The organism is Exiguobacterium sp. KKT215 (assembly GCF_055635335.1).
Map to the genome: position 1 here is coordinate 150,001 of NZ_CM145756.1, position 54,465 is coordinate 204,465.

Annotated in this window: 64 protein-coding genes, 8 tRNA genes, 2 rRNA genes and 1 riboswitch (2 of these 75 cut by a window edge); of the genes, 59 read left to right on the forward strand and 15 right to left on the reverse strand. The window is 53.0% G+C overall.

The features are described from left to right. From ACZ2GZ_RS00840 to ACZ2GZ_RS00990, 31 genes are all read left to right on the forward strand, one after another. Nucleotides 1-1,719 (forward strand): 23S ribosomal RNA (locus ACZ2GZ_RS00840); it begins 1,195 nt to the left of the window's first position. Between the two features lie 96 nt (nt 1,720-1,815). Then, nucleotides 1,816-1,931, forward strand: a 5S ribosomal RNA gene (gene rrf / locus ACZ2GZ_RS00845). A gap of 8 nt (nt 1,932-1,939) precedes the next feature. Beyond that, nucleotides 1,940-2,014, forward strand: a tRNA-Asn gene (locus ACZ2GZ_RS00850). A gap of 5 nt (nt 2,015-2,019) precedes the next feature. Beyond that, a tRNA-Glu gene (locus ACZ2GZ_RS00855) sits at nt 2,020-2,094 on the forward strand. Between the two features lie 3 nt (nt 2,095-2,097). Beyond that, nucleotides 2,098-2,173: transfer RNA gene (locus ACZ2GZ_RS00860), tRNA-Val, on the forward strand. 29 nt (nt 2,174-2,202) lie between these two features. Next, nucleotides 2,203-2,275 (forward strand) — tRNA-Thr (locus ACZ2GZ_RS00865). 6 nt (nt 2,276-2,281) lie between these two features. Beyond that, a tRNA-Tyr gene (locus ACZ2GZ_RS00870) sits at nt 2,282-2,365 on the forward strand. 5 nt (nt 2,366-2,370) lie between these two features. Beyond that, nucleotides 2,371-2,443 (forward strand) — tRNA-Lys (locus ACZ2GZ_RS00875). Between the two features lie 7 nt (nt 2,444-2,450). Further along, a tRNA-Gly gene (locus tag ACZ2GZ_RS00880) sits at nt 2,451-2,525 on the forward strand. A gap of 15 nt (nt 2,526-2,540) precedes the next feature. After that, nucleotides 2,541-2,616, forward strand: a tRNA-Ala gene (locus tag ACZ2GZ_RS00885). A 199-nt stretch (nt 2,617-2,815) separates the two neighbouring features. Next, entirely contained in the window at nt 2,816-3,718 is a 903-nt protein-coding gene (gene rocF, locus ACZ2GZ_RS00890; protein ID WP_214715848.1) for an arginase, read from the forward strand. Between the two features lie 141 nt (nt 3,719-3,859). Further along, nucleotides 3,860-4,435 (forward strand): RNA polymerase sigma factor SigW, encoded by a 576-nt coding sequence (sigW, locus tag ACZ2GZ_RS00895; RefSeq protein WP_021065187.1) that lies wholly within the window; start codon nt 3,860-3,862, stop codon nt 4,433-4,435. Next, nucleotides 4,432-5,067 carry a hypothetical protein gene (locus ACZ2GZ_RS00900; RefSeq protein WP_058765075.1) on the forward strand — a complete coding sequence of 212 codons (636 nt, stop codon included), beginning with the start codon at nt 4,432-4,434 and terminating at the stop codon, nt 5,065-5,067. Before sigW ends, ACZ2GZ_RS00900 begins: the two co-directional genes overlap by 4 nt. A gap of 135 nt (nt 5,068-5,202) precedes the next feature. Continuing rightward, the gene (gene cdaA, locus ACZ2GZ_RS00905) at nt 5,203-6,063 is read left to right on the forward strand and encodes a diadenylate cyclase CdaA (protein WP_021065185.1); all 861 of its coding nucleotides are present in this window, start codon (nt 5,203-5,205) and stop codon (nt 6,061-6,063) included. After that, a complete protein-coding gene (locus tag ACZ2GZ_RS00910; RefSeq protein ID WP_029594436.1) occupies nt 6,064-7,344 on the forward strand; it encodes a CdaR family protein in 1,281 nt (426 codons plus the stop codon). Nucleotides 7,345-7,379: 35 nt separating this feature from the next. Further along, nucleotides 7,380-8,738: a phosphoglucosamine mutase gene (gene glmM / locus ACZ2GZ_RS00915; protein WP_021065183.1), complete on the forward strand. Its 1,359-nt coding sequence runs from the start codon at nt 7,380-7,382 to the stop codon at nt 8,736-8,738. Nucleotides 8,739-9,097: 359 nt separating this feature from the next. Further along, nucleotides 9,098-10,894, forward strand: coding sequence for a glutamine--fructose-6-phosphate transaminase (isomerizing) (gene glmS / locus ACZ2GZ_RS00920; RefSeq protein WP_470295404.1), 1,797 nt, complete (start codon nt 9,098-9,100; stop codon nt 10,892-10,894). 217 nt (nt 10,895-11,111) lie between these two features. Then, nucleotides 11,112-12,293, forward strand: coding sequence for an MFS transporter (locus ACZ2GZ_RS00925; protein ID WP_214715844.1), 1,182 nt, complete (start codon nt 11,112-11,114; stop codon nt 12,291-12,293). Nucleotides 12,294-12,446: 153 nt separating this feature from the next. Next, nucleotides 12,447-13,007: a hypothetical protein gene (locus ACZ2GZ_RS00930; RefSeq protein ID WP_214715842.1), complete on the forward strand. Its 561-nt coding sequence runs from the start codon at nt 12,447-12,449 to the stop codon at nt 13,005-13,007. Between the two features lie 131 nt (nt 13,008-13,138). Then, nucleotides 13,139-13,699 (forward strand): YdhK family protein, encoded by a 561-nt coding sequence (locus ACZ2GZ_RS00935; protein ID WP_029594439.1) that lies wholly within the window; start codon nt 13,139-13,141, stop codon nt 13,697-13,699. A 113-nt stretch (nt 13,700-13,812) separates the two neighbouring features. After that, on the forward strand, nt 13,813-14,292 hold the full coding sequence (locus tag ACZ2GZ_RS00940; protein ID WP_214711172.1) for a DUF2975 domain-containing protein: 480 nt from the start codon (nt 13,813-13,815) through the stop codon (nt 14,290-14,292). A 10-nt stretch (nt 14,293-14,302) separates the two neighbouring features. Then, the gene (locus ACZ2GZ_RS00945) at nt 14,303-14,509 is read left to right on the forward strand and encodes a helix-turn-helix domain-containing protein (protein WP_029594441.1); all 207 of its coding nucleotides are present in this window, start codon (nt 14,303-14,305) and stop codon (nt 14,507-14,509) included. 96 nt (nt 14,510-14,605) lie between these two features. Continuing rightward, nucleotides 14,606-15,292 carry a DUF975 family protein gene (locus ACZ2GZ_RS00950; protein WP_214715840.1) on the forward strand — a complete coding sequence of 229 codons (687 nt, stop codon included), beginning with the start codon at nt 14,606-14,608 and terminating at the stop codon, nt 15,290-15,292. 67 nt (nt 15,293-15,359) lie between these two features. Then, the gene (locus tag ACZ2GZ_RS00955) at nt 15,360-16,292 is read left to right on the forward strand and encodes an NAD(P)/FAD-dependent oxidoreductase (protein WP_251135309.1); all 933 of its coding nucleotides are present in this window, start codon (nt 15,360-15,362) and stop codon (nt 16,290-16,292) included. Between the two features lie 72 nt (nt 16,293-16,364). After that, nucleotides 16,365-16,838, forward strand: a complete 474-nt coding sequence (locus tag ACZ2GZ_RS00960) for a YfbM family protein (protein WP_214715837.1) — start codon at nt 16,365-16,367, stop codon at nt 16,836-16,838. Beyond that, nucleotides 16,826-17,329, forward strand: a complete 504-nt coding sequence (locus ACZ2GZ_RS00965; protein ID WP_214715836.1) for a GNAT family N-acetyltransferase — start codon at nt 16,826-16,828, stop codon at nt 17,327-17,329. The genes ACZ2GZ_RS00960 and ACZ2GZ_RS00965 overlap by 13 nt, the downstream gene beginning before the upstream one ends. A gap of 85 nt (nt 17,330-17,414) precedes the next feature. Beyond that, nucleotides 17,415-17,858: a MarR family winged helix-turn-helix transcriptional regulator gene (locus ACZ2GZ_RS00970; protein ID WP_021065862.1), complete on the forward strand. Its 444-nt coding sequence runs from the start codon at nt 17,415-17,417 to the stop codon at nt 17,856-17,858. 3 nt (nt 17,859-17,861) lie between these two features. Continuing rightward, nucleotides 17,862-20,522 carry an MMPL family transporter gene (locus ACZ2GZ_RS00975; RefSeq protein ID WP_214715834.1) on the forward strand — a complete coding sequence of 887 codons (2,661 nt, stop codon included), beginning with the start codon at nt 17,862-17,864 and terminating at the stop codon, nt 20,520-20,522. A gap of 147 nt (nt 20,523-20,669) precedes the next feature. Then, a complete protein-coding gene (locus ACZ2GZ_RS00980; RefSeq protein WP_034779733.1) occupies nt 20,670-22,127 on the forward strand; it encodes a methyl-accepting chemotaxis protein in 1,458 nt (485 codons plus the stop codon). Nucleotides 22,128-22,229: 102 nt separating this feature from the next. Next, the gene (locus tag ACZ2GZ_RS00985) at nt 22,230-22,514 is read left to right on the forward strand and encodes a putative quinol monooxygenase (protein ID WP_029594448.1); all 285 of its coding nucleotides are present in this window, start codon (nt 22,230-22,232) and stop codon (nt 22,512-22,514) included. 14 nt (nt 22,515-22,528) lie between these two features. Next, a complete protein-coding gene (locus ACZ2GZ_RS00990; protein WP_029594450.1) occupies nt 22,529-23,413 on the forward strand; it encodes a VOC family protein in 885 nt (294 codons plus the stop codon). A 19-nt stretch (nt 23,414-23,432) separates the two neighbouring features. On the opposite strand, the gene ACZ2GZ_RS00995 is transcribed toward ACZ2GZ_RS00990, so the two are convergent. Further along, on the reverse strand, nt 23,433-25,262 hold the full coding sequence (locus ACZ2GZ_RS00995; protein WP_214715832.1) for an LTA synthase family protein: 1,830 nt from the start codon (nt 25,260-25,262) through the stop codon (nt 23,433-23,435). 113 nt (nt 25,263-25,375) lie between these two features. Further along, on the reverse strand, nt 25,376-25,774 hold the full coding sequence (locus ACZ2GZ_RS01000; RefSeq protein ID WP_214715830.1) for a VOC family protein: 399 nt from the start codon (nt 25,772-25,774) through the stop codon (nt 25,376-25,378). Nucleotides 25,775-25,867: 93 nt separating this feature from the next. On the opposite strand from ACZ2GZ_RS01000, the gene ACZ2GZ_RS01005 reads away from it, so the two are divergent. Then, nucleotides 25,868-26,368 carry a YcxB family protein gene (locus ACZ2GZ_RS01005; protein WP_165569440.1) on the forward strand — a complete coding sequence of 167 codons (501 nt, stop codon included), beginning with the start codon at nt 25,868-25,870 and terminating at the stop codon, nt 26,366-26,368. Beyond that, entirely contained in the window at nt 26,350-26,829 is a 480-nt protein-coding gene (locus ACZ2GZ_RS01010; protein WP_214715828.1) for a GNAT family N-acetyltransferase, read from the forward strand. Before ACZ2GZ_RS01005 ends, ACZ2GZ_RS01010 begins: the two co-directional genes overlap by 19 nt. Here ACZ2GZ_RS01010 and ACZ2GZ_RS01015 read toward each other — a convergent pair. The 3 genes from ACZ2GZ_RS01015 to ACZ2GZ_RS01025 all read right to left on the reverse strand — a co-directional run bounded on the left by ACZ2GZ_RS01015 (nt 26,824) and on the right by ACZ2GZ_RS01025 (nt 28,150). Then, entirely contained in the window at nt 26,824-27,090 is a 267-nt protein-coding gene (locus tag ACZ2GZ_RS01015) for a hypothetical protein (protein WP_021065870.1), read from the reverse strand. The genes ACZ2GZ_RS01010 and ACZ2GZ_RS01015 overlap by 6 nt on opposite strands. Before the next feature lie 63 nt (nt 27,091-27,153). Next, the gene (thiW, locus tag ACZ2GZ_RS01020; RefSeq protein ID WP_214715826.1) at nt 27,154-27,642 is read right to left on the reverse strand and encodes an energy coupling factor transporter S component ThiW; all 489 of its coding nucleotides are present in this window, start codon (nt 27,640-27,642) and stop codon (nt 27,154-27,156) included. Nucleotides 27,643-27,706: 64 nt separating this feature from the next. Continuing rightward, nucleotides 27,707-27,805, reverse strand: a riboswitch (TPP riboswitch). Nucleotides 27,806-27,829: 24 nt separating this feature from the next. After that, nucleotides 27,830-28,150, reverse strand: coding sequence for a hypothetical protein (locus ACZ2GZ_RS01025; protein WP_214715818.1), 321 nt, complete (start codon nt 28,148-28,150; stop codon nt 27,830-27,832). 42 nt (nt 28,151-28,192) lie between these two features. Between ACZ2GZ_RS01025 and ACZ2GZ_RS01030 the strand changes: the two genes are divergently transcribed. Then, the gene (locus ACZ2GZ_RS01030; RefSeq protein WP_214715816.1) at nt 28,193-29,161 is read left to right on the forward strand and encodes an aminoglycoside phosphotransferase family protein; all 969 of its coding nucleotides are present in this window, start codon (nt 28,193-28,195) and stop codon (nt 29,159-29,161) included. Between the two features lies 1 nt (nt 29,162). On the opposite strand, the gene ACZ2GZ_RS01035 is transcribed toward ACZ2GZ_RS01030, so the two are convergent. Together ACZ2GZ_RS01035 and ACZ2GZ_RS01040 are read right to left on the reverse strand one after the other, a co-directional pair. Further along, complete coding sequence (locus tag ACZ2GZ_RS01035) at nt 29,163-29,909, reverse strand: hypothetical protein (protein ID WP_214715814.1); 747 nt, start codon at nt 29,907-29,909, stop codon at nt 29,163-29,165. Nucleotides 29,910-30,001: 92 nt separating this feature from the next. After that, nucleotides 30,002-30,694, reverse strand: coding sequence for a hypothetical protein (locus ACZ2GZ_RS01040; protein ID WP_214715812.1), 693 nt, complete (start codon nt 30,692-30,694; stop codon nt 30,002-30,004). Between the two features lie 98 nt (nt 30,695-30,792). On the opposite strand from ACZ2GZ_RS01040, the gene ACZ2GZ_RS01045 reads away from it, so the two are divergent. The 12 genes from ACZ2GZ_RS01045 (at nt 30,793) to ACZ2GZ_RS01100 (ending at nt 40,271) form a co-directional block, all read left to right on the forward strand. Continuing rightward, the gene (locus ACZ2GZ_RS01045; protein WP_214715810.1) at nt 30,793-31,713 is read left to right on the forward strand and encodes an AAA family ATPase; all 921 of its coding nucleotides are present in this window, start codon (nt 30,793-30,795) and stop codon (nt 31,711-31,713) included. Between the two features lie 3 nt (nt 31,714-31,716). Then, nucleotides 31,717-32,769, forward strand: coding sequence for a DUF58 domain-containing protein (locus tag ACZ2GZ_RS01050; protein WP_214715808.1), 1,053 nt, complete (start codon nt 31,717-31,719; stop codon nt 32,767-32,769). 64 nt (nt 32,770-32,833) lie between these two features. Beyond that, a complete protein-coding gene (locus ACZ2GZ_RS01055; RefSeq protein WP_021065878.1) occupies nt 32,834-33,373 on the forward strand; it encodes a ribonuclease FAU-1 family protein in 540 nt (179 codons plus the stop codon). A 49-nt stretch (nt 33,374-33,422) separates the two neighbouring features. Next, on the forward strand, nt 33,423-34,550 hold the full coding sequence (locus ACZ2GZ_RS01060; protein WP_214715807.1) for a tetratricopeptide repeat protein: 1,128 nt from the start codon (nt 33,423-33,425) through the stop codon (nt 34,548-34,550). A gap of 10 nt (nt 34,551-34,560) precedes the next feature. Continuing rightward, entirely contained in the window at nt 34,561-34,995 is a 435-nt protein-coding gene (locus tag ACZ2GZ_RS01065) for a GNAT family N-acetyltransferase (protein WP_214715805.1), read from the forward strand. Between the two features lie 135 nt (nt 34,996-35,130). Further along, on the forward strand, nt 35,131-35,565 hold the full coding sequence (locus ACZ2GZ_RS01070) for a MarR family winged helix-turn-helix transcriptional regulator (RefSeq protein WP_251135308.1): 435 nt from the start codon (nt 35,131-35,133) through the stop codon (nt 35,563-35,565). A gap of 35 nt (nt 35,566-35,600) precedes the next feature. Beyond that, the gene (locus ACZ2GZ_RS01075; protein WP_131472159.1) at nt 35,601-36,593 is read left to right on the forward strand and encodes a ring-cleaving dioxygenase; all 993 of its coding nucleotides are present in this window, start codon (nt 35,601-35,603) and stop codon (nt 36,591-36,593) included. Next, nucleotides 36,590-37,219 carry an NADPH-dependent FMN reductase gene (locus tag ACZ2GZ_RS01080; protein ID WP_029594468.1) on the forward strand — a complete coding sequence of 210 codons (630 nt, stop codon included), beginning with the start codon at nt 36,590-36,592 and terminating at the stop codon, nt 37,217-37,219. The genes ACZ2GZ_RS01075 and ACZ2GZ_RS01080 overlap by 4 nt, the downstream gene beginning before the upstream one ends. 88 nt (nt 37,220-37,307) lie before the next feature. Then, nucleotides 37,308-37,778, forward strand: a complete 471-nt coding sequence (locus ACZ2GZ_RS01085) for a hypothetical protein (RefSeq protein ID WP_214715801.1) — start codon at nt 37,308-37,310, stop codon at nt 37,776-37,778. Nucleotides 37,779-37,844: 66 nt separating this feature from the next. Further along, nucleotides 37,845-38,912: a saccharopine dehydrogenase family protein gene (locus ACZ2GZ_RS01090; protein WP_021065885.1), complete on the forward strand. Its 1,068-nt coding sequence runs from the start codon at nt 37,845-37,847 to the stop codon at nt 38,910-38,912. Further along, nucleotides 38,909-39,409: an NUDIX hydrolase gene (locus tag ACZ2GZ_RS01095; protein WP_035385626.1), complete on the forward strand. Its 501-nt coding sequence runs from the start codon at nt 38,909-38,911 to the stop codon at nt 39,407-39,409. The genes ACZ2GZ_RS01090 and ACZ2GZ_RS01095 overlap by 4 nt, the downstream gene beginning before the upstream one ends. Nucleotides 39,410-39,476: 67 nt before the next feature. Continuing rightward, nucleotides 39,477-40,271 (forward strand): GNAT family N-acetyltransferase, encoded by a 795-nt coding sequence (locus tag ACZ2GZ_RS01100; protein WP_214715799.1) that lies wholly within the window; start codon nt 39,477-39,479, stop codon nt 40,269-40,271. Between the two features lie 31 nt (nt 40,272-40,302). Here the strand turns inward: ACZ2GZ_RS01100 and ACZ2GZ_RS01105 are convergent, their stop codons facing one another. Together ACZ2GZ_RS01105 and ACZ2GZ_RS01110 are read right to left on the reverse strand one after the other, a co-directional pair. Then, nucleotides 40,303-41,088, reverse strand: coding sequence for an SDR family oxidoreductase (locus tag ACZ2GZ_RS01105; RefSeq protein ID WP_021065888.1), 786 nt, complete (start codon nt 41,086-41,088; stop codon nt 40,303-40,305). 85 nt (nt 41,089-41,173) lie between these two features. Then, complete coding sequence (locus ACZ2GZ_RS01110; protein WP_131472167.1) at nt 41,174-41,488, reverse strand: hypothetical protein; 315 nt, start codon at nt 41,486-41,488, stop codon at nt 41,174-41,176. Between the two features lie 147 nt (nt 41,489-41,635). On the opposite strand from ACZ2GZ_RS01110, the gene ACZ2GZ_RS01115 reads away from it, so the two are divergent. The 4 genes from ACZ2GZ_RS01115 (at nt 41,636) to ACZ2GZ_RS01130 (ending at nt 44,290) form a co-directional block, all read left to right on the forward strand. Beyond that, entirely contained in the window at nt 41,636-41,941 is a 306-nt protein-coding gene (locus ACZ2GZ_RS01115; protein ID WP_214715791.1) for a hypothetical protein, read from the forward strand. 66 nt (nt 41,942-42,007) lie between these two features. Then, nucleotides 42,008-43,021, forward strand: coding sequence for a S66 family peptidase (locus ACZ2GZ_RS01120; RefSeq protein WP_353048052.1), 1,014 nt, complete (start codon nt 42,008-42,010; stop codon nt 43,019-43,021). Continuing rightward, the gene (locus ACZ2GZ_RS01125) at nt 43,018-43,611 is read left to right on the forward strand and encodes an NUDIX hydrolase (RefSeq protein WP_131472173.1); all 594 of its coding nucleotides are present in this window, start codon (nt 43,018-43,020) and stop codon (nt 43,609-43,611) included. Before ACZ2GZ_RS01120 ends, ACZ2GZ_RS01125 begins: the two co-directional genes overlap by 4 nt. 91 nt (nt 43,612-43,702) lie before the next feature. Beyond that, the gene (locus ACZ2GZ_RS01130) at nt 43,703-44,290 is read left to right on the forward strand and encodes a GNAT family N-acetyltransferase (RefSeq protein ID WP_214715787.1); all 588 of its coding nucleotides are present in this window, start codon (nt 43,703-43,705) and stop codon (nt 44,288-44,290) included. Here ACZ2GZ_RS01130 and ACZ2GZ_RS01135 read toward each other — a convergent pair. Continuing rightward, on the reverse strand, nt 44,271-44,735 hold the full coding sequence (locus tag ACZ2GZ_RS01135; RefSeq protein WP_214715785.1) for a GNAT family N-acetyltransferase: 465 nt from the start codon (nt 44,733-44,735) through the stop codon (nt 44,271-44,273). The genes ACZ2GZ_RS01130 and ACZ2GZ_RS01135 overlap by 20 nt on opposite strands. A gap of 71 nt (nt 44,736-44,806) precedes the next feature. Here ACZ2GZ_RS01135 and ACZ2GZ_RS01140 point away from each other — a divergent pair, with 71 nt between their 5' ends. The 3 genes from ACZ2GZ_RS01140 to ACZ2GZ_RS01150 all read left to right on the forward strand — a co-directional run bounded on the left by ACZ2GZ_RS01140 (nt 44,807) and on the right by ACZ2GZ_RS01150 (nt 46,944). Next, the gene (locus tag ACZ2GZ_RS01140; protein ID WP_214715778.1) at nt 44,807-45,604 is read left to right on the forward strand and encodes a GNAT family N-acetyltransferase; all 798 of its coding nucleotides are present in this window, start codon (nt 44,807-44,809) and stop codon (nt 45,602-45,604) included. Further along, the gene (locus tag ACZ2GZ_RS01145; RefSeq protein WP_029594480.1) at nt 45,604-45,783 is read left to right on the forward strand and encodes a hypothetical protein; all 180 of its coding nucleotides are present in this window, start codon (nt 45,604-45,606) and stop codon (nt 45,781-45,783) included. Before ACZ2GZ_RS01140 ends, ACZ2GZ_RS01145 begins: the two co-directional genes overlap by 1 nt. A 168-nt stretch (nt 45,784-45,951) precedes the next feature. Further along, on the forward strand, nt 45,952-46,944 hold the full coding sequence (locus tag ACZ2GZ_RS01150) for a M23 family metallopeptidase (RefSeq protein WP_214715775.1): 993 nt from the start codon (nt 45,952-45,954) through the stop codon (nt 46,942-46,944). 17 nt (nt 46,945-46,961) lie between these two features. On the opposite strand, the gene ACZ2GZ_RS01155 is transcribed toward ACZ2GZ_RS01150, so the two are convergent. Together ACZ2GZ_RS01155 and ACZ2GZ_RS01160 are read right to left on the reverse strand one after the other, a co-directional pair. Further along, a complete protein-coding gene (locus tag ACZ2GZ_RS01155; protein ID WP_029594482.1) occupies nt 46,962-47,441 on the reverse strand; it encodes a helix-turn-helix transcriptional regulator in 480 nt (159 codons plus the stop codon). 140 nt (nt 47,442-47,581) lie between these two features. After that, entirely contained in the window at nt 47,582-48,124 is a 543-nt protein-coding gene (locus tag ACZ2GZ_RS01160) for a TraR/DksA C4-type zinc finger protein (protein WP_021065899.1), read from the reverse strand. 154 nt (nt 48,125-48,278) lie between these two features. On the opposite strand from ACZ2GZ_RS01160, the gene ACZ2GZ_RS01165 reads away from it, so the two are divergent. From ACZ2GZ_RS01165 to ACZ2GZ_RS01180, 4 genes are all read left to right on the forward strand, one after another. Continuing rightward, entirely contained in the window at nt 48,279-48,803 is a 525-nt protein-coding gene (locus ACZ2GZ_RS01165) for a GrpB family protein (protein WP_021065900.1), read from the forward strand. A 57-nt stretch (nt 48,804-48,860) separates the two neighbouring features. Then, on the forward strand, nt 48,861-49,181 hold the full coding sequence (locus tag ACZ2GZ_RS01170) for a hypothetical protein (protein ID WP_029594483.1): 321 nt from the start codon (nt 48,861-48,863) through the stop codon (nt 49,179-49,181). After that, a complete protein-coding gene (locus ACZ2GZ_RS01175) occupies nt 49,181-49,642 on the forward strand; it encodes a GNAT family N-acetyltransferase (protein WP_165569441.1) in 462 nt (153 codons plus the stop codon). The genes ACZ2GZ_RS01170 and ACZ2GZ_RS01175 overlap by 1 nt, the downstream gene beginning before the upstream one ends. Nucleotides 49,643-49,710: 68 nt before the next feature. Next, complete coding sequence (locus tag ACZ2GZ_RS01180) at nt 49,711-50,013, forward strand: hypothetical protein (RefSeq protein WP_214715767.1); 303 nt, start codon at nt 49,711-49,713, stop codon at nt 50,011-50,013. 24 nt (nt 50,014-50,037) lie between these two features. Here ACZ2GZ_RS01180 and ACZ2GZ_RS01185 read toward each other — a convergent pair whose 3' ends face one another. From ACZ2GZ_RS01185 to ACZ2GZ_RS01195, 3 genes are all read right to left on the reverse strand, one after another. Then, nucleotides 50,038-50,895 (reverse strand): pirin family protein, encoded by an 858-nt coding sequence (locus ACZ2GZ_RS01185; RefSeq protein ID WP_214715765.1) that lies wholly within the window; start codon nt 50,893-50,895, stop codon nt 50,038-50,040. A gap of 122 nt (nt 50,896-51,017) precedes the next feature. Beyond that, entirely contained in the window at nt 51,018-52,292 is a 1,275-nt protein-coding gene (locus tag ACZ2GZ_RS01190; RefSeq protein ID WP_353048051.1) for a hypothetical protein, read from the reverse strand. 286 nt (nt 52,293-52,578) lie between these two features. After that, a complete protein-coding gene (locus ACZ2GZ_RS01195; protein ID WP_021065906.1) occupies nt 52,579-53,475 on the reverse strand; it encodes an aldo/keto reductase in 897 nt (298 codons plus the stop codon). 153 nt (nt 53,476-53,628) lie between these two features. Here ACZ2GZ_RS01195 and ACZ2GZ_RS01200 point away from each other — a divergent pair, with 153 nt between their 5' ends. Together ACZ2GZ_RS01200 and ACZ2GZ_RS01205 are read left to right on the forward strand one after the other, a co-directional pair. Continuing rightward, nucleotides 53,629-54,240, forward strand: coding sequence for a hypothetical protein (locus tag ACZ2GZ_RS01200; protein WP_021065907.1), 612 nt, complete (start codon nt 53,629-53,631; stop codon nt 54,238-54,240). 81 nt (nt 54,241-54,321) lie between these two features. Continuing rightward, on the forward strand, nt 54,322-54,465 hold the start of the coding sequence (locus ACZ2GZ_RS01205; RefSeq protein WP_021065908.1) for a four-helix bundle copper-binding protein. It continues 183 nt past the right edge of the window; the window shows 144 of its 327 coding nt (coding positions 1-144); its start codon is at nt 54,322-54,324; its stop codon lies beyond the right edge, outside the window.

Sequence of the window (54,465 nt, forward strand, 5' to 3'; positions counted from 1 at the left end):
CACCGAAGCTATGGATCCCGTAAGGGATGGTAGGGGAGCGTTCCAAGCAGCAGTGAAGCGGTATCGTGAGGAGCCGTGGAGCGCTTGGAAGTGAGAATGCCGGTGTGAGTAGCGAAAAGAGGGGTGAGAATCCCCTCCGTCGAAAGCCCAAGGTTTCCTGAGGAAGGCTCGTCCGCTCAGGGTTAGTCTGGACCTAAGCCGAGGCCGAAAGGCGTAGGCGATGGACAACAGGTTGATATTCCTGTACCGCCGTACCACCGTTTGAACGATGGGGGGACGCAGAAGGATAAGGTAACCGTGCGACTGGAAGTGCACGGACAAGCAGCGAGGCCGTCGGGTTGGCAAATCCGCCCGACACACAAGGTTGAGCTGTGATGTGGAGCCCGTAGGGCGAAGTACCGGATTTCACGCTGCCAAGAAAAGCCTCTAGTAAGGAGGTCGGCGCCAGTACCGTAAACCGACACAGGTAGGCGAGATGAGAATTCTAAGACGCGCGGGATAACTCTCGTTAAGGAACTCGGCAAAATGGTCCCGTAACTTCGGGAGAAGGGACGCTTATGGCAACATAAGCCGCAGTGAATAGGCCCAAACGACTGTTTAGCAAAAACACAGGTCTCTGCTAAATCGCAAGATGAAGTATAGGGGCTGACGCCTGCCCGGTGCTGGAAGGTTAAGGGGATGTGTCATCGCAAGAGAAGCACTGAACCGAAGCCCCAGTAAACGGCGGCCGTAACTATAACGGTCCTAAGGTAGCGAAATTCCTTGTCGGGTAAGTTCCGACCCGCACGAAAGGCGTAACGATTTGGGCACTGTCTCAACGAGAGACCCGGTGAAATCATAGTACCTGTGAAGATGCAGGTTACCCGCGACAGGACGGAAAGACCCCATGGAGCTTTACTACAGCCTGATATTGAGGCTTTGTACGCGATGTACAGGATAGGTGGGAGTTTGTGAAGCCGGAGCGCCAGCTTCGGTGGAGACACCCTTGGGATACCACCCTTTGCGTATAGAGTCTCTAACTCGCAGCCGTGATCCGGCTGGAGGACCGTGTCAGGTGGGTAGTTTGACTGGGGCGGTCGCCTCCTAAACAGTAACGGAGGCGCCCAAAGGTTCCCTCAGAATGGTTGGAAATCATTCGAAGAGTGCAAAGGCAGAAGGGAGCTTGACTGCGAGACCTACAAGTCGAGCAGGGACGAAAGTCGGGCTTAGTGATCCGGTGGTTCCGCATGGAAGGGCCATCGCTCAACGGATAAAAGCTACCCTGGGGATAACAGGCTGATCTCCCCCAAGAGTCCACATCGACGGGGAGGTTTGGCACCTCGATGTCGGCTCATCGCATCCTGGGGCTGGAGTAGGTCCCAAGGGTTGGGCTGTTCGCCCATTAAAGCGGTACGCGAGCTGGGTTCAGAACGTCGTGAGACAGTTCGGTCCCTATCCGTCGTGGGCGCAGGAAATTTGAGGAGAGCTGTCCTTAGTACGAGAGGACCGGGATGGACGCACCGCTGGTGTACCAGTTGTTCCGCCAGGAGCATCGCTGGGTAGCTACGTGCGGACGGGATAAGTGCTGAAAGCATCTAAGCATGAAGCCCCCTCCGAGATGAGATTTCCCTTTGAGCAATCAAGAAAGACCCCTCAGAGACGATGAGGTAGATAGGTCATGGGTGGAAGCACGGCGACGTGTGGAGCTGAATGATACTAATCGGTCGAGGCTTTGATCTAGTCTAATGGTTTGTGTGAATTGATGAGTCTTCAGTTTTCAGGGAACAACCCTGAAATGGATTGACACGCCCTTGGGGCGATGTTAATATTCTTTTGTCTGGTGGCGATAGCGAAGCGGCCACACCCGTTCCCATGCCGAACACGGAAGTTAAGCGCTTCAGCGCCGAAAGTAGTTGGGGGTCTCCCCCTGTGAGGATAGGACGCTGCCAGGCAAGATCGTTCCGCAATAGCTCAGTGGTAGAGCAACCGGCTGTTAACCGGTAGGTCGTAGGTTCAAATCCTACTTGCGGAGCCAATTAAGGCCCGTTGGTCAAGCGGTTAAGACACCGCCCTTTCACGGCGGTAACACGGGTTCGAATCCCGTACGGGTCACCATTTGGAGGATTAGCTCAGCTGGGAGAGCACCTGCCTTACAAGCAGGGGGTCGGCGGTTCGATCCCGTCATCCTCCACCATCTTTTTAATAAACAATCAAACCATATATGCCGGTGTAGCTCAGTTGGTAGAGCATCTGACTTGTAATCAGAGGGTCGAGGGTTCGAATCCTTTCGCCGGCACTCCTTGGGGGGGTAGCGAAGTGGCTAAACGCGGCGGACTGTAAATCCGCTCCCTCGGGTTCGGCGGTTCGAATCCGCCCCCCCCCACCAGGTTTGAGCCATTAGCTCAGTTGGTAGAGCATCTGACTTTTAATCAGAGGGTCGCAGGTTCGAGCCCTGCATGGCTCATTTTTATGCGGAAGTAGTTCAGTGGTAGAATACGACCTTGCCAAGGTCGGGGTCGCGGGTTCGAATCCCGTCTTCCGCTCCATATTATTCCCTTAACGGGGCCTTAGCTCAGCTGGGAGAGCGCCTGCCTTGCACGCAGGAGGTCAGCGGTTCGATCCCGCTAGGCTCCACCATTTGTTTTTTTCTTAAGTTACTTATGACTTAAGTTTTTTTTTGCCTAAATCCATGAACCATTCACTTGAGAGTACAGAGAAAGGCAGCCTGCCACCATTCAGGCTGCCTTTTTGTATGTTTATTCATCATTGTGTGAAGTTGAACCACGAGTTTGGTAGCGTTTACAATGAAGTTATAAACGTTCAAGGGGGAATGGGGATGAATTGGTCATATATTGAAGTACCGCTACGTTATGGACAGGGGAAACATGGCGTAGAGCAAGGTCCATCAAAATTACGGACACTCGGATTGGAAACACTATTGCCAGCAGAAACGAAGCAACAGACAATCCGTGTCTTACCTGAATCTGAAATGATTAACAGTGAAGAGCATTTGAAGCGGGTAGATGGAGTCTTATACACGGTCCAAGAACTCGCGGAGGTCGTCGATGCAGACATTCAAGCGAAGCGATTCCCGTTGATCGTTGGGGGCGATCACAGCATGGCAATCGGAACGCTGGCGGGTCTTGCCAAAACGGGGCCATACGGTGTCATCTGGGTCGATGCGCACGCTGACCTGAACACGGGTGAGACCTCACCATCGGGCAATATTCATGGGATGCCACTTGCTGCGGCGATGGGAATGGGAGATATCCGCCTGACCGAGGTCGGTGGACGTGAACCGAAACTCGCGCCCGAACATTTGGTGTATATGGCGCTTCGGGATATCGACGAAGGTGAAATTCGAGAGATCAATCGACTCGGCATTAAAGTAATCACAGTCGAAGAGATTCGGACACGGGGCGTCGACGTCATGATGGACGAGGCACTCACTTATTTGCGCGCACGTGTGGATCGGTTCTATCTTAGCTTCGATATGGATAGCTTGGATGCGAAACTTGTTCCAGGTACCGGCACGCCAGTCGATCAAGGACTGACCGCCGAAGAAGGCAAAGCCATCTTGGCCGAAGTGATGAAGGCTGACGATTTGATTGCGGTCGAACTCGTAGAATTAAATCCATCGCTCGATCATGATGACACGACGGCCCAGTTGGCGTTCGAGTTATGTAAGACGATTTTGAAATCCAAAGAAAACCTGTTATTGGAAAGTGAAACTGTCTGACGACCTTACAGTTTCCAAGTCTGTTTGCTACAATGGACTTGGAAACTTTTTTTATTGTCATGCGATTTTAATGAAACCTACATAGAGACAAATCCGTATAGAAGGATGACCGCATAGGTTGCGGAGAGGGGAAGTGGACTGATGGAACGGCTGACCACCCGTTTAGTCGACGAATTAAGGTCGGGGAATCATGATTCGTTTGCTGAGCTGGTAGAACTGTACAAGGATGGTGTCTTTGCTGTCGCTTATAAGATATTATATGATCGAGGCGAAGCGGAAGATGCTGCCCAGGAGACGTTTATTCGGGCGTATACCCGAATCGATACTTATGATCCCCAGTACAAGTTCAAGACGTGGATTTACCGGATTGCGACAAACGTGGCAATCGACCGTCTGAGAAAGCGAAAGCCGGAATATTCAATGGATGCCGAGATTGCGGGCACCGATGGCTTGACCTACCAGGACCACTTGGCTGATGAAGCACCCCAACCCGACGCCCAAGTCGTTCATCGCGAAATTCGAGGCGAGATGCATGAAGCGATTAAACAGCTGCCCGACAAGTATCGGATTCCATTGCTGTTGAAATACGTGGATGACTTATCGCTGAAGGAAATTAGCGTCATGATCGATATGCCGGTTGCTACGGTTAAAACAAGGATCTTCCGGGGAAGAGAAATGTTAAAAACAATCTTTCAAAACAGGGAGGGGTTCAATTGACTCCTGAAGAAAAAGTACAACAATATTTGGAAGATGGCATCCTGCCCGAAGAATCTGACGAACTACGTCAATTGTTGGAGGACGATGAATTATATGAAGCGTACCTCCACTACGAACGAATAGATGCCGAACTGAAGGCCTTACCACGGCCCAAACTATCCGATGATTTTACAGCCCGTGTCATGGCGTCCTTACCGGAAGCGAAAGCACGGGTCGAGGTCGCACCAGTGACTCGATTTGAAGAAAAAGTCCGGACGAAACAGAAACCACAATCTAAATGGATGACGTGGTTCCGTAAGCATCCAGGACTGATGGCGGCCGCTCTCTTCTTTAGTTTGATGTCGAGTGCGACACTTGGCTTATGGAACGAATCGACGGAGACGATGACGTACACGAAAGTGCCGGGCATCGTTGTGACATCGAACGAGGTGGTCGTCCCACAAGGCGTAACCGTCGAGCGGGACATCACGGTACAAGGCGGTGACCTCCGGATTGAAGGGACGGTCAACGGGAACGCGACGGCCGTAAATGGTCGGGCTTATCTGGCTAGCGCTGGAGAAGTCACGGGAGAACTCGAACAAATCGATCGGATGTTTGAGTGGATGTGGTATTCGTTCAAACAAATCTTCTAAAAGAGGGCGCCGGAGACGGCGTCTTTTTTGTTCGTTTCAATCTGGTTTCGTTTTATCGTCTGGCGATGCGTGGTTTCAGAAATGTGATATAATGTAATTTGCACGAATTGGCTAGGTAGTTGAGGAGGGGAGCATTTGCCGCTACTTGAACAGGTTTCATTCTTATCATTCTTTAGTCTTTCAGAAAACGTACATTGGTACGATTATTTGAATGACGTTTTAGATATTGTCGTCGTCACGTATGTCATCTATAAATTGATGATGATTGTACGTGGGACAAAAGCGGTCCAATTGATTAAAGGGATTTCCATCATCCTTGTCAGCTGGTTCCTCAGCGGATTCTTTGGGTTGAAGACGTTACAGTTCTTATTGAACCAGGTCATCACCTACGGATTACTTGGGATTATCATCATCTTCCAACCGGAACTCCGACGTGGGCTCGAGCATCTAGGGCGAACGAGTAACTTGTTCGGTCGCACGAGCACGAGTGACGAGGATAAACAGCGTCAAATGATTGAAGCGATTGTCAGCTCGGCACAATATATGTCAAAACGTCGCATCGGTGCGCTGATTGCGATTGAACGCGATACGGGATTGAATGAATATGTCGAGACCGGGATTCGCATGGATTCACACATCACGTCACAACTGATTATCAACCTGTTCATTCCGAACACCCCGCTCCATGATGGGGCGATGATTATCCAAGATGGGAAAATTGCGGCAGCAGCCTGTTATTTACCATTGTCGGAAAGTCCACATATCGATAAAGCGCTAGGTACCCGACACCGGGCCGCCATCGGGGTCAGTGAAGTGACGGATAGCGTGACGCTCACCGTCTCTGAAGAAACAGGCGCCGTGTCGCTTGCGATCGCGGGACGTCTGTATCGAGAGTTGGATGAGGAGGGACTTCGCAATAAATTGATCCAAGAACTCGTTATTGAAGAAAAAGAGACGACACTCTCGTTCTTCAATAAAAAAGGGGGGGACAAGTAAGTGATTGATCAGTGGTTACAACATAAATGGTTTCTCCGCGTCATCGCACTTGCTTTAGCCATCCTACTTTATTTCATGGTCGCCGAGACGAGTTCGTCGACCAACTCCACAAACGCCCTCCCGATTGTCGGACAAAGTTCGATGACACTCGACGTTCCCGTCGAAGTGTTCTTCGATGAGGTGCAGTACGTGGCATATAACGTCCCAGAAGAAATGAGCGTCGAATTGCAAGGTCCGTCCAGCAGTTTGACGATGACCAAGTTGGTGAAAGATTATCAAGTCTTCGTCGATTTAACGAACCTTGGGACAGGCTTCCATCGCGTTCCGGTCGAGGCACGCGGCTTTGGCGGAGACGTCAACGTCGAACTCGAGCGGGATACGGTCGAAATCTATATTGACCGCAAACAGACGGTCGAAGTCCCGGTGTCGGTCAACTTATTGAATAAAGACCAATTGCCAGAAGGAAAAGTGGTCGGTGACGCCGACATCGAACCGACGACAGTGAAAGTGTCGGGCGGTGCCAGTCGGATTCAAAACGTTCAAGAAATCACGTTAAACGTCGATGTCGCCAATCAAAGTCAAACGTTCACGCGTGAATTGACGCCAACGATTTTAGATGCCAATGGCAATCCGCTCAATGTTACCGTCGAACCGAACATCATCAGTGTGTCGGTCCCGGTCTACGAACAAAGTGCCGTCTTCCCGATTGAGGCGGTGACGACCGGTGACGTGGCCGATGACTTCAGACTCGTCGACACGTTGCTAGAAGAAACGGAAGTCCGTGTCTTTGCGCCACCAGACGTGCTCGATGCAATCGACACCGTCGAGACGGAGCCAATCGATTTAGACGGCATCGACAAGACCGGAAAAGTGACCGCAACGCTCGCCGTGCCGGAGGGTGCCTCATCGCTTGAGATGAAGCAAGTGGAAGTCCAATTGCTCGTTCGAGCGGCGGATGAGTCGCGAGACGACACGGGTGAATTGACGGAACGAGTCCGATTGACAGTACCTGTGACCGTACGAGGATATGACCGAACGAACTTTACGCTCCAAGCCCCTGAAGTGATCGGGGTCACCTTGTCCGGGAAGCGGTCCCTCTTAGAGAGCATCACGTCGAACAGTGTGAGTGTGACCTTGGATTTGACGGGCCTCCCGAGCGGGTTACACGGGGTCGACGTCGACTATGAAGTACCAAAAGGTGTGACCGTCGTCTCACCGAAGACAATCGACATCGAGTTAACGAGCGTCGATGAACAAACCGAAACGTCCTCGATTCAATGAGGCGTTCAATCATACAAAAGTGAGGAATTGAATTTATGGGTAAATATTTTGGAACTGATGGAGTCCGCGGTGTCGCGAACTCAGAATTGACAGCAGAGTTAGCATATCGTTTAGGTCGTGCGGGCGGCTACGTGTTATCGAAACACTTGCCAGCCGGCGAACAGCCAAAAGTATTGATTGGCCGTGACACACGTATTTCAGGTCATATGCTTGAAGGTGCGCTCATCGCGGGTCTCCTATCAATCGGAGCCGAAGTGATGCGTCTCGGCGTCATCTCGACGCCAGGTGTCGCTTATTTGACGAAGTCGCTCGATGCGACGGCTGGTGTCATGATCTCGGCATCGCACAACCCGGTAGCCGATAACGGCATCAAGTTCTTCGGTAGCGACGGCTTCAAGCTCGACGACGCGACAGAAGCGGAAATCGAAGCGATTTTGGATGCGGCGGAAGACACGTTGCCACGCCCGGTCGGAAAAGACCTCGGCTTTGTCTCAGACTACTACGAGGGTGCACAGAAGTACCTTCAAATGTTGAAACAGACGGTTGACGAAGATTTCGACGGTCTCCATATTGCCCTTGACTGCGCCCATGGTGCGACGAGCGGATTGGCAGCACGTCTGTTTGCTGACCTCGAAGCGAACGTCTCGACGATTGGCAACTCGCCGAACGGCTTGAACATCAACGAAGGTGTCGGCTCGACACACCCTGAGCATTTGGCACAGTTCGTTCGTGAAAAAGGAGCGGACATGGGTCTCGCCTTTGACGGCGACGGCGACCGCTTGATTGCAATCGATGAGAACGGTGATATCGTCGACGGCGATAAAATCATGTACATCTGCGGGAAGTACTTGAGCGAGAAAGGCCGTCTCAAAGACAACACGATTGTCGCGACGGTCATGAGTAACCTTGGCTTCCATAAAGCGGTTGAAGATGCTGGCATGACGGCGCTTCAGACGGCGGTCGGTGACCGTTATGTCGTCGAAGAGATGAAGAAACACAACTACACACTCGGTGGCGAGCAGTCGGGTCACCTCATCTTCCTCGACCACTCGACGACGGGAGACGGCATGCTCTCTGGCGTTCAACTCGCTCAAATCGTGAAGACGACAGGCCGCAAGCTATCAGAACTCGCGGCTGAGATGCCGGTGTACCCACAAAAACTCGTCAACATCCGTGTCACGGACAAAAACGAGGCGATGAACGGCGACCGCGTTCTCGCGACGATTCAAGAAGCGGAAGCAGAAATGAACGGCAACGGCCGCATCCTCGTCCGCGCTTCTGGCACGGAACCGCTCGTGCGCGTCATGGCGGAAGCACCGACATCAGAAGAGTGTGACCGTTATGTCGAACGAATTGCACAAGTTGTCCGCGAAGATTACGGTGTAGAAGGATAATTTTGTCGAAATAGGGAATAAAACAAGGGAATCCGTCTGCGGGTTCCCTTTTTGTTTCCGTTTTGTCACTGTGAAATTATGTGATTTTCTTGACGAATGGAGGTGTGATTTGTACTATTAAGAGCGTGCCCTTAGAAACGGAAGGACACCCAGTACGAAACAAGCGCCAGAACTCTACGGAGTTGACGAGGTTGGAGGTTATCGAGTTTTCGGCGGATGCCTCCTAGTCGCCTGTCACGACTACAAGCAAACCCTCAAAACGCCCGGGCGACCGGACGGCCAAAGGGGAGCGCGTTGACAGCTCTTAGAAAAAGCCCGTTTCCTTTTTCGAGAAATCGAAAATAAAGGGAGATTTTTGTATGTGTGGAATTGTAGGAATGATTGGGAACACCGGAGCGAAGGAAATCCTTCTCAAAGGTCTTGAAAAACTTGAGTACCGTGGTTATGACTCGGCGGGTCTTGCTTTGATGCATGATAACGTGAACGTGCATAAAGAAGTCGGCCGAATCGCTGCGCTACGCGAAGTCGTCCCAGCAGAAGTAGATGGCACGATCGGAATCGGTCACACACGTTGGGCGACACACGGCGTGCCGAGCGTCCCGAACGCCCACCCGCACCAGAGCACGACGGGCCGCTTCACGCTCGTCCACAACGGTGTCATCGAGAACGACGAGCAGATCAAGGCGACGCTCGACGTCCCGTTCCTCTCGGAGACGGACACGGAAGTCATCGTCCAGTTGATGGAGAAGAACTTCGTCGAACTTGGCGACGTCGAGGCGGCGTTCCGCAAGACGTTGGCTGAGCTCCACGGCTCGTACGCAATCGCGATGATCGACTCAGAGGATCAAGAGCGCCTCTACATCGGTAAGAACAAGTCACCACTCCTCGTCGGACTCGGCGACGGAACGTTCAACGTCGTGGCGTCTGACGCGATGGCGATGCTCCAAGTGACGGACCAGTACCTCGAGCTCCACGACGGCGAGATCGTCATCTTGACGCGCGAATCGGCGACGATCAAGACGCTCGACGGCGAAGTCCTCGAACGTGCCCCGTACACGGCCGAGATCGATGCGTCAGACATCGAGAAGGGCACGTACGCGCACTACATGTTGAAGGAGATGGACGAGCAACCGGCCGTCATCCGCAACATCATCCAGCACTACCAGAACGACGCCGGTGACATCGAGCTGACGGAAGGCGTGCGCTCGCTCGTCTCGGAAGCGGATCGCATCTACATCGTCGCTTGTGGTACGAGTTACCACGCTGGTCTTGTCGGCAAGCAATTGATTGAGCGCGTCGCAGGTGTTCCGACAGAAGTGCACGTCGCTTCTGAGTTCGGTTACAACATGCCACTCCTCACAGAGAAGCCGTTGTTCCTCTTTATCTCACAATCAGGTGAGACAGCGGACAGCCGTGCCGTCCTCGTCGAGGTGAAGAAGCGCGGCTACAAGGCGCTTACACTCACGAACGTTGCCGGTTCGACGCTCTCACGTGAAGCGAATGAGACGATGCTCCTCCACGCCGGCCCGGAAATTGCGGTCGCGTCGACGAAAGCATACACGGCCCAAATCGCCGTGCTCGCCATCCTCGCCTACGACATCGCTCGTGCGAACGGCAAGAAGCTTCCGTTTGACCTCATGACAGAGCTCGCGCGTATCGCGACGATCATGGACTCGGTCATGGCTCAAAAAGAAATCTTTGAGCAATTGGCAGACAAGTTCTTGAAAGAGTCACGCAACGCGTTCTTCCTCGGTCGCGGTATGGATTCATACGTCGGTCTCGAAGGTGCCCTCAAGCTCAAAGAGATCTCGTATATCCAAGCAGAAGGCTACCCAGGTGGAGAGCTCAAGCACGGACCAATCGCCTTGATTGAAGATGGCACACCGGTCATCACACTCGTCTCGCAACCGAACACGCACCTCAACATCCGCGGAAACATCAAGGAAGTCGTCGCTCGTGGCGCTGTTGCCTGCACGATTTCGATGGAAGGCATGGAACACGAGAGCGATGCGTTCGTATTGCCACGTGTCGAACCACTTCTTACACCGCTCGTGACGGTGTTACCGCTTCAACTTATCTCGTATTACGCGGCACTTGCGCGTGATTGCGATGTCGACAAGCCACGTAACTTGGCGAAATCAGTCACAGTCGAATAAATGATAGGCCAAGATCTTTCGGGATCTTGGCTTTTTTTGTTGTGATTTACGTCATGCGAACCGGCTTGTATACTGAAGGTATAACGACTAAGGAGAGAACGCCATGCAAATCCAACTATTTGACACATTCATCCTGCCGGAGGACGTGCGTTCATAAGTTGGCCACCTCCTCCGATGATTCACTGTATTGGAACAATCCTATCGGAGGAATATACAATTGAAGATTCAACAGCTGTATTATGCAGTATCGAGTTCGCGTTCGCTCATCATACAGATGGTGTTCACGTTGAACGCCATCTATTATGTGACGACCGCCGAGTTGAATGCGTTACAACTCGTCTTGATCGGAACGATATTAGAAGTATCGATTTTACTATTTGAGCTACCGACCGGTCTCGTCGCCGATTTATATGGGCGGAAGCGGTCGATGGTCATCGGTATCGGTTTGATTGGACTGGCCCATTTGCTAGAAGGGGGCATCCCTGAATTTTGGGCCATCGCGGTCGCGTCAGCGTTATGGGGTATCGGCTGGACGTTCATCAGCGGGGCCGAACAGGCATGGATTACCGATGAGATGGGGAATGACGGCTTAGAACAAGTGTTTTTGCGAGGTGCACAGTATAGCTCGCTCAGCCGCTTCGTCGGAATTGGGTTCGCCGTCCTCCTCGCTGAAGTCACGTCTGTCCAAATGACAATCGTGCTTGCCGGGGGGATGTTGGTGACGCTCGCGATCATCGCATGGCGCGTCTTGCCAGAGACGCGGTTCGAACCGATCACGCGAGTCGATACGTCGAATCTCGTGCAAGCGAAACGGACGGTTCGGGACGGATACACCCATATCCGTGGCAATTCGATTCTCGTCGGCTTGGCTGCCATCACGCTCGTCTGGGGTCTCGCTAGTGAAGGATTCGACCGGTTATGGGGCGCGCATTTGATTGAGACGTTCCAGTTGTCGGAACAGGCGGCCGTGTATTGGTTCGGCTTGTTCTATGCCGTCGCGTTTCTACTCAACATGTTGGTGTTGAAAGGTGTCGAGCTATACGTCAAAGGACGCTATGCGACGACCTTGTTTTGGTTCAACGTGCTGCTCATCATCGCGATGCTTGCTTTCGCCTCGGTCGGACAGTTTTGGTTGGCCGTGTTGCTGTATTGGACGATTGCGGCACTGCGTAACGTGCACTATCCGCTCATGAGCGTTATGACGAACGAGCGGCTCCCATCGAAAGGCCGGGCGACGATTTTGTCGATGTTCGGTCAGGTCGACGCGTTCGGTCAAGTCGCCGGGGGACCGTTGATTGGATTGCTCGCCCTTTACACGTCGATTCAAGGAGGGCTTGGGGCAGCGGCGCTCTTGCTCCTCCCGATGTTGGTTTTCTTGAGAAAAATCAAGCACCATTGAGGCACAGACCGTCCCGTGATTCGTTTGGGGACGGTCTTTTTGTGACGATATGGAGAATTCGATTGGAAACCGCCAACTAGAAAGAGAGAACTCGTTTCATAGTTGAAAAAGTGGTCAATAGGATAGTAGGACGCATAAAAGGGGATGAGCATCATGAACATTGTCCATGGAAGTCACCGGACGCATTGGGCAATCGGGTTGTTGATCGGTTTAGTGTCGTTCCTACTCAGCAGTTTCCTCTTCAGTCTCTTCATTGAAGCCGGTGTGCTCGTCACGTTCCTCACCGGTGTCGTCGGCAGCATCTTGTTGTTCTTATTGCTCGGTCACCGAGAACACTTGATTCGAAATGTCGGTTTAAGCACGATTGGCATGGTCGCCTCCATCTTGCTCGGGTTTGCGGTCGGTGAAACGTTCGCAGCCATCTTCCCGACGCTCGGTGACACGTACGGAAACACGGCATTCTTGATTATGGTGACGACGGCCTTCGGTACGATGCTCGGCGTCATCGTGTACGGGAAGAAGGCACTCGGCTTCTTCCTATTGGCCAGCTTCGTCACGGCACTCGTGTTGACCGTCTTGATTGAAGTCACGAACGTGATGCAAGGCCAGTTCTGGCAAGGGGTTGATTTGAATTACGTGCTCATCGTGACGACGATCGGAGCGGTGGCCGGGTTCGCGCTCGGCTTGTTCGAGGATGTGAAGCACGCGAATTAATTAGAAGATCGCCGCGAGGCGGTCTTTTAATGTATCAAAGCGATAACAAATCATCGCATCGGTCTCAAAAACGTCTCACCACCTCGATAGCAGGGTAACGTATAAAGATAAAGACGTAAGGGAGAGATTCGATGAGACAGAAAAAATGGATGACCGGTTTGAGCGTGATGTTGCTCGCGACGACTTTGGCAGCTTGTGGAGATGCCGAGGAGGAGCAGACGAGCGACTCGACAGAAGAACATTCGGACCATTCGATGATGGACCATTCGGGATCAGGAGAGGTGCCGAGCGGATTAAGTGAAGCGACAGATCCGACGTTCCAAGTCGGGTCGACCGCGATGATGACGGCCGACCATATGCCGGGCATGGATGGCACCGAGGCGACAATCGTCGGTGCATATGACACGACCGTCTATTCGGTCTCTTATACCCCGAGGGATGGGGGCAATCCGGTCGAGGATCACAAGTGGGTCATTCACGAAGAACTCGACAATCCAGGCGAGGCACCGTTAGAAGAAGGGACCGAAGCCACTCTGGCCACAGACCATATGGACGGGATGGACGGCGCCGAGGCGACGATTGATTCGGCCGAACAGACGACGGTGTATATGGTCGACTTCACGACAAACGACGGGGAAGACGTCACGAACCACAAATGGGTCACAGAGGATGAACTCGAAGCCCTAAAATAAAGATCAACCTCAGGATATCCTGAGGTTTTTATTTATGAACGACGATTATTTATTGATAAACAATAAAAAACAGATTATGATGAAGGTATCAAACGAGGTGAGGTGTCTGAATCATGAAACGAGAGACGGTTTTTTTACGGTTGGCCGTATTCGTTCTGGCTGTCCCGATTGTGGCGGCCTGCTTGTTGTTACTTCCGTACATTTGGCGCGAGGCGGTCGAGAGTGGGAGTTGGATTGAGGACTCGATTCGTCCGATTGTGATTGGTATGTATGTATCGGCCATCCCGTTCTTCATTGCGTTGTTCCAAGCGTTCATGCTGCTCCGGTTGATCGACCGCGACGAAGGGTTCTCGTATCGGGCTGTCCAATCACTCCGCACAATCAAGTATTGTGCGTTGGCAATCACGGCCGTCTATATCGGAACGCTCCCGTTCTTCTACTGGTTCGCCGAGCGAGATGATGCGCCTGGGTTCCTTCTCATCGGGCTCGTCTTTGTGTTTGCCGCGTTCGTCGTCGCCGTATTCGCGGAACTGTTACAGAAACTATTGAAGCGTGCCATCGACATGAAGCAAGAAAATGATTTGACGGTCTGAGGTGAGACATATGGCGATTATCGTAAATCTTGACGTAATGTTGGCGAAACGAAAGATGAGTGTGACCGAGCTGTCTGAAAAAGTGGGCATCACGATGGCGAACTTGTCGATTTTAAAGACCGGCAAAGCGAAAGCGATTCGTTTCTCGACGCTCGAAGCAATCTGTCAGGCGCTCGACTGTCAGCCGGGCGACATTTTAGAATATCGGGAAGATTGATGGACAGGGCGATTGCCCTGTTTTTTTGTGGAGTTTGAAACATTTTCCATCACGTTGCGTATAAGACAGGAAAGAAGAACGAAAAGGGGAAACAAGATGATTCAGACATGGAATGAACGGGCGCGCGCCGCAGTAAAAGGGAAGACGGGTACATTGATTATCTGGTCATTTGTGTGCTCGATTGTATTAGAGATTGGATTGATGATGGATCCGTATTATTTCGGGTTCGAATATGATTCATTGGCACTCACTCTGATCAGTCTAGCGGGTCTCATCTTGTACGCGGGACTGCTCCCGGTCATCATCGGTTACAACTGGTTGATGTTAGAAACGGTCCGCGGGAAGTCGTCGTCGTTACGCGATGTCTTTACGCCGTTCCGACATCGCTACGGTAAACATTTGCTTGCCGGATTGCTCGTCATGTTGTTCCAAGTGCTATGGTCATTGTTACTACTTGTACCGGGCATCGTGAAGTACTTCTCGTACGCCTTCACCTTCTTTATCTTGCGCGACGAGCCCGATTTGTCCATCACAGAGGCGATCACGAAATCACGGACGTTGATGCGCGGACGAAAGTGGGATGCGTTCAAACTGATTTTGCCTTTCATCCCGATGTATCTAGTTGGTTGGATTTTTTTCATACAACTCGACATGATGTTTCTCGGATCGTGGATTTACCTCGTTGCCTTGACACTGATTCGCCCGTTCATCGTCAGCCGTTTCGCTGTCATGTATGAAGACACGCGCCGTGAGTATGATGAGCAATGGAATCGATCGGCGTGAAGCGCATCGGTTCCGGCGACGGGTCCTCGGTCATGATACAATCTTCCTGACAGAAGGGGGAATGGACATGAACATTGGTATTATTGGTGCCGGACTGAGCGGGATTGTCGCAGCACGCGACCTCGCCCGTCACGGTCATACAGTTGAATTGATTGAAAAGAGTCGGAGCGTCGGGGGACGCTTGGCGACGAGACGGATCGGAGACGGCAAAGCCGATCACGGGGCTGTCTATTTCACCGTACGAGGGGAAGAACTCAAACAAGATGTCGCCGACTGGCAGACGAAAGGGTGGGTCAACGTGTGGTACGCCGACCCGTATCCGCGCTACGTCGCCGTCGACGGGATGAACGTCTTGGCCAAACGGTTGGCTGACGGATTGACCGTCCATTTGAACGAACGGGCCGAGACGGTCACGACACGAGATGGTCAGGTCAGCGTCCAGACGGATGTGACGACGCGACAGTATGATCGTCTCCTCATCACGTCGCCGCTCCCACAGACACTCGACTTGCTCACAGACTTTTCAGTCGATGCGGCGTTGCGTGAATTGACGTACGCCCCGACGTTTGTCGGCTTGTTCGAGTTCAGAAGCGAGATTAGCATCGGTCCGGACGGGATTCTCGATACGGACTTGGCGCCAGGTCTGCTAAAAGTCATCAACAACCGCCAAAAAGGCATCTCGGCGACCGAACTCGTCAGCGTCTACATGGACGAGTCGTGGAGCGAGGAGTGGTATGAACGAGCGAACGAAGACACGCTTCGTGAGATTGAGCGACTGTTGCAAACGGTGACAGGTTCAGCCGTGATTCAATCGAGACAGTTGAAACGGTGGCGCTACGCGCAGGCGACCGACGTCTGGAACGGGCCTTACCATCGATTGCGTGACGAGCCGATTTTCTTGGCCGGTGACGTCTTCCTCGAACCGGACGACGCCTCAGGTCGAACGCGATTTGAGAGTGCATACGTCTCAGGAATCCGTGTCGCGGAAGCGATGCGCTAAACCTTCTTCGGAAGGTTTTTTTCATGACCGTGCCGAATAGTCAGACATACGAGTTGGAGAGGGGAATCAGACATGGGGATGGTTGGCGCATACATGCGGGTATCGAGCGAAGAGTTGACCGAACTGCTTCAAGAGCCGGACCGCTTCGAAGAACTGTTGGAAGACGAGGAACGACAGACCGATATCGATAAGGCGTGGCACGGCCTGTACTTTTTATTGACCGGGGAGACCGATTTGGACGAGATTGACCGTCATTCGCTCGGCAAGGCAGTCTTCGGCGGCGACGTTATCGACGGGGAGACGGGCATCGCTTATTTGACGCCGGGGGAAGTGGAGGACTTGTCGACCCGGCTTCAATACATCGAGCTGGGGGCGCTAGAAGCGCGTTACGATGTCACGACGATGAATGAGCAGGAACTGTATCCGTTTGAACGTGAGTGGGGACTCGAGGAAAAACAGTATTTATTGGACCAGTTCGATGAGTTGAAACGTGTCTTCGCCCAGGCGTCAAGACAGCGGGAGGCGCTCGTCACATGGATCGGGTAAACGTAAAGGCGTTGCGTCTTCAAGATGAGGCGTTGCTGTATGCGTTCGAGTGCACGAATCGCACACACTTCGAACGCTCGGTCCCGAGCCGAGGCGACGCCTACTATGAGCCGGAATCATTCCATCAGGCATTGCAGCAACTATTGAGCGAGCAGGCGGACGGGGACGGATGCTATTACTTGATGTGGTACGACGATACAATCGTCGGGCGTCTGAACGTCCATCACACCGATGCCGACACTGGTGAGGTCGGTTACCGGGTCGGGGCGGAGCATGGGGGCCGCGGGTATGCCACGGCGGCCCTGCGCCAATTGCTGATGTTCGAGTTGCCTGGATTCAAACGATTGAGAGCCGAGACGACAAGCGACAACGTGGCGTCCCAGCGCGTATTAGTGCGTGCCGGCTTTATCCGTGACGGCGAGGCACGACAGCTGGAATGGGCAGGAAGAACGCTGACGTTTTATACATATGTGTATCCACTCGCCCGGTGAAGGAACGATTTCATCGGGCGTTTTAGTTGACGGTTGATAGTTTAGGACATAAACTATCTTTATCTAGTTTAGGGGGTAAACCAAAATGAAAGAATTGATGCGGGAAGCCGTCCAGTTGTTCGAAGAGGTCATGTTCCAAGGTGCGGAGCATGTCATCGAGGCAATGGACGGTGACGTCTGGCATGATTATTCGCGGGAACAACTGCAGCTACTCAAGCTGCTCGAACAGTTCGGTCCGATTCAAGCCGGGCAATTGGCCCAAAAACAAGGAGTTCATAAGAGCGCCGTCTCCAACCGGTTAAAAAAGCTCGTCGACAAAGAGCTCGTCGTCAGTCGACGCGGGCATGACCAGCGCGAGCGGTTGATTGAGTTGACGGAAGCCGGACATCGCATCGTCGAAGAAGCGGATGCGGCCGTCTACCGTTATGTCGAATCGTTGCTCGACGGAAACATCGAAGAGACAGAAATCGAACAGTTCGTCCGGACGTTCCGGAAAATTAAACAGCTGCTTCGAATTGGGGAGGAATAACACGTGCATAAAATCATCCAATGGCGCTGGGGCATCTTAATCGGTCTCATCGTCTTGACAGCCGCCTTGTTTGTGGCGGCCCCGAACTTGACGAAGCAGGCCGAACAAGCCGGCAGCTTCCAATTATCAGAGGATATGGACTCGCAGCGGGCGCAGGACATCTTGAACGCCGCCGGGAAGAGCGACAAGACAATTTCACTCGTCTATGAGTTCGAAACGCTCGGTGATGCCGAACGGGCCGATATTTCCCGGGTCATCGACGAGATGGAACAAAACGACACGGTCGTCAAAGACGTACTCGACCCGTTTGAAAGTGAAGAGACGGAAGCACAGCTCGTCTCGGAGGACGGCCGCATCGTGCTCGTCCCAATCACGGTCGAAGGGTCGATGGAAGACATCAACGCCTTCGCAGACGACGTGCGGGCGAACATTCTCCCGGAAGACGAGACGGTCTACATCACAGGTGAAGAAATCATCAACAACGATGTGAACTTGAGTGCGCAGGAAGGCTTGAAGAAGACGGAAATCATCACGGTCGTCCTCATTTTCGGACTGCTCCTACTCGTGTTCCGCTCAATCGTGACACCGTTCATCCCGCTCATTGCGGTCGGATTCACGTATTTATTGAGCCAATCGTTCGTCGCATTCTTTGTTGATTGGTTTGGTTTCCCGGTCTCGAACTATACGCAGATTTTCCTCGTGGCCATCTTGTTCGGGATTGGAACCGACTATTGTATTTTGCTGCTCAGCCGGTATAAAGAAGAGCTCGGCGCGGGTCACGCGATTGAAGATGCCATCGTCAACACGTACAAAACGGCAGGGCGGACAGTCCTCATCAGCGGTCTCGCCGTGTTCGTCGGCTTTGCGGCTATCGGTTTCGCCGATTTCCCAATCTTCAAATCAGCCGTCGCCGTCGCGGTCGGGATTGCTGTCTTACTGTTAATCTTGTTCACGGTCGTGCCGTTCTTTATGGCGACGCTCAAGCATCGTTTGTTCTGGCCCTCGAAAAAGGCGGGCGAACATCACGACAGCCGCCTCTGGGCCGGATTCAGCCGCATCTCGGTCAATCGGCCGTTCGTCTCGATTCTCGTCGTCGCGTTGATTACCGTACCGGTGTTGTTCACGTATGACGATGCCCGGTCATTCAATACGGTCGATGAGATCGGTGACGATTATGATTCCGTACGCGGCCTCAACTTGATTTCAGAAGGATTCGGGCAAGGGGAGTCGCTGCCGGTCCAAGTCATTTTGAAACAAGACGGCGACCTCTCCGAAGCGGAGATTCCGTATATCGAGAAGTTCTCGAGTGAACTTGAAAAAATCGATGGGGTGAGCGGCGTCCGTTCGGTGACGCGTCCGACCGGTGACGTCATCGATGACTTTTACGTGGACACCCAGCTCGAACAAGTGAGTGCAGGATTGACGGAAGCCGAGACTGGCCTCGGTGACGTCCAGGATGGACTCACGCAAGTGGAAGCTGGTCTTGACGCCGTCGTCAATCAATTGCCGGGCGGTTCAACGAACGCCGGTGCCCCGCTCGCGGAAGCGGCAGCGGGACTCGGTCAATTGAACGCTCAGCTCGGTCTGATTGGCCAAGGACTCACGGCGACGCAAAATATTCCTGCGACCGTAACGCAGCTCGGGCAAGTGTCGGCCGGTCTCGGTCAAATCGAGGCAGGCATTAACGAGGCAGCTACGGCATTGACAGCACAAGGCGCCCAAGCCGGGGAACTCGGAACGGGTCTCGGACAACTCGCTGCTGGTGTCGGTGAAGCGAACGCAGGGCTCGTTCAAATCGAGACAGGCATCAATGAAGTGGCAGCATTCCTATCAGACCTGAGTAGCTCGGACAGCCTGCGCGATACGGGCGTCTATCTACCGGAAGGGACGCTCACGTCAGAGGAGTTCGTTCCAGCTGTCGAGCGCTACGTATTTGACGACGGGACGGCGACACAGCTCGAAGTCATCCTCGAGATGGACCCATATTCGCCGGAAGCGATTGACACGGTCGAGACCGTGAAAGCGACGATGGACCGGGTCGTCACCGATACGCCGTTCGCGGAGGCAACGATTGGGTATGCCGGTATCTCGAGCATTAACAGCGACTTGAATGAGACGTCGACGAACGACTTCAATCGGACCGTCGCCATCATGCTCGTGACGCTGTTCATCGTTTTGACGGTGTTGTTCCGGTCGATGATCATGCCGCTCTATATGATCGGCTCGCTCTTATTGACGTATTACACGTCAGCAGCCATCACGGAGCTCATCTTCGTCGAAGGACTCGGCTATGACGGCATCAGTTGGGCCGTTCCGTTCTTCGGATTCGTCATGTTGATCGCGCTTGGCATCGACTATTCGATTTTCCTGCTCGACCGGTTCCGCGAGGAGTCGATTAACGGAATGACGGTGCGCGACGCGCTCGTCCATTCGATGACGAAGATGGGGACGGTCATCATGACCGCGGCCGTCATTCTTGCCGGTACGTTCGGGGCGATGATCCCGTCTGGCGTGCTCAGTCTCGTCCAGATTGCGACGATCGTCATCACCGGACTGTTGTTATACGGATTGATTGTGTTGCCACTGCTCATCCCAGCAATCACGGTATCGTTCGGGGACGGGGTATGGTGGCCGTTCAAACAAAAAAGTAAAGATAGAGACTAAATTTTGCGATGGACAGCACAACAATTGTTGTGCTGTTTTTATTTGTTGAGTCAATGTCAGCGAAATGGAGAAAGACGGACTTGAGATTAATAAAAATACGCCGAAATATAATATAGATCTTTATTCTATTGAAAGTAGGCAATAATTATGGTGAATCATTTTGAAAAAATGAGTTCGTTGTTTGTATCGCGCATGGTGATTATTTTATTTTTCCTCTCTTATCCGATCATGGGTGTTTTGTATTGGATGGGGGAGCTCGCGGGGCAAGGCGCAGTCAATTTTATTCTGATAGGCGGTGTCATTCAAGCCGCATCATGGCTGGGCCATCGCTTCTATGTGGAACATACTTGGTTGAAGTATGGGCTCGTCACGTTGATGTACATTGCAGCTTCAGCAATTATCTTGACGCTGCCAGGTACTGCGATTCAAAATATCGTCTTTCTGTATATCGTATTGATGTTGATGTACTTGAATCGGCATCTTGTGCTGTACGGCAGCATTCTCGCGCTTATCGTATCGGTCGGAGCTGTATTGATTGGGCGTTTTTCATTTGAAACGCCGCTCGATCTCGTCATTTGGTTCACTGTGCTCACAATGGCTTTGTCTGGCGCATACTTTGTGTCATTCTTTGGTGCGAAGTTGTTACATGAGACGTTCACGCAACAAGAAAAGTCAGAACAACACGCTAGCGAAATCGAGCTAACGATGGCGAAGACGACAGCGAGTGCGACCACACTTCATGGGGCCGTCTTCACGATGAATGATTCAGTCGACTCTGTCACAAATGCTTCGGAGCAAGTGACAGAACAAATCGGTTTGATGACGAAACGGACGTCGGAACAAGCAGGTCTGATTCAAAACGTCGCTTCGCAAATTCGTTCAACTGTACAGGCGTTTGAGCGGATGCAACAACAGCTCCAGGAGACGACGTCTCAAGTGAGTGGGGTCTTGCAGGACGCTCATGTATCGCATGAAAATATGGACTCGACAGAACGGTCGCTCGCTGAACTGAACTTAAGTATCAGTGAAGTCAATCATGCGTTTAAAGGATTGGCGGAGCGTTTCCAAGAAGTGCGGACCATCACGGGTACGATCCAGCAGATTTCGTCTCAGACAAACCTGCTGTCGCTCAACGCTTCAATTGAAGCAGCGCGAGCGGGGGAACACGGAAAAGGATTTGCAGTCGTCGCGTCCGAAATTCGGAATCTATCGGCTCAAACGGCCCAAGCCTCATCTCAAATCAATGATATTATCCAACTCGTCATGCAGGAGGTGCAAGTGACGGAACGTGCAATCGACGGTAGTACAGAACGTTTATCGACGCAGGAAGAACAAGTCCGTAAGAGCGGGACATCGATTCTCTCCATGATCCAAACGACAGGAACGGTCGCAAGCACCGTGGATGAGACGTCGACACAGCTCCAAGTCGTCGCATCAGAACTGAACAAAGTTCACCAAGTGACTTCCCAAATGTCGGCACTAATGACAGCGCTCGAAGTGAACAGTCAAGACGTTCATGTGCTGACGATGTCACAGCAAGAAGCGTTAGCTTCGTTGAAAGATCAAATTGAAGAACTGAACGAGATTGCGAACGAACTCGTCTAAACGATGGACACGCCTTTACAAATAGGCGTGTCCATTTGCGTATACATCTCTTCCAAAACGGGAACAGTTTTGCGTCAGTCCTAAAATGAGGAGGAATCGCATATGGCAATTACAATCACCGCTATTTTGAAGGCACATCCGGGGAAAGAGGACGAGTTACGGCAAGCGCTCGATGAGGTCATTCCTCCGTCGCGACAAGAGAAGGGGTGCCTGACGTATGTGCTCCATGAGTCAATCGATGCCCCGGGCACGTTCGTGTTCTATGAAAAGTACGAAGACGAGATGGCGCTTGACCATCACATCAACTCACCACATTACCAAGCATACCGAAAGGCAGCTGAGACGCTACTCGCCGTCCGTGACGTGTACCGTCTGCGTGAAGTCTGAAAGGAGAAAAGATTATGATTACTCAACCGATTATCCCGTGCATTTGGTTCGAAGGCGACGTCGAGGCGATTGCGGAGTGGTACGTGTCGAGATTTCCTGATTCATTCGTCGACTATACGACGAAACTGACGGATACGCCATCAGGTGAGACGACGATTGTGACCGTCTCGCTGGCGGGACAGTTCTTTCAACTGCTCGGTGCTGGTCCGCTGAAGGAGCGCAACCCGTCCATCTCATACATGGTTGCGTTCCCGACGTCGGAAGAAGTGGAGACGCTGTGGAACGAGCTTGTGGAGGGGGCAGAGGTGCTCATGCCGCTCGACACGTATGATTTCAGTGAGCGCTACGGCTGGTTGAAAGACAAGTACGGTGTCTCCTGGCAAATCATGCATAGCGGCGGGATGGACATCCAGACGGTGACCCCGTGCTTCTTGTTCGTCGGAGACGTGTTCGGTCGGGCCGAGGCGGCGATGAACGACTGGATCTCCATCTTCCCGGATTCTTATGTGCTCGAAGACCATATGATTCGTTACGAAGCGACAGACGGTCCAGAGTTGGAAGGGAAGCTCAATTACGCCCGCTTCGTCTTGTCCGGACGCGAGTTCGTCGCCATGGACAGCGCGGAGAATCATCAATTCGCCTTCAATGAGATGCAGTCGCTGATCGCATTTTGTGAGTCGCAAGCCGAGATTGACGAGTACTGGGCCAAGCTGTCGGCCGTCCCGGAAGCGGAACAGTGCGGCTGGCTCCAAGACCGGTATGGTGTCTCCTGGCAAATCGTGCCTTGGGAGATGGAAGAGATGCTGACGACCGGAACAAAGGAACAATTGGCGCGAGTGACGCAAGCGTTCTTACCGATGAAGAAAATCGATGTCGCCGCGTTACGAAACGTCTACTGACCAAAACAAGCCGTCCCGATTACTTCGGGGCGGCTTGTTTGTCGTTTGCTGTGAAGTCGGACAGGGCGTCCTTCTCAATCATTGTATCGGATAAGCGAAGCTGTTCGGCGGCCTCGTCAATGTATGGTTCACATGCTTGAAGCGGTAAGTCATCACCGGTCTCGACCGAATAACACATGCCGCCACCGACCGGCTCTGTCAAATCCGGGACAAAATAGAGGTCGTCGTAGCGGAACGAGCCGTTCCGGAACACGGTCAAATTGGGCTCGTCGTCGAGGAGCGAATTTCCAAGCATGTACGTCGGTGTCATCCCGAGCAAATCGAGGATGGTCGGGGCCAAATCGACTTGACCGCCGCTCACCTTCACCGTCTGACCTCGTTCAAGTCCGGCCGGTTTGATGAATAACGGGACGGAGCGGTCAAGCTGGAACAAATCGACCGTGGAGTCGGCATCTGCTTTTACGGCCATCTCGTCACCGGCAGCGGTCAATCCGCTGTCGTGGTCGCCATAAAAGACGACCAAGGCGTCGTCCCACGTTCCGTTGGCTTTCAGTCGTTCAATCATGAGACCGACGGCGGCATCGGTGTAGTGGACGGTATGATAATAGTCTTGGAGGAGCGGGTCCTCGTATTCCGATAAATCCAACCGTTTCTCCTCGTCCGGAATCTCATACGGCGTATGGCTCGTCAACGCGACCATGAAGGAATAGAACGGCTCGTCCAACGTGTCCAAGTGGTCGACCGATGTCGTCAGAAACTCCTTGTCGCCGACGGCCATACCGATGACCGGATCGGCCGGATAATCGTCTTGGTGGAAGAAGTGATTATAGCCAATCTGCTCATAGAAGTTGGCACGATTCCAAAACTCCTTGTCGAACGCATGCATCGCGGCCGTATCATAGCCGGCTCGTCGTAACAGCTCAGGCAAGGCGTCAAACGTGTTCGTCGCATACTGCGTGTATACCGACCCCGATTTGACAGGGTATAGCGAGGCGTTGACGGTGAATTCCGCATCAGACGTCCGTCCCTCGTGCGTCTGATGATAAAAATTCGGGAAATACAGCATCTCATCGCGGAGCGCATTCAGATTCGGCGTCAGTTCTTGCCCGTTAACCGTCTGGCCGATTACGGACGCTTGGAACGACTCGAGTTGGACGACGATGACGTTCGTATCGGCTGTGGTCTCAACTGGTTCGGTCGCTAACGCTTCGATTTGGTTGCGCTCCCGTTCTGTCAGGTCGTCATCGAGATGAAGGGCGTCCTGAATGCCGCGGAATGCATCGAGGCCGTGATAGCCCCAAAAGCCGAGCTGATAATACTCGCGCATATTCGAAATCGAGCTTTTCCGGTGATCTGTTTCGGCGTAATGAACGACGGTCGGGACGGTAAAGACGATGAAGCCGATAAGAAAACCGGCGACCGCCAAACGGCGACCGAGACGTTTCGGTTCCGTGATGGGGTGTCGCTTCATATAGAGGAGGACAGCCGCGTAGACGAGCAAGTCCGTGAACAAGATGAAGTCGGGCGCTTGAATCAGTGTCAGAAAGCCGCCCCCGACGTCTCCCATCTGGCCGATATCAGACAGTAGGGCGGCCGACAGCAAGTTACCGAAATAGCGGTAGTACCAGACGTCCGAGATGAGGAGCGTGCTGTGCAGAAACAGCGACGTGAACAAAATCCAGCGGCGCGTCTGTTGTTTTATGAGTAGCGCCCAACTCGTCATCATCAAGATGGTCGCTAGATTGATGAACAAAAAGCGCAGGTCGAACGCGCTCGCTGTCAACAGACTGAATAGAAACAGCTTGGCGAGGGAGAGCGATAAGTAACTCCAATAATCGAGATATTTCATGAAAGGCCTCCAAACGTTACGGACAAAGTGTGTTCTCTGTCATGTACCTGTTCGAAGACGGCGAAAAACATGAGGGTGTGCGATTTTGGCAATAAAAAAAGCGAGGCAGCGCCTCACTTGATGACAAACGTGTCCCGGAGCTCGATAATCGTGCCTTCCGGGGCTTTTAGTTTACTTAAATATCCATCGACGACGAAGTAGATGTTCCCGCCGTGCTTTGGTAGGAACGTCACGCCAAGTGATTCTAGCCGTCTCACTTCCGCTTCGAGGTCATCGACATAAAGCGCGAAGTGGACCGGGCCGGCCACGTGCTTTGAATAAGGCGACAACGTCTCGGCGATTTTTGCCGTTTGAAGCTCGATATAGAAATCGCCAAGTTTGAGCCAGCTGTTGAACGCTCGGCTGTGGAAGTCGGGTGACTCTTGGACGAGCTCGAAGCCGAGCGCCTCATAAAATCGTTTGGATGCCTCATAGTCGGGCGTTTGGATGCAGAGATGGTGGATTTGTTTCATGATGTCACTCCTTTCTTTTAGTTTATCCAATCAACGTTCTGAACGGAACTTTTCTTCACGTGAGACGTATAGGACACCAAGGAGGGAATGATGATGAAAATCCAATACGAATTGACAGAAGACGACTATATCCGGTTCAACTTGAGCCATATTAAACGTTCGAAAACAGGAAAGCGGATGATCCTCTTACAGCGAATCATCGGACCACTTATCTTTTTAGGCGCTGCTTTCGTGCTGGCGACGTGGCTCCAAGAGACGGACTGGTGGCTATATGGCATATACGGGGTAGCGAGTATTCTTTGGTTCCTGTATTATCCGAAATACTTTGAACGGCATGTCCGGAAGCAGACGCGGCGTCTCATCGACGAACGCAGCAACGAAGGCATGATTGGTCCCCACACGATGGATTTGGAGGAGACTGGTCTGCGCGATTTAAATGAGTTCGGCGAGACGCGTGTGTCATGGGCAGGAATCAAGGAAGTCGTCGAGGAGGACGATTATGTGTATCTATACAACTCCTCGGTCAGCGCCTATATCTTGCCGAAGCGCGGACTGGACATGGAAGAGGTGCGCCGATGGCTGCCGATACGCTGACGATTCAACTTGTCGATGACACAAACCGGGAGGCTGTTGTCGCCTTGACCGTCGCTTCTGACCAAGCTCGCTTTATCGAAACAAACGCCGAATCGCTTCGCGAGATGGAAACCGATGTCAAATATGCGTGGCAGTGCTATGCGCTTTGTCGCGATGAGCATCCCGTCGGCTTCATGATGATTGGGGCCGAGAACAAGGTGGATCGTTACATCTGGCTCGATCGATTTATGATCGATGTGACAGAGCAAGGGAAAGGCATCGGTTCAACATGTTTACAACTTACGATTCAGTGGATGAAAGAACGCTTCGATGTCGATGACCTCATCCTCAGTCTGCATCCGATGAACGAACCGGCGAAACGGTTCTATGCGAAGGGGGGATTTGTCGACAGTGGCCTGATTGATGAGGCGAACGGGGAAGAGATTTGGGTGTATCACGTCAAACAGGGACAGCCGTCATAAGTCGGCCGTCCCTGTTTTCGTCGTCGTTGAGCCTTGAACAGCACTGCCCGCTTTGAAAAAGAGAACGATAGCAGCCACTCCGAAAATCGAGATGAACACGTTTTGGAGCAGCACATCGACGAACATCGGCTCGCTGGAGAACGTGCCCGTCGCAATTTGAGCATTCCAGCGGGTGAACGTGGCGATGCGTTCAAGCGTGTACAAGAGACCGGATATGAACAGGCAAGCGGTGGCAGCCAGTAATAGCGTCAATCGATTCAAGACATGACCTCCTAATATCTGATATCCTGATTTTACCATTTAATATCAGTGGGAGGGAAGTACTTATCGCTTCGCCGTGAGCGGTCGCAATTGCTTGACCCGAGCCAAGACGATCCAGCCGAGCACGGCCCCGGTCACACTCGACGCAAGGAAGGCCGGGAAGAAGAACAGTGCCCCGAACTCGCTCCCCATCAACACCTTGGCGTACGGGACGGCGACGAGCGAGGCGATGAGGCCTGTCCCGATGACTTCACCGAATGCGGCGAAGGCGACGCGGTTCGTCTTCATATAGAAGACCCCGGCCAAAAGCGCCCCAATCATACCTCCGGGAAAGGCCAAGAGCGACCCGGTACCGGTCATGACACGGACGAGTCCGGTCACGAACGCGACGAGAACGGCCCCGATCGGTCCGACGGTGACGGCGGCGATGACGTTCACCATGTGTTGAATCGGATAGGCACGGGCGACACCGGTCGGAATCGAGATGAACAGGGAACCGATGACGGCGATGGCGACGAGCATCGCCATCCAAGTGAGTTGTTGAATACGCATAGATAGTCTCCTTTCAAAATGAAAACGCCACTTCTCCAAGTGGAAAAGTGGCGTGGAAAGACAGACGAATCCCACACCACTTCCCTACGCTGGTATGAGCCAGATCAGGTTCGAAGGGTCCGGCGCATGCCGTCTCAGCCCGAAGGCTCCCCTAGTGGTCGTTTATTAACATGAGTATAGCATACCGTCATTTGACGCGGTCGAGCTTTCGTGGTCGGAACGTGACATAGATGATGCCGATGAATAGGCCGTACAACAAAAGGGAGAAGACGAGATTGATCAGCCACGGGAGTGTCCCCATGAACACGGCGACGGACGCGTTTTGAAACCAGACGAGCGAGAGCGACAGCCCGAAAAAGCTGAGAACGAGCGTTGTCCAAAAGCCGACAGCTCGGCGCTTGAACAGACGCCAAACGAGCAGCCCGATGATGAGACTGACGACGGCCGTCGCCCCTAAGTACATATACAAGATGGCATCGACCGGGTATGAGTAATATACAACGTCCATATCGTTTCCTCCTAGGAGATGATGAAAGAAAGGGTGAACAGGATGAGACAGGCAATCCCATGGCGTGACCGATCGTTTCGTGAACGGTTCGAACGATGGATTGAGGCAAACGTGCCGAATGCGAGGTGGCACGTGATCAAAGATACCGATTTGACGTACTTGCTTGTTGGCGCGCTCAATGAGGAACGTTACTACGCCAAAGCGGTGACCGATATCAGCCGCGGCGAGGCCGGATTGTCGGCGTTTCTGGCCGAGCGGCATCCTGATTTCGTGCCTGACGTCATCGCCATCGATTCAGCTCAGAATTGGCTACTCATGCGAGACATCGGCGGAGACGCGTTACGTGCACGGCCGGACGTGAGTCGATATGAAGCGGCGTTGCGCCAATACGCACAGTTGCAGCGACAAGAGATCGACCAGATTGAGACCTACTTGTCTCTCGGCGTCCCGGACCGGCGACCGGCCACATTGAAGGATGAAATCCAAACATATTTGCCTGAGCTCTGTGTCGGGCTCGAGCAATACAAAGCCGAGGCCATGCTCGCGCTTCAAGACGAATTGATCGCCATGTGCGATGAGCTGGCGATTGGGATGCCGATGAGTCTCGAGCACGGTGATTTGCACGGCGGCAACATCTTCTGGCGGGAACGGACGAATGATTTGTGTATCCTCGACTGGGGCGACGCGACGGTCACGCACCCATTTTTCAGCGTGCGCGTGTTTTGGAACGCGCTGTACGACTTATTGCCGGAAGAAGACGAGGTCGCCTGGTATAAACAGATTCAAACGATGCGTACGGTTTACTTGGAAGCGTGGAGCGGCGTCGCACCCAAGGACGTACTTTGGCGTCATCTACTGATCGCCGAGGAGCTCGGTTGCGTCTATCGTGCCTTGTCGTGGCATGTGTATGTGACGAGATACCGGTACGATGTAGCTGAGTCGAGCGATAAGCCGGCGCAATGGCTAAATTTGCTACTCGAGTACCGGGACTTGAAACGACGCTTCCGATAAGTCATTCATGTTTCTCGAGTAGGTTTTCATAATCCGTCTCGCTCCAAAACAGCGGAGCAATCGACTCCGGCCCTTTGAAGATCTCACCGTCTCGGTCGTAGACGATGGCGTAGCCACCCTCGACTTTAAAGACGATCAAATCGGCCTTCACTTCCTTGACCCCGTTTCCCGCGATGATGACGTTCTCGAGCGGATCGCGCGCCAGTTGTACGCCCCATTCGTTGAGCTCGACGATGAGCGCGGATGTGTAGGCGTGGCGATTATAGAGCGTCTGGAATTCATCTTCGGTCAGGATGACGTCCGTCGGTGGGGCACTCGTCCCATATTTCCGTTTTTCAATCTCTTCGACGAATTGAAGGAACGATGCTTCTTGCCAAAACAGCGGGGCGACCGACTCGGGACCGTTAGCGATGTCCCCGTTCTCGCTCTCATAGACGGTGGCGTACGTGCCGTCATCGAGTTTGAACGGATGAATATCGGCGTATGTATGCTGGATGCCGTCGCCGGCGATGACGACGTGCTCAAACGTCTCGCGGAACGGGGTGAGTCCATCGTTCTCGAGTGCCTTCAAGAGCGGCGGGACTTTTTCATATTGGTCGAAGACGTCTTTAAAATCTTCTCGCGTCCAAGCGGTGATGTCTTCGGACGACGGCTCATTTGTATCGGCTGGAACGATGGGTTGCTCAACGGAATCGGTGCACCCGGTCAGTAAAAACACACTGAACCCGAGCAAGCCTAGGCGTTTCATCAATCAAACCTCCTAAGAAAGTTACATTTTTTTCCTGTTATCAATGATCGTAGCATGTTTGCCAGTCATTGAGAACCCGGGTACTTTCTCGCTCAGGGTTGCCGCTTCAAGTAACGGTCGAGTGCCTCGTAAAATCGTTGTTGCTGCTCGAACGGGATGTCGCGATCGGATGCGGGACCATAACGAATCAGATGATAGAGCGAGGCATCGATATCCGTCAGCTCGATGCGTTCGAACCAGTCGACGACCGTCTCATTCGTTCGAAGCTTTAACTCAGGGGCGAGCGACGCGTTGAACGTGATCAGCCAATCCCTCAGTTCGATATTCGTGAGCATCGGGAACGTCCGTGCCTCAATCGATGTGTCCGCGTTGAGAGACAGTGGCGCAAAGGCATTCTGTCTACTAGAAAACGTGAATCCTTTTCCTCGTCGACGATGTAGCCATTTACGCACGCCATAGACGGTCAACCCGATAGCGGCAAGAAAGGCGAACAATGTGCCGAGTCCGCCGGGAGCATCGCCATTGCCGCTACCGAACGTGAATTTCAGCATGTCTTCCTTCTCTTGCCGTTCTCCGCCTTTTCCCCTCTCATCGGTAGCGCCTAAATCGATACCCCCTTTTGGCGGTGGGGCTTCTTCTGGCTTGCCCATTTCAATCATACTCATTGGAGCAGGGGTATTGATCGTTTGAAACCAACTGAACGTCTCCTTGCTGACGAAGACGAACGTCACCACGAGACAAGCTGTCACGATCAAGAACCCGATAAATCGAGACGCCCACTTCATGTTCTACCTCCTTACCAGAATGTTCAGACTATTTATTGTCTATATTACCATAAACAGGTAAACTTCGAATAAGACATCTACCAACGGAGGGGAACGACATGGGAATCGAAGCGGTCATCAAACAGTTGAACGAAGTGTATTTAGGAAAGGACGAGGTCGTCCGCCTTTGCTGCACGGCGCTTCTCGCCGAAGGACATATTTTGCTCGAGGACGTACCCGGGACGGGGAAGACGTTGCTCGCCAAAGCAATCGCCGGCAGTTTTGACGGGACGTTCTCGCGCATCCAGTTTACGGCCGATTTGCTCCCGTCCGACGTCATCGGCACCGACTACTTCAATATGCAGACGCAAGGCTTTGACCATCGGCAAGGTCCGATTTTCGCGAACGTCGTCCTGATTGATGAAATCAACCGGGCCGTACCGCGCACCCAGTCGGCGTTGCTCGAAGCGATGGAAGAACGACAAGTCTCGATTGGCGGAAAGACGTATCCGATGCCGAAACCGTTCTTCGTCATCGCGACGCAGAACCCGATTGAATCGGCCGGGACGTTCCCGCTCCCGGACGCGCAACTCGACCGGTTCCTCATCTCGATTCCCGTCGGCTATCCGGACGCCGCCGAAGAACGGGAACTGTTGCTGCAAGTGTTGACCGAGACCCGTAAACGGATTGAGGCCGTGACGTCACTCGTCGCGCTGCAAGAAGCGCAGGCCGAGGCGAGACAAGTGGCGATTCAGGATGATGTCCTCGATTACATGCTCGGTCTCGTCCATGCGACCCGGGCGCACGCGTCCGTCGAGGTCGGGGTCAGCCCACGCGGTGCGATCGCACTGCTCCGTGCTTGTCAAAGCTATGCCTATTTGGCCGGCCGACTGTACGTCATCCCGGAAGACGTCAAAGCCGTGGCGCCGTACGTGCTCGCCCATCGCATCAGTTTGACACTCGAAGGCGGCATCAAGTCTTCGAAAGCGAACGTCATCGCCCACATTTTAGACACCGTGTCCGTGCCGGTCGAGGGCTGACGGATGATCCTGTCCACGCACGCCTGGTTGCAGCGCCGGCTCCTCCCTGTATATCTCGTGAGCGGAGCCATACTCGTGTTCTTCCCGTACGTCTATGGGTTAGGCTATCTATGTTTCATTATAGCGAGTGCGATTTGGATGCTCGAGCGGACGCGGCAACAACTTGAGCGGCACATCGATCTCGGGTTCACACAATACGAAGAATTGCTGTTTGTCGGAGATGAGAGTCGGCTCGTGTTGGTGGTTGATGGGGTGGACGAGTTGAATCGGCTCGGACTACCGCTACGGGTTCGCTTGAAGGCGAGCTCAGGAATCAGCTTTCCGGCGCATGAGCGCCTTCCGAACGTGCTCGACTATGAGGTCGATGTCGGTCGAGCCCGGCACGAATTGGTCGTGCGCGCCGAGTATCGCGGTCCAGCCATGTTCGAGGAGTGCGTCATCGCCGTCACGCTCCCGTTTCGCCTTGGGACGTATTTGTATGAACGACCGATCGATACAGAGTGGACCGTGCTTCCATCGCTCCTGTTGCATCCACCGGTCGGGACGAAGCGGCTAGCGCTCGGGGACCGGCCGCACTTGGCGTCACCGCTTCGAAATCCGTTGCAACTAATCGGGTCGAAACCGTATGAAGGGGAACCGGTGAAGGAAATCGATTGGTATGCGACCGCCAAACTCGGACGACTGCAGTCAAAAGTATTTCAACAGACGACGCTCGATACGTTCACGTTTGCCTTGGATTTGACCGGTCCGTCCGGTTATACGCTCCATCACGACTTCGAATCGCTCATCAGCCAAACCGCCTTCGTCACATCGCGCCTGTTAAAAGAGGACTGCAAAATCGAGTTGTTTTTGAATCGATTCAATGAGGATGGGACGATGCTCCATGTCCCGCTTCAGGAAGGTGAACGCGGAATTCGATTCATCTTGCTGCAGTTAGCGACGATTCACCCAGGCAATCGCTTCATCTCGACAGACGCCTTTACGCGGATGGTCGAGCGAAAACGATTGAAGCAAAGCCACCTCGTCTGGTTCAATCAACACAATCTGTACGATTGAACAGGGAAATGTCGGATTTTGGCGAACTCTTTACGTATGAATTGGGTCAAAAGGAGAGAGACATATGCCAAAACGGAAATTTGCCAATCGTCGAGACTGGGAACGGATTTTGCAACATCGCTACGCGCAAATGGAGGTACATGATGACCGTTTCTCCGGGACCGTCGCCTTGTTTCAAATCGATGCGGTCCGCGCACCTCAATATAAAATGCACAAGGGAGAAGAGTTCATCGTCGCCGATGCCGGTTACAGCTGGCTCCAATATTTCCCGGACGACGAGCCGTTCGGTGTGACCGTCATGTTTAATGATGAAGGACACATCGTTCAATGGTACATCGATATCGTCGAAGCAATCGGATACGAGGACGGAATCCCGTATATGGACGACTTGTTGCTCGACATCCTCATCTTCCCGAACGGGGACGTCGTCCGCAAAGACGAGGACGAGTTCGAGGAAGCGACGGTGGCCGGAGAACTGACGCCGGAGCTCGTCGAGCAGGGCTGGCGTGACTTCCATGCGACGCTCGACCGGATTGAACGTCGGGACTTCGTCTATTTCGACTTGGCGAACGAGCATTACACCGAGTTGAAGCAAAAACTTTGAACGACCTGTTCCCTTTGGTACAGTGAAAGAAAAAACAGGGGGACGAATCATGAAAATCATCAATACCGAGACGTGGTCGCGCAAGAAGCACTACGAATTCTTCAAGGCGTTTGACGCTCCACATTTCAATGTGACGGCGAGCGTTGATGTGACGAAGTTACATACGCACGCCAAACGGACCGGCCAGTCGTTCTTTAAACTGTTCTTGTACGGTGCTGTCAAGACGGCGAACGCCATCCCGGAGCTTCGCTACCGCATTCGCGGCGACGAGGTCATCGAGCACGACGTCGTACATCCATCGTTCACCGTCATGATGGACGATGACGTCTTCAACTTTTGCACGGCGACCTATAAAGACGCGTTCCCGGACTTCATGGAAGAAGTGACGGCCCGGATGAGCGGGGCGAAACGGGAAGTCGTTGTCGGCGACGATGAGCCGGACAGTCTGCTTTACATCACGAGCGTGCCTTGGGTCACGTTCACGAGCATCAGCCACCCGACACACGACCAACAGCATGATACGGTGCCGCGCATCGCCTGGGGCAAATTCACGAAGACCGGTGATCGGATGACGATGCCGCTCTCGGTCCAAGCCCACCATGCCCTCGTCGATGGCGTCCATGTTGGGCGCTATTACGAATTGTTGCAAGCGTGGCTTGATGACTTGAGTGACTTGGAAGTCCAAACCCCAGAAGAGAAGGGGCTCGACGAAGCGATTCGTCTCCGCGAGAACGGAGAGCTCGAACGGGCGAAGCAGCTGTTCCTGATGTTGCTCCGGCAAGACGAGAAGAATCCGCGCCTCCATGCCCATTGCGCCTCGTGTTATGACTCGCTCGGCGAAGAGCGTCAAGCCGTCCCACATTATGAACGGGCGATTCGGCTCGGGCTCGCCGGCGAAGAGCTCCGTGAGACGTATATCGGACTCGGTAGCACGTACCGGGCGCTCGGCCGCTACGAGGACGCTGAGGCGTTGTTCACCAAGGCGATTGAACAGTTCCCAGACATCGGGGCGCTCAAAGTATTTCAAGCGATGACCCATTATAATCTCGGGCGCCACACTGAAGCGACCGGTACGTTGCTCGAACTGCTCGCAAGCCCGGAGCCGGATGACAGCATTAAACGGTATCGTCGCGCCATCGCGTTTTATGCGCGTAACTTGGACGAGACATACGATTAAGGAGAACCGGATGATCACACTTCAACCGATTACAGAACAGAACTGGTATACGTGCTGTCAGCTCACTCTGAGTGACGAGCAACAAGCGTATATGGAACCGAATGCGATTTCGCTGCTGCAAGCGATGTATAAACCGACGCTGCGGGCGTATGCGATTTACGAGGACGAGACGATGGTCGGGTTTCTCATGTACAATACGGTACTCGAAGAGTTGGACGCGCGCTGGGTGTATCGCATCATGATCGACCACGCGTACCAAGGAAAAGGGATTGGACGCATGGCGACCGAACTCATGCTGGAAGAAGTAGGGCAGCTCGGCACCGAACCGATCGTCGTCGGTTACCATCCCGATAATAGGGGCGCGCATCGATTATACGAAAGCTTAGGCTTTGTCGATGAAGGCAATCGCTTCGGGCGGGAGATGGCGGTCATTCGGCGCAGATGAAAAGACGAGGCAACTCGTCTTTTATTTTTTTGAGACAAATTGATTGACCCATCAAACTTACCGTGTTATATTTATCTCGAATTAAAGATAATGAAATTTAAAGTATTGTTTTCTCTCAGCAGAGGAGGGGAACACATGGAAGAACGACAAACGTTAAAAGCAATCACGGTGTTACTTCGGGCCTCACAGTCGATTCAAGACGTGGTCAAGCAAGAGGTTGCCGAGTACGGGCTGAACCCGACCGAGTTCTCGGTGCTCGAACTGCTGTATCATAAAGGCGATCAACCGATTCAAACGATCGGCAAAAAGGTATTATTGACGAGCGGGAGCATGACGTACATCGTCGACCGGCTCGAAGCGAAAGGCTACTTGATTCGCAAAGCCTGTCCGAGCGACCGGCGCGTCACGTATGCGGCGCTGACGGAAGAAGGGCGCACACTCATGTCGCGCATTTTTCCGGCCCACGAACAACGAATGGACGAGCTGTTCGACGGCCTCGATTTAGCAAATACAATTACTCAATTGAAGACAGTCGGCAAACGCGCCGAAGCGTCAAAAAAATTTAACTGATTATCTCGAAATCAAGATTTTAAGGAGCGATTCGAATGAACCATGTAAAAGGAATTCACCACGTGACGGCGATTACGAGTAGCGCCGAGAAGAACTATGACTTCTTTACGAACGTCCTCGGAATGCGCCTCGTCAAAAAGACGGTCAACCAAGACGACATTCAGACGTACCACTTATTTTTCGCCGATGACAAAGGCAGCGCTGGAACAGATATGACGTTCTTCGATTTCCCTGGCATCCCAAAAGGCGTGCATGGGACGAATGAAATCGCCAAGACGTCGTTCCGCGTCCCGACCGACGAGGCACTCACGTATTGGGAACGTCGCTTCGACCGCCTCGGCGTGAAGCATGAAGGTATCACCGAGCAGTTCGGCAAGAAGACGCTCGCGTTCGTCGACTTCGACGAGCAGGCGTACCAGCTCATCTCAGATGAGTTCAACGTCGGTGTCGCGTCAGGCGAGCCGTGGCAAAACGGCCCGGTCCCGCTCGAGTACGCCATCACGGGTCTCGGTCCCATCTTTATCCGCATCGCGGATTTTACGTATTTCAAACAAGTGATGGAGCAAGTCATGTTGTTCGAAGAAATCGGACAAGAAGGCGACGCGCATCTCTTTGAAGGAGGTGAGGGTGGAAACGGAGCGCAAGTCGTCGTCATTCATGACGAGACGTCACCAGTCGCGCGCCAAGGGTTCGGAACCGTGCATCACGTCGCTTTCCGTGTCGATGACCGCAGTGTCCTCGATGAATGGACGGCACGATTGCAACAGTTCGGGTTACCGACATCAGGCTATGTCGACCGCTTCTTCTTCGAATCGTCTTACGCACGGGTCGCGCCGCAAATCCTGTTCGAATGGGCAACGGACGGACCAGGGTTCATGGGCGATGAACCGTATGAGACGGTCGGTGAGAAATTGTCACTCCCGCCGTTCTTAGAACCGAAGCGGGAACAGATTGAAGCGATGGTTCGACCGATTGATACGGTCAGAAGTACAAAAACGTTTGAGAAAGAATATGAGGGCATGAAATGAGCTTTTTAAATCGTTTGTTCGGTAAACAAGAAGAACCAACCAACTCACAAGGAGGAACTAACATGTTGAAAATTGGAATCGTACTCGGATCTACTCGTGAAGGACGCGTCAGCCCGCAAGTCGGAGAATGGGTGAAAGAAATCGCGAACAAACGCGGTGACGCTAACTATGAAATCATCGATATCGCAGACTACAGCCTCCCGCTTCTCGGCGAGCCAGGCGGCGACGCAACAGGTGCCGCGGCATGGTCTGAGAAAATCGCGGAGATGGACGGCTTCGTCTTCATCGTCCAAGAATACAACCACTCGATCACAGGTGCGCTCAAAAACGCCCTCGACTACTTACGCAACGAATGGCATAACAAAGCAGCCGGTATCGTCTCATATGGTTCGGTCGGCGGCGCACGTGCGACAGAACACTTGCGTGGTGTCTTGAGCGAGCTCTTGATCGCTCACGTCCGTGTCCACCCAGCGCTCTCGCTCTTCACAGACTTCGAGAACGGGACACATTTCGCACCGAAAGACGTTCAAGTCCAATCGGTCAACGACATGCTCGATCAGCTCGTCCCATGGACAGAAGCGATGCAGACGGTCCGTTCGAAAGCGGCAGAAGCTGCGAATAACTGATGACTCGACCAGCCTTTTCACGAGGCTGGTTTTTTTGTGCGCTTTTTAGTCGGGTCGTGTAGAGTGAGAGGGGAAGAGGAGGATGGACATGTGGACTAGAAAAATCATCGCGGCGTCACTTACGACCCCGGTTTATTCGTTCTTGTTGGCATGTTGGGTCGTCATCCCGCAATATCCGGATAGCGGAGGGATAGCGGACACGGTGAACGGGCTTCTCATGTTGACGGCCACCTATTTGTCAGTCAGTTTCCTGGTCATCGTCACGTACGGGGTGTTGACATCAGTGTTCAGCGACTGGGTGGCACGCCGAATGTCGATGCGGTTCGAGCCGCTCGTCTCGTTTGGCTTACATATCGGGTTCGGACTTGTTTTGCTCTGGCTTGGTGCAGGAGCAGCAGTTTTATATTGGATGATTGACCGCTACTTGTCGCATAAAGACTGTCGATTCGAAACGAGACAGGCTTGGTCGAGTCTCATCATCCCCGTCGGTGTCGTAGTGGCGGCTTTTGGCATCGTCTATTTGGGCGGTGTGATGCAAGACGTGATGCATCGTTTATAAGGGTGAAAGTTGGCAGGATAGGGAACAAAGAAAAGACATGTTTGCAGAGTTGAAGGAGGAATCGTGATGAAATGGATGATTTATGGAGCGAACGGGTATACAGGCGAACTGATTGCCCGTCAAGCGGTGAAACAAGGGATGACACCGGTGCTCGCGGGTCGGCGTGCGGACGCGATCGCCAAGCTCGGGGAGGAGCTCGGGTGCGAGACGCGCGTCTTCAACTTGTCGCTTGATAAGGCGACACGCCAATTGGAAGACATCGACCTCGTGTTACACTGTGCCGGACCGTTCGCCGATACGAGTCGGCCGATGGTCGAGGCGTGTCTCGCCACGAAGACACATTACTTGGATATTACCGGGGAAATCGAGGTGTTCGAATACATCCACTCGAAGAAACGGGCTAAGCTCGCGCAAGAAGCGGGCGTGTTGCTCTGTTCGGGTGTCGGCTTCGACGTGATTCCGACCGACTGTGTGGCCCGGAAGCTGAAAGAGCTGATGCCGGACGCGACGAATCTCGCACTCGGTTTCTCGGCCGCCGCCGGTATCTCACGCGGGACGCTGAAAACAGCAATCCGTGGGCTAGGGTCGAGCAGTGCCGAACGAAAAGATGGCGAATTGACACCGTTTCCGCTGGGCGAGAAACGTCGTCACATCGATTTCGGACGCGGCAAGAAAACGGCCATCGCCATTCCATGGGGAGACGTCTCGACCGCCTATTATACGACGGGCATTCCGAACATCACGACGTGGGTCCCGGTCCCTACGGCTTACGCTTACGGGGCGCGTCTTTTGTCTTGGTTCGGTCCGATTCTCGGCAGCGACGCGGTGCAAGGGAAACTGCTCCGTTATGTTGATGAACATGTGAGCGGACCGGACGAGTCAGAACGGGAACGCTCCTCGACGTATGTCTGGGGCGAAGCGACGAACGCCTCAGGACGTAAAGTGATCGTCCGCATCAAGACGGCGAGCACATATGCCTTTACCGTGTACGGGGCGCTTGAGGTCGTGTCACGACTTGTCAGTTCAGGCCGTGTCATCCCTGGCAGCTTCACACCGGCGATGCTGTTCGGATCACACTTCATCGAAGAGATTGAAGGGTCATCCTCGTTTGTCGTTGACGAGGTCCGGCTTTGAGTGAGCAATGGGATTTAGTCGACGGAGAGCGGCGTCCGCTCGGCAAAACGCACGTGCGCGGCGAACAGTTAGCAGTGGACACGTATCATACCGTCATCGAGGTGTTCACGTTTGATGTGAACGGAAACGTGTTGCTCTCGCAACGCCATCCAGGCAAGACGCACCCACTTCTTTGGGAAGGGACGGGTGGTTCCGTTCTTGCCGGTGAAACGAGCCGTGACGGTGCCATTCGTGAACTTGGTGAAGAGATTGGTCTCTGGATCGAACCTGACCAGTTGGAGTGGGTGGCGACGTTACGCCGCGAGACATATTTTCTAGACCTGTATCGCTATCAAACCGATACTCCGCTGCAACTTGATGACTTGGTGCTTCAGGAAGACGAAGTCGTAGCGGTTCGTCTCGTCGATTGGTCAGAATTGATGGCCCTGGATGATCTCGTCCCATCTGTCCGGGAACGGTTACTTCGATTTGAGTCAGACTTGCGTCTCGCCTTGTAACGGAATCACAATCTGTTCGCAATCGAAGTGTGGTAAACTCAGGGGAGATTAGTGGGGAGGGAACGAGATGAGACGCTTAGAACTAGCCAGGCGGATCGAACGCATCAAAGCGGAAGGGACGTCTGCCTATATTCGGCATCGGAAACAGTCCCCTCCCTATGAAGGTTCGGAATTGATTGTCGAAAACAAAGGCCACGTCTTTCGGATGGGCAATACGAGTTTTGCGGTCGGCTTCGGTTTGAATCGACCGACCAGTTTTTACGATTTGCACCAGATGGAGAAATGGGTACGCGGCAAGAACGTGTCCCGCCTACATATCGAGGTTTGTCCGCTCGCGGACATGTCACTCATTCGGTTGCTCCAAGAGCGAAACTATACGCTCGACCACTTCCTGGACGTGTGGTTGCTCGACGTGAACACGTTCGTATTCACGGATATGGAGCATGCGGTCGAACGCGTGCACGCCGATAACGTGAACGAATGGGCTCGGGCCATCGCGGCCGGCTTCGCCGAGACCGGGACGGTCATGCAAGAGACGATTGATACCGCGAAAGGCTTCTACGCGTTACCCGAAAACCAGGCGTTTCTCGTCCGCGAAGGTGAGATGGCCGTCGCCGGTGGGATTCTTGCCGTCCAGGACGGAATGGGCGAACTGTTTTTGACGAGCACGATTCCCGCTTATCGGGGCAGAGGCTATCAGACACAGCTCATCTTGGAACGGATTGCGGCCGCAAAAGCAGCCGGTTGCCAGTACGTGACCGTGACGACGAAAGTCGATACGGCCTCGGGACGGAACATGGAGCGCTTAGGATTCATTCCGTTTTACCAGAAAGCCGTCATGAAAAGCCCAATTCTCAAATAAACAGGTCGCCCCGCGGGGCGACCTGTTGTTATTAAAGTAATGATTCGGCACCGTCGACGTACACCTCAGAGCCGGTGACGTGACTCGACATGTTGCTCGCGAAGAACAAGACGACGTCCGCGACTTGTTTGGCCGTGCCGGATTTCCCGGCCAACGGTTGATTTCCTTCCGGATACTCGATCGGGATGACGATTTCTTCGAGCAAGGCGTCATCGCGATTCGTCGAGTCATCGATGTTCGTGTCGATGGCCCCCGGGCAAATCGAGTTGACGCGAATGCCGAATTGGGCGAGCTCGGCTGCTGCCATTTTGGCGAATCCGGTCTGGCCGGCTTTCGTCGTCGCATAGCCGCTGAACCCAAAGTTTTTGAAGTAACGGTTTCCGTTGATAGACGACGTGATGATGACACTGCCGCCTCGTTCTTTTAAATGAGGGATGGCATGTTTCACCGTCAAGAACGTGCCCGTCAAGTTCGTCTCGACGACACCGTTCCAATCTTCGAGCGACAAGTGCTCGATTGGTGTGATCGTGCCGTTTCGTCCTGCGTTCGCGAAGACGATGTCGACGCGGCCGAAACGTTCAACCGTCTGCTCGTACGCTCGTTTCATCTCGTCTTCGTTCCCCACATCGGCACTGATGCCGATGGCACGCTCTTCTCCAATCAGAGTCGCAAGTTGTTCCGCGTCTTCTAAGTTCAAATCGACGATGGCGACTTTCGCCCCGGCTTGGACGAACCGGATGACAGTGGCACGTCCGATTCCAGATGCCGCGCCTGTGATGAAGGCGACCTTCCCCGATAACAATGTATTTGAAATCATTCAATTCGCTCCTTTCAGCTTCCTGTTCTCATATTCCACCGTTCTATGAAACCTAAGCCCGTTTTCTGAAAAAAGGTGAAACGACTCATTCGGGTTGAACGTGAATCGATACCGCGATTTTCAACTTGGCGTCGCGATCGAGTTCGACCGTGACGACTTGTCCGACCCGGAGTTGTTGCACATCGTTCGCTTCTCCTGTCACTTTCGTTCGTTCGTTGATTAATATCGTCTGCAACGTTAACTCGTCGTCTGACAAGTCATGTGGTCCAATCATCAGCTGTGGGATGTCAATCTGTTCGATTCGACCTTCGATTTGATGGTCGTCCCGTGTACTGATCCAATAAACAGCAACTAAAAAAAGACCGATAAATGCCAGAGCAAAGATGAGTCGGGTTCTCATGGTGTTCCTCCTCTGTGCGATTCCGGTACGGTGGTTTCCAATAGTTATTTACCCGGTTTGCAGGAATTCTATAGTGCCTTTTTGACAGGATTTTCAATTGTTGACGCGGAATAAAACAAGACAATTTGAAGAGTGGAGGCGCTGAGGATGGTTCTAATCGGAATGATTGGATTAATCGTTTTAGGATTGGTGGCATTCGGCTGGTGGACAATCGGGTTTCCACGGCGACGGATGTGGGGTGGCGTATTGCTACTAGGCGTGGCTTTGCTTTTTTCGCCACTGTTGCTCGTCGTGAGCGGGGAACGCTTTGGATTTGACGGCATCGTCGCGGGACTGGTCGGGTTGTCCTGTGTCATCGGAGGCGGTTTCTTCTTTCTCACACTTGGTTGGACCGGACGGCCGCAGAAAATCCGAAAAGCACGGACCCTTTCGGAAGACCCTGATTTGTTTTGAACTAGGTTGTCATCCGACTCTTGAAACTCGTACAGTGAAGGCATCGCACTTGATGGAGGGATGACTGTGTTAACGAAGAAGCACCCCCCGGCGCTACGACCGGGAGACACGATTGGAATCATCACACCGTCGTTCCCGGCACCGGCACGGTTCCCGGAACGATACACGCGCGGAATCGAACAACTGAAACGGATGGGATTCATCGTTCAGGAAGGCTCATGCACGCATCGTTCGGAAGGATATCGCTCGGCCTCGATTCAAGAACGGGCCGAAGAGGTCAACGCGCTATTGCGTGACCCGGACGTCAAAGCAATCATCAGTACGATTGGCGGGACGAACTCAAATTCGCTCTTACCGTATATCGATTATGAAGCGTTGCGACGACAGCCGAAAATCATCATGGGCTATAGCGATGTCACGGCGCTCCTCCTCGCTTGTTATACGCAGACGGGAGTGACGACATTTTACGGTCCGGCCATCGTCCCGTCGTTCGGAGAGTACGAGACGATGTTCGCCGACGGGGAACGTTACGTGCGAGAGGTGCTCGGTTTAGAACGGACGGCACCGTATACGCTCGATGTGCCCCGAGAGTGGACCGAGGAGATGATCGATTGGTCGACCCAGGACCGGGAGAAGACGTTCCGTCCAAATGACGGATGGCTAACCCTTCGAGACGGACAGGCCCGCGGCAAGCTGATTGGTGGGAACATGAACACGATGACCGGCTTTTTGAAGTCTGATTATTTCCCTGATGTGACCGGTGCGATTCTCTTTTTAGAAGACTCGTTCAAGACGATGGCGGACGAGGAGCGTTCCCTCAGCATGCTCAAGCTTGCCGGGGTGTTCGACGTCATCAGCGGTCTCGTCATCGGAAAGCATGAACATTTCGATGCGGCCGGCGCGCCGTTTTCATTTGAGGACTTGTTGCTCGAAGTGCTCGGAGACGTCGACTTCCCGATTTTGACGAACGTCGATATCGGGCATACGTTCCCGTCCCATGTGTTTCCGATTGGCATCGAGGTTGAACTTGACGCGACGGCGGGAACGATCACATTTTTAGAGAACGGGGTGACGTCATGATCGAGTTCATTACAATCGTCGACCACCGTCGGAAGAAAATCGGATTGAAATCACGGGCAGACGTTCATCGGGACGGGGATTGGCATGAGACGTTCCACTGCTGGATGATGGATTACGACCGCCTCTTATTACAGCTTCGCAGCGATACGAAGGCGGACTTCCCCGCGTTGTTCGATATCACGGCCGCCGGGCACTTGACCGCTGGGGAGACCGTTCGTGACGGGGTGCGCGAGATTCAAGAAGAGTTAGGACTCGAATTGACGTTCGATCAACTGACCCCGCTCGGCGTCTTCGAAGACGTCATCGAGACGGATACGTTTTTAGACCGCGAGTTCGCCCATACGTATGTCTATGCGTATGATGGCGAAGCGTTCACGTTGGACGAAGCGGAAGTGGCCGATGTCGTCTCGGTCGAGATCACGGCGCTGCACGCACTTATTGACGGGACGCAGTCTGAGATGGAGACAACATCGGTCATCTCGGGAGAGACACGGGTCGTGACGAAACGCGATCTCGTACCACACCCGACCAACTATTGGGAGCAAGTGCTGGCGGGTGTAAAAACCGCTCAAGAGGAACGCCATGATTGAAGTCCTATGGCAACTGCTTCACGTCGTGCTGGTGGTCGGGATGGGCGGCTTGCTCATTTTGTGTTTTCGTAAGTAAAGAGGGGGAAGAAAGATGAAAACAGGACCAGACACAATCCCGCTCGGCTTGGAGACGGCGCGTCTGTATTTACGGGCACCGCTCGCCGAGACGGATGCGCGTGTCGTCAACGAGGCGATTCGGGGCTCGTATGAAGAGTTGAAGCGATGGCTCCCGTTCGCGCAAGACGTACCGACGTTGTCTGAGACGGAAGCGAATTTACAACGGGCGCAAGAATTGTACGGAACAGGCGAAAGTTTCCGGTATCTCATCTTTTTACGGGAGACGGGAACGTTCGTTGGGACGGTCAGCCTGTTCGGGATTGATTGGGACGTCCCGAAAGCGGAAATCGGGTATTGGCTCGATTCGACGCATACCGGTCGTGGCTATATGACGGAAGCGGTCGAGGCGGTCGTCCGTTTCGGTTTCACCCAGTTCGATTTCAAACGGATCGAGATTCGCTGCGAGTCGACGAACGAAGGCAGTCGCTTGATTCCGGAACGGCTCGGCTTTCAGCTAGAAGGCATGCTCCGGAACGAAGACTTGTCCGCTGATGGGATGCGACTGACGGACACGGCCGTGTATGGCCTGTTGCCAGGCGAACTTAGACCGTTAGCGACATGATGCGCTGCGGGCCGATGGGGCCGTCGATTCGGCGCTTCGTGTCGATGAAGCCGACCGTCTGATAAAGGGAAAAGGCGGCTTCGTTTTTCAGATTGACCGATAGCACGACCTCGTGTTTATGAGGGAAGTGGGCTCGTACATAGTTCGGCAACTGGTGTAGTGCCGCTTTGGCATGGCCGTTCCCTTGCGCCGAATGGTTAATCAAGAACATCGAGAGCAACAACGCGTCGTCTGCCTCTGTATACGAGGCGACCCGTTCCGTATCATGGAGCAAAAAGAAGCCGACGGGCTCTTCGGCCACGATGACGATAGGATGAATCCCGTCTAAGAGGGGGGAATCGAGGTCAATCGGGAGTGTCGTATATTTTTCTTGATCGAGCGGTAACGTGAATGTGTTCAAGATGGGCCAATGGGCCTCTCGAAGTGGTTCGAGTCTCGTCGTCATGATGAATCCTCCTCCATGATTAGCTGTCTCCACCAGTATACCGAAATATAAGTGAAGGGAACGAACACGTGATGCATCCAGTGATTTCTTATGTCCAACATCCACCGCTCCAAGATTTGTATCGAGCCTTCATGGACGGCTTTTCCGATTACATGATTCGCTTTGACATGAATGAGGCCCAGTTCGAGGCCGTTTTCCTCGTCCGCGATCAAAACCAGCCGACGCGTTCCGTCGTCGCCTATGCGGACGGTCGGCCTGTTGCCGTCATGTTGAGCGGCGTGGCGCACCTCGATACGGGATGGGTCACTCGTTGCGGCGGCTTGGCCGTCGCCCCTGATTACCGACATCTCGGCATCGCGCACGAATTGATGCGACAGTTCGATGAACAGGCGACGGGGAAGCGTCTGCTCGAGGTCATTCAAGGGAACGATCCCGCGCTCGCCCTCTATGACCGACTCGGGTACCGTGTCGTCCGAGAGATTATGTACTTTCAATCCGTACCGACCGAGACGAACGCGACACGGGAACCGGCACCGATCCTTGAACTGTTCGATACGTATTATCCGGCAGCGGGGCACACACCGATTTGGCAAGTCGATGTCCGCACAACACAACAACAGACCGAGCTCGTGCGAGTGAGGGAAGGCGAGACGAGCGGAGCACTGCTCTTCCGGGGCAGTCTGTTGCTGGATGTGTTCGGTCGCGACGAGGACGCCGAATGGTTATTGCGTGCGGCCGCGGCTGAAGGACCGATTCGCCTGACGTTGACGTCGGATCGCCCGGCGTTGCTCTCGGCAGCGCGACAGCTCGGGTTCGTCCAGGACGAGATTGCTCAATTCGAGATGATCAAGCCCGGGATAGAGACGTAATGCGCGTCCTGTTGCCTGTCCTCATGCTCGGTCTGATCGTCGGGAACTTGTTCACGATTCTCGGTCTGACGACGAACCTGCCATCTGGCCTCGATCGACTCTTTTTGTTCGGCGGACCGGCGCTGACCATCCTGGCTGCCGTTAGTATCATCGTCATCGTCCTACAACGAAGGCGATGATGTGAAATTTCAATGAAGTTTATGGATGGCGAGTTCACTGTTTTGATATGTTCGACATACAAATGAAATGCTTCATATATTGAACTTTTCAGACGTGGATGCTATATTCGCACTTGTAGCTTTTTAATCAAGCTAGCGAATCATCCAATCTGGAGGTTTTATCAATATATGTGGAAACAACTACTCGTCACCGTCGGTACAGGCGTCCTGATTCTATCAGGGACTTCAGCCGTATCCGCGGATCAAATTACCCCGCAAGACCTCGTCAAGACGACGAAATCGCTCCAACAGACCGAACAACGGATTCAAACGTCGAAACAATCGGTCGCCAAAGCCAAACGTCACGTCGAAACGATCGATCAGAGCGCGAAAGCAATCGATCAGAAGATTGAGCAGACCAAATCAAAACTCGCGTCATTCGAGACGGCATTGAATCCGGAGACAGCTGACAAGTCTCTATTCAAACAAGTGTTGTCAACCGTGCTCCCGAGCGCCAAGGCAGAGGCGGCGGAGTCTGAAGAGACGAAGCGTGATTTGCAAGCCAAACAAGCCGAGACGAAACAATCGTTAAAGACGCTTGAGACCAAACAGGCGGACGTGAACGCAGAACGGCAAAAAGCCCGCTCGGCTCACGTAGCAGCCTATAAGCAGTTGAAAGGGCAAGCGGCCCAATTGAAAGACTTGAAGCAACAAACGGCGGCGCTTGCGCCTGACAAGTTTATGATGCCAGCGACTGGACGTCTGTCACAAGGTTACGGACCGGCAAGCGGCCAGTTCGGATATACGTTCCATAACGGGCTCGATATCGCGGCGAACGTCGGCACACCGATTTATGCGGCGGCGGCTGGGACGGTCACGGACGTCAAATCAGGCGGCCCGTATGGAAAACACGTCTTCATCGAGCATGAAATCGATGGTCAAAAGTGGACGACGGTCTACGCCCATATGCATAAAATCGAAGTGAAGACAGGCCAGACGTTGCTCCAAGGCGAAGGCATTGGCCAAATTGGCAACACGGGCAACTCGTCAGGTCCGCACCTCCATTTCGAAGTGCATCAAGGAGAATATGCTTATTCATCAAGTTCGGCCGGCAACACGGTCAACCCGATGGATGTCGCCGAAGTGCTCGGTGGCGCGTCGCCCATCAAAGCGACGTATTGACGCAACGATTCGTTGCGTCATTTTTTTGTGTCTCCCTTCTCATCATGGGTCGCGCGCAGTTCGATTAATTTCCGGAACGCCTCGTCACGGTCGAACGTACTGAACCAGCGGAAGTCGTCGTGGTCGAGAATCCGGTAATGTTGACTGACCATATTCTGTTGAATCCGGTATTTCCCTTGATGCTCAATCGTCGTCCACCAGACGTGTCCGCCCAACGTTTTCGTCGCCAGGCTCGGGTCGGTATGGGCGACGAGACGAATGAACTCGATGGGTTGATCCCCAATCAACGAATGGAGATATGGGCTTTGATTGAATAGAGCGCAGATGGCGACCGTCGTCGTCCAGTTCGCGTTCAGACGTCGCTTCTCGATTTGAATCAACGTTTTTTTCGAGATGCCGACGAGCGTACATAGTTCTTCTTGCGATAATCCTTGCTCGGTACGAATCAGTTTGAGCTTGCTTGAAATCAGTTCGGAAAACGTTTCTTTTGTATGCATACCTGCTCCTAAAGTGTATTTTTACACAGTGTATCACGCGGTATAGAAAGATGGAAGATATCGGATGAAGAAGGGCGTTTCCTCGAGCCATCAAAAAAGCGAAAGGAGAGGGACTCCTTTCGCTCGGTCACTGACTGATGTTATTCACGTGTCGGGTCATGATTGCCCTCGCTATCGGCAATCGTGTCCGAACTCCCGAAATCTTCGACTTGGCTGAACGCATCCGTGCTTTGGCCTGGTTCGTCGGTCCCATCGAGTTGTTTCCGGGCAGCCGTCTCAGATGGATTGAGCACGTCCTCTTCGACCGGACGTTCGCGGTCGGTCAAGTGCTCGTTCTCTTCTTGCTCGCGCGCGTGCTGGATGCAGAGCGTCGCCTCAGGGATGATTTCAAGACGGTCCAACTCGATGTCTTCGCCGCACACCTCACATTTTCCATACGTCCCATTCTCGATGGCGAGCAACGCCTTGTCGACGTCACTCAAGAACTCTTCATCGAGCTCAGTTAGCGCTTGGTCGCGTTCGCGCAAGAATAATTCTTCTCCTGAGTCTGCCGGATGGTTATCGTAGTGGGACAGTTCCCCTTCGTCATATACTTCTTCCCGATTTTCCATATATCCTTCGGTCTTCGCTTTCTCTTTTAATAGACGTTCTTTGAACGTATCAATCTGCTGTTGTGTCAACATGCGGTCCACTCTCCAGTTCTGATTTCATTAATATTAGCATTTCCCATTTTGCGACGGTACAAACCTTTCGATTGGCGAAGGTGATTTCTAAACGATTTGAAAAACGGGTATGATGAAAGAGACGGAACGATTATTGTGAAGGAGGGAATGGACCATGAGAAAAGTAGAGGTCGTCCCGTATGATCCGATATGGGAGACGAAATTCAAGGAAGAGGCGTCCAAACTCGAACGCTTGTTTGAAGGGGAAATCGTCGCCATTCATCACATCGGAAGCACGTCGGTGCCGGGACTCGATGCGAAACCGATTATCGACATCATGCCGGTCGTACGAGAAATCGAGCGGATTGATGAATGGGTCGGGCACATGGAGGCACTCGGGTATCGAAGTTTCGGCGAGCATGGGATTCCGAGACGGCGCTTCTTCGCTAAAGGAGAAGACGTCCGGACGATTCACGTCCATATGTTCGAGGAAGGGGATGAAGGCGTGACCCGCCATCTCGCGTTCCGCGATTATTTGATGACGTTCCCAGACGTACGGGACGAGTATGCGGCGCTTAAACAACAATTGGCGAGTCAGCATCCGGAAGATATCGAGAGCTATATCCAAGGAAAACAAGACTGGGTATCCGCGACCGAGCAGGAGGCGACGTTGTGGTATATGTCTCGCCAACAAATTTGAAACATTTTACTGTTTCATCTCGTACAGAAAACTAATCAGTTGAGGGGGGGTCATGAGATGAAACGATTTCTCGGGAAATGTATCGAGTACGCGTTTGTCGCACTGTTATTTGTCGGCTTATTTTTTGGATTGCGCTATGGCGTCAATCACTTCGTCGGAACAGACGAGATGCGTGCATACGCCTACCTGTTTCTAGGAACCGCCTTTATCATTTTCCCGGTCTCCTTGTTCGGCGGCTACTTCCTGGCCCGTCCGATTCAACACCGTTTGCACGGCAAAGAGCAGGAAACGACAAACCATACGTTGCGTGGGGATGAAAAGCCGCACGGGGTCACGGAGACGCGGGACTATAAAAATGAAGGTTCGTGGCCGTTATGATGCAGTTGATACGAACCGATGATGCGGCGTTGATTGCGACGTTGAACTGTCCAATCCATGAACATCATCTTCAGTTGGCGCCGGCGTTCTTTGCGCCTTACAATCACGCCTCGATGGAAGCGGCGTTTTCGGAGATGATGGCGCGAGACGATTATCATTTCTTCACGGCAGAGGTCGACGGAGACACAGTCGGCTACGTCTGTTTTCAAGAGCGAGTGAGTGAGGCGAACGCGTTTCGGAAAGCTGTCCGGACACTCTACGTGCATCAAATCAGCATTAACCCGGAGGCGAAGCGGCGAGGGTATGGACGCTTGGTCATGGAAGAAGTGGAACGCTATGCCATCGCACACGGATTTCCGTCAATCGAACTGGATTATTGGTCGGTGAACGAAGCGGCGGCCGCGTTTTATAGCGAAATTGGCTTTCAACCGAAGCGACAGTTCGTCGTGAAGCATCTCTAAAGTAGAAGATTAGTCTTGGCGTACGATAATCACGCCATTTAAACACATACGAGATCGGGGAGGATTTGATGGAGACAGTCATTTTAGTCGTCGGTGTCATCGGCACCATTTCGCTCATGTTATTCATGTCGAACCAATGGTTGGGCTATGGGAAAGGCAATATTGTCATGACGCTCGATGAGCACTACACGAACTTGAACGAGTACGTGCCGGCGATTTTGACGAAGCTGTATGAAGACGGGAAGTCGGCCCATTATCTCGGCGACCGGAAGTTTGAAGTGAACGGCAAGCGGTACGTCCTCGTCGAACGGACCGTCCCGATCGGTCGCGTCCCGACGCAGCAGACCGTGCTCATGCCAGATAAAAAATAAGCCACGCCCTAGGCGCGGCTTATTTTATTTGACGGCCGGGGGACCGAAACTACCGGCATGGTAGTCGCGGAACGCCTGACGAATCTCCTCTTCGGTGTTCATGACGAACGGACCGTGGGCGATATAGTCTTCCCGAATCGGCTTACCTGAGTAGATGAGCAGTTTCGCACGTGACGTCGCTTTGAGGCGGACCACGCTCTCACCGTCACTCGTCTCATCGTACGTGAGCGTCGCCGCGTGCGTCTTCGCAAGCGGTGTCGCTGACGTTCCGAGTTCGAGGGAACCCGCGAGAACGTAGACGAAAGCGTTATGATTCGTCGGGATGATGTGCTCATAGGCGGCCCCACTCTGTAAGCTCACTTCGCTCATCGTGATGGGGACGAGACTGTCCATCGGTCCGGTCACTCCGGCGATGTCACCCGAATAGACACGCACGTGTCCTCCGTCAATCGGCACGAGCGGTGCCTCTTCGACATATACGTTTTGGTAAGATGTCGTCGTCGTTTTAAGTGTTTTCGGCAAGTTGAGCCATAGTTGAAGCGTATGAATCAAGTCGTCGTCGACGGCCTCCTCGGCATGACGTGCCGCCCAGCCCGCATTCATATATTGAACGTCACCCGCATCTAAAATCGAATGTCCGCCATGGTTATCGATATGTTCAAGTCGTCCGTCAATCACGTAGGTAATGGTCTGGAAGCCGCGGTGAGGATGGTCAGAGAACGTTCCCCGCTTGAACCAGTCCTCGGCCATCAAGATGAACGGGTCGAACTCGTGTTTTCGTTCCGGAGGCAAGACCCAACCCTGCTGCACGTGCGGATATCCGTTTTGTTTATAGGCGACCGGCCAATGGCTGGCGACGTCGCGCTCGAATCGTTTCGTCATCACACTCTCTCCTTTGCACTGTTTGTTGTCATTGTCGCATAGCGAGCCAAGGAGGCTTTCCGATTTTGCCTATATAACGTGTAAAGCCAGACCGGTGAGCCAGTCTGGCTTGAAAAGTGTCGTCAGTTGTTTGCTTGTCCGATGGAAAGGTCGCGCCACCGTTCGGCATCGGCGCGGAGCAATTTGAAATGTGAGCCTGTCTTCGTGTTTGTCAAAATTACATCGTCTTCCGTGTAACTGAGATCGAACGTTTGAGCACGAATGCCCTCGAACACCGTCAAATAAGGGGTCGGCGCTGGGGTTCCGGCCGTGGCCACGGCTTTTGAGCGATCGATGGCTTGAAACACGAACTGGACGGTCTCGGCGTTGGCATGATGCAAGAACGGTGCATCTTTTGATTCTGTGCCGATTAGAGCCAGTTCATGGGCGACGACGTGACGTCGATTGGCGAATTGTTGCCGCATTTTTGTTTTCAAGCGGTCGCCGTGCAACAACGTCTCTTCTTTATAGGTGATAGAAACGACTTGTTTATAAGGTTTGCCATCGCGGATGAAGGAGAAACTGAACAGTGGATAGCGCTCGTTCGGAACGAGTTTGGTCGGGAGCGTGCTCGCCTGCCGTGCCCCGAGCATTCGATCGTAGGTGGCATCCTGCGGTCGCAGGACGTCCTCATATAACGTCTGATCGGATGACAGATGGAGCCCGTACTGTTGCGTGTCTTGAGACACTTCGGTCCCTAAGCCGAGGGACAGGAACGGTTGACGTGACGATTCGTTGATGGGCAACGTGATGGTCTCACGCGATTCGGGTGACTCGAACGTGAATTCGAACGAACCGTTGAACGGCATCGTCACGTGGACGAGCGTCTGTTCGAAACCGTGACGTTTTGGATAAGGCTCATTGCCGACCGGTTTTTTCATCTCTTCGGTGAAATGGACTTGCTCGTGCGGTTGCGCAACTCGAAGCTTCGACGTCGCGGATGATGAGACGGCTTGGTCGCGGTACGGAGTGAGACTATCCGGCAACGCATCGATTTGTTTCATATAGGTGATGGTGTCGGCTTGGCATTGGACGTAGGTTTGATTTTCCACTTCAAAAAATGTGGCGGTCGGAAAGACTTCGGTCGAGGCCGTGGTCGTAAGCGGTTGGCTCAATTTGACCGTGCCAATCAAGAGACGCTCTCCATCAGGCGCACGGGTGATGGCGTCCTCTGGGTAACAGGCATCAAGGACGTTCGTCCGGTCGGACTCGGTCATCTCGATTTGTTGACCAGAAGGTAGAGAGGCGCGACCTTGATAGTACTCTGGAGCCGTATGTAAACGAAATGCATGTTCTTCTTCGCATCCGAACAGGACGAACAACATGGCGAGCGTACAAAGAATCAGGTACTTTTTCACAGGGTGCACTCCTTTAATGATTAACTTTCATCATTTTAGCACCATTTTTTTGTGACTATAGTCTTAGGAAAATTAATGCGATTTTTTTTAAAAAAATCAAAAAACCCGCTCCACTTGAACTGAACGGGCTTGTTTTACACTTATGGATATGAAATGGAATTTCTCCATTTGACACGTGTCGATTTTTGACGAATGAACGTTGTGATGTAGACGTTCTTGAAAATGACGAAAATCGTCGAAAATAACAAAATGGAATTAAAAAGGGGTTATTTGTTTATTTTTACCTTCAATCCACGTCGCGACCACGGGCCGCCTTCAAAATTTCGAACCATTCTTCTCGCGTCAGGTCAATCTGAAGCGCATCGACGGCGGTCCGAACTCGTTCAATTTTCCCAGATCCGACGATCGGCATGATCTTGGCCGGGTGCTTCAAGAGCCACGCGTAGACGACGGCGTCGATGCCGCCCGCTTGATGTCGATCGCTGATTTCCTCCAATTTTTCACGAAGCGGTGCGTAAGCGGCCTCGGTGAACAGTTGTCCGCCGGCGAGAGGGCTCCACGCCATGAGTGGCATCCGTTTCTCGTGGCATAGGTCGACAGTACCATCTTCAAAATGCTTCAGTTGCATCGGTGAGAGCTCAAGCTGGTTCGTCACGAGTTGGAACGGTAAACGTGACTGTAACAACTGTTGGGTTGCCGGCACATGGTTCGAGACCCCGAACGTACGCACTTTTCCGCTTCGTTGCAACGTGATGAACGCCTCGGCGACTTCGTCCGGGTCCATGAGCGGGTCGGGACGGTGAATCAAAAGCGTGTCAATCTGATCGATGGCGAGCTCCTGTAGCGAGCGCTCGGCTTGACGGATGATATGTTCTTTCGTCGTATCATAATGGTTGATGGATTGGCCAGGGTTGAAAGAGCCTGTCAGCTTGATGCCGGTCTTCGTCACAATCTCGATTTGATCGCGGAGTGATGGCTTGAGACGAAGCGCTTCGCCGAACAATCCTTCACACGTATAGCCACCGTATATATCAGCGTGATCGAACGTCGTGATGCCGAGTTCGATACATTGTTCGATGAAAGTGAGGCGTTCCTGCGGGCTCATGTCCCATTCGGCCAAACGCCACATGCCGTGAATGATTCGTGAGAATGATAAGTCTTCTGTCAGTTCGATGCGTTGCATGGTAAGTTCCTCCTCATTGTTTGTCGCTTTCATTATAAGGATAAAACAGGAGGGCGTCACTTTTGGGGCGTATTGGAAGGACATGAACCGAGTCAAACTAAAGCGATTTCAGTTATGATGAGACAGAGATGATTAGAAAAAGAGGAGTGACTTATGAATCATTACGAACAATATGCGAACGTCACGTTTGAGCAACAAGGTCAGGAAACATACGTGACCGCCGCTCATGCCGATCTCGAACTGCACGGGATTGGGCGCAGTGCCGCCGTGTTTCGCATAAAAGACACGCGACTCGTCATCAAAGTGTTCTTTCCGGATTATACGCATATCGCAGCTGAAGAGGCTGTGATTTATCGAACGCTCGAAGGGTTACCTCAATTCCCACGCTTGTATGAAGCAGGTGTGAATTATATCGTCATCGACTACATCGAGGGCAAGACGCTATTCGAATGTTTGACGGAAGGGATTTGGATTGATGCGTCGTACATTCAGCAAGTCGACGCAGCGCTCATCGCGGCACGAAGCCTCGGACTCACGCCGTCGGACGTTCATTTGCGCAATTTGATTTTGACGCCGGAAGGCCGTATTTATTTAATCGACTTGGCCCGCTTCCGCCAAGGACAGCACGTCGATCACCAATGGGAAGATTTGAAGCGGATGTATCGGTTTTATCGGCTCCGTTTCATGCCGAAGCGCTATTCAGAGCGTTTGTTGAACGGAGTCGCCTATTTATACCGCACGTTTGTGAACGATCCGAGACACTAGTCGACGGTCGTTTTTCTTTTGAAGATTAGGGAACAAAGAGGATGTGACTGTCACTTCGTTTTGGAAAAGGAGGCTGATTGTATGCATCGGATTTATGCAAATGAACTGGAGACGTTACGTGATTGTGTGGAGACGTGTAATTACTGTCTCGAGTCGTGCCTGGAAGAACATGACGTCAAGATGATGGTTGACTGCATCCGGCTCGACCGGGAGTGCGCCGCCATC

Bases quoted from the DNA above. Each gene is read 5' to 3' on its own strand.
- ACZ2GZ_RS01150 (WP_214715775.1), top strand. From the start codon at position 45,952: ATGTGGAAACAACTACTCGTCACCGTCGGTACAGGCGTCCTGATTCTA.
- ACZ2GZ_RS01105 (WP_021065888.1), bottom strand. From the start codon at position 41,088: ATGATTTCAAATACATTGTTATCGGGGAAGGTCGCCTTCATCACAGGC.
- ACZ2GZ_RS00995 (WP_214715832.1), bottom strand. From the start codon at position 25,262: ATGAAATATCTCGATTATTGGAGTTACTTATCGCTCTCCCTCGCCAAG.
- ACZ2GZ_RS01145 (WP_029594480.1), top strand. From the start codon at position 45,604: ATGCGCGTCCTGTTGCCTGTCCTCATGCTCGGTCTGATCGTCGGGAAC.
- ACZ2GZ_RS00955 (WP_251135309.1), top strand. From the start codon at position 15,360: ATGAACATTGGTATTATTGGTGCCGGACTGAGCGGGATTGTCGCAGCA.
- ACZ2GZ_RS00970 (WP_021065862.1), top strand. From the start codon at position 17,415: ATGAAAGAATTGATGCGGGAAGCCGTCCAGTTGTTCGAAGAGGTCATG.
- ACZ2GZ_RS01115 (WP_214715791.1), top strand. From the start codon at position 41,636: ATGGTTCTAATCGGAATGATTGGATTAATCGTTTTAGGATTGGTGGCA.
- ACZ2GZ_RS00960 (WP_214715837.1), top strand. From the start codon at position 16,365: ATGGGGATGGTTGGCGCATACATGCGGGTATCGAGCGAAGAGTTGACC.
- ACZ2GZ_RS01130 (WP_214715787.1), top strand. From the start codon at position 43,703: ATGAAAACAGGACCAGACACAATCCCGCTCGGCTTGGAGACGGCGCGT.
- ACZ2GZ_RS01090 (WP_021065885.1), top strand. From the start codon at position 37,845: ATGAAATGGATGATTTATGGAGCGAACGGGTATACAGGCGAACTGATT.
- ACZ2GZ_RS00965 (WP_214715836.1), top strand. From the start codon at position 16,826: ATGGATCGGGTAAACGTAAAGGCGTTGCGTCTTCAAGATGAGGCGTTG.
- ACZ2GZ_RS01185 (WP_214715765.1), bottom strand. From the start codon at position 50,895: ATGACGAAACGATTCGAGCGCGACGTCGCCAGCCATTGGCCGGTCGCC.
- ACZ2GZ_RS00945 (WP_029594441.1), top strand. From the start codon at position 14,303: ATGGCGATTATCGTAAATCTTGACGTAATGTTGGCGAAACGAAAGATG.
- ACZ2GZ_RS01075 (WP_131472159.1), top strand. From the start codon at position 35,601: ATGAACCATGTAAAAGGAATTCACCACGTGACGGCGATTACGAGTAGC.
- ACZ2GZ_RS01055 (WP_021065878.1), top strand. From the start codon at position 32,834: ATGCCAAAACGGAAATTTGCCAATCGTCGAGACTGGGAACGGATTTTG.
- ACZ2GZ_RS01030 (WP_214715816.1), top strand. From the start codon at position 28,193: ATGAGACAGGCAATCCCATGGCGTGACCGATCGTTTCGTGAACGGTTC.
- glmM (WP_021065183.1), top strand. From the start codon at position 7,380: ATGGGTAAATATTTTGGAACTGATGGAGTCCGCGGTGTCGCGAACTCA.
- ACZ2GZ_RS01060 (WP_214715807.1), top strand. From the start codon at position 33,423: ATGAAAATCATCAATACCGAGACGTGGTCGCGCAAGAAGCACTACGAA.
- ACZ2GZ_RS01195 (WP_021065906.1), bottom strand. From the start codon at position 53,475: ATGCAACGCATCGAACTGACAGAAGACTTATCATTCTCACGAATCATT.
- ACZ2GZ_RS01080 (WP_029594468.1), top strand. From the start codon at position 36,590: ATGAGCTTTTTAAATCGTTTGTTCGGTAAACAAGAAGAACCAACCAAC.
- ACZ2GZ_RS01065 (WP_214715805.1), top strand. From the start codon at position 34,561: ATGATCACACTTCAACCGATTACAGAACAGAACTGGTATACGTGCTGT.
- ACZ2GZ_RS00980 (WP_034779733.1), top strand. From the start codon at position 20,670: ATGGTGAATCATTTTGAAAAAATGAGTTCGTTGTTTGTATCGCGCATG.
- ACZ2GZ_RS01175 (WP_165569441.1), top strand. From the start codon at position 49,181: ATGCAGTTGATACGAACCGATGATGCGGCGTTGATTGCGACGTTGAAC.
- ACZ2GZ_RS01035 (WP_214715814.1), bottom strand. From the start codon at position 29,909: ATGAAACGCCTAGGCTTGCTCGGGTTCAGTGTGTTTTTACTGACCGGG.
- ACZ2GZ_RS01050 (WP_214715808.1), top strand. From the start codon at position 31,717: ATGATCCTGTCCACGCACGCCTGGTTGCAGCGCCGGCTCCTCCCTGTA.
- ACZ2GZ_RS00940 (WP_214711172.1), top strand. From the start codon at position 13,813: ATGAAACGAGAGACGGTTTTTTTACGGTTGGCCGTATTCGTTCTGGCT.
- rocF (WP_214715848.1), top strand. From the start codon at position 2,816: ATGAATTGGTCATATATTGAAGTACCGCTACGTTATGGACAGGGGAAA.
- ACZ2GZ_RS01140 (WP_214715778.1), top strand. From the start codon at position 44,807: ATGCATCCAGTGATTTCTTATGTCCAACATCCACCGCTCCAAGATTTG.
- ACZ2GZ_RS01125 (WP_131472173.1), top strand. From the start codon at position 43,018: ATGATCGAGTTCATTACAATCGTCGACCACCGTCGGAAGAAAATCGGA.
- ACZ2GZ_RS01135 (WP_214715785.1), bottom strand. From the start codon at position 44,735: ATGACGACGAGACTCGAACCACTTCGAGAGGCCCATTGGCCCATCTTG.
- ACZ2GZ_RS01025 (WP_214715818.1), bottom strand. From the start codon at position 28,150: ATGGACGTTGTATATTACTCATACCCGGTCGATGCCATCTTGTATATG.
- thiW (WP_214715826.1), bottom strand. From the start codon at position 27,642: ATGCGTATTCAACAACTCACTTGGATGGCGATGCTCGTCGCCATCGCC.
- ACZ2GZ_RS01005 (WP_165569440.1), top strand. From the start codon at position 25,868: ATGAAAATCCAATACGAATTGACAGAAGACGACTATATCCGGTTCAAC.
- ACZ2GZ_RS01000 (WP_214715830.1), bottom strand. From the start codon at position 25,774: ATGAAACAAATCCACCATCTCTGCATCCAAACGCCCGACTATGAGGCA.
- ACZ2GZ_RS01160 (WP_021065899.1), bottom strand. From the start codon at position 48,124: ATGTTGACACAACAGCAGATTGATACGTTCAAAGAACGTCTATTAAAA.
- ACZ2GZ_RS00990 (WP_029594450.1), top strand. From the start codon at position 22,529: ATGATTACTCAACCGATTATCCCGTGCATTTGGTTCGAAGGCGACGTC.
- ACZ2GZ_RS01010 (WP_214715828.1), top strand. From the start codon at position 26,350: ATGGCTGCCGATACGCTGACGATTCAACTTGTCGATGACACAAACCGG.
- ACZ2GZ_RS01040 (WP_214715812.1), bottom strand. From the start codon at position 30,694: ATGAAGTGGGCGTCTCGATTTATCGGGTTCTTGATCGTGACAGCTTGT.
- ACZ2GZ_RS01045 (WP_214715810.1), top strand. From the start codon at position 30,793: ATGGGAATCGAAGCGGTCATCAAACAGTTGAACGAAGTGTATTTAGGA.
- ACZ2GZ_RS01100 (WP_214715799.1), top strand. From the start codon at position 39,477: ATGAGACGCTTAGAACTAGCCAGGCGGATCGAACGCATCAAAGCGGAA.
- ACZ2GZ_RS01170 (WP_029594483.1), top strand. From the start codon at position 48,861: ATGAAACGATTTCTCGGGAAATGTATCGAGTACGCGTTTGTCGCACTG.
- ACZ2GZ_RS00935 (WP_029594439.1), top strand. From the start codon at position 13,139: ATGAGACAGAAAAAATGGATGACCGGTTTGAGCGTGATGTTGCTCGCG.
- ACZ2GZ_RS01155 (WP_029594482.1), bottom strand. From the start codon at position 47,441: ATGCATACAAAAGAAACGTTTTCCGAACTGATTTCAAGCAAGCTCAAA.
- sigW (WP_021065187.1), top strand. From the start codon at position 3,860: ATGGAACGGCTGACCACCCGTTTAGTCGACGAATTAAGGTCGGGGAAT.
- ACZ2GZ_RS01110 (WP_131472167.1), bottom strand. From the start codon at position 41,488: ATGAGAACCCGACTCATCTTTGCTCTGGCATTTATCGGTCTTTTTTTA.
- ACZ2GZ_RS01165 (WP_021065900.1), top strand. From the start codon at position 48,279: ATGAGAAAAGTAGAGGTCGTCCCGTATGATCCGATATGGGAGACGAAA.
- ACZ2GZ_RS00950 (WP_214715840.1), top strand. From the start codon at position 14,606: ATGATTCAGACATGGAATGAACGGGCGCGCGCCGCAGTAAAAGGGAAG.
- ACZ2GZ_RS01070 (WP_251135308.1), top strand. From the start codon at position 35,131: ATGGAAGAACGACAAACGTTAAAAGCAATCACGGTGTTACTTCGGGCC.
- ACZ2GZ_RS01180 (WP_214715767.1), top strand. From the start codon at position 49,711: ATGGAGACAGTCATTTTAGTCGTCGGTGTCATCGGCACCATTTCGCTC.
- ACZ2GZ_RS01200 (WP_021065907.1), top strand. From the start codon at position 53,629: ATGAATCATTACGAACAATATGCGAACGTCACGTTTGAGCAACAAGGT.
- ACZ2GZ_RS00930 (WP_214715842.1), top strand. From the start codon at position 12,447: ATGAACATTGTCCATGGAAGTCACCGGACGCATTGGGCAATCGGGTTG.
- ACZ2GZ_RS01085 (WP_214715801.1), top strand. From the start codon at position 37,308: ATGTGGACTAGAAAAATCATCGCGGCGTCACTTACGACCCCGGTTTAT.
- glmS (WP_470295404.1), top strand. From the start codon at position 9,098: ATGTGTGGAATTGTAGGAATGATTGGGAACACCGGAGCGAAGGAAATC.
- ACZ2GZ_RS00985 (WP_029594448.1), top strand. From the start codon at position 22,230: ATGGCAATTACAATCACCGCTATTTTGAAGGCACATCCGGGGAAAGAG.